Source organism: Pseudomonas abieticivorans (genome assembly GCF_023509015.1).
In the GTDB taxonomy this organism is placed as follows: Bacteria; Pseudomonadota; Gammaproteobacteria; order Pseudomonadales; family Pseudomonadaceae; genus Aquipseudomonas; species Aquipseudomonas abieticivorans.
Genome location: NZ_CP094975.1, coordinates 1,807,501 through 1,863,331, shown reverse-complemented (window position 1 = coordinate 1,863,331; position 55,831 = coordinate 1,807,501). Strand labels below are relative to the sequence as shown.

50 protein-coding genes and 4 pseudogenes (1 of these 54 cut by a window edge) are annotated in these 55,831 nt (G+C 62.2%); 21 read left to right on the top strand and 33 right to left on the bottom strand.

The window, feature by feature from the left end; all coding sequences use genetic code 11:
- Nucleotides 1–367: 367 nt before the first annotated feature.
- A complete protein-coding gene (locus tag L9B60_RS08435; RefSeq protein ID WP_249678035.1) occupies nucleotides 368–1,297 on the top strand; it encodes an IS110 family RNA-guided transposase in 930 nt (309 codons plus the stop codon).
- Nucleotides 1,298–1,600: 303 nt separating this feature from the next.
- Here the strand turns inward: L9B60_RS08435 and L9B60_RS08430 are convergent, their stop codons facing one another.
- Nucleotides 1,601–2,011: a response regulator gene (locus L9B60_RS08430; protein WP_249678033.1), complete on the bottom strand. Its 411-nt coding sequence runs from the start codon at nucleotides 2,009–2,011 to the stop codon at nucleotides 1,601–1,603.
- Nucleotides 2,012–2,080: 69 nt separating this feature from the next.
- A complete protein-coding gene (locus L9B60_RS08425) occupies nucleotides 2,081–2,356 on the bottom strand; it encodes a Flp family type IVb pilin (RefSeq protein WP_249678030.1) in 276 nt (91 codons plus the stop codon).
- A 243-nt stretch (nucleotides 2,357–2,599) separates the two neighbouring features.
- Between L9B60_RS08425 and cpaB the strand changes: the two genes are divergently transcribed.
- Genes cpaB through L9B60_RS08385 form a run of 8 tightly spaced genes read left to right on the top strand, consistent with a single transcriptional unit; the run spans nucleotide 2,600 to nucleotide 10,043 of the window.
- A complete protein-coding gene (gene cpaB / locus L9B60_RS08420; RefSeq protein WP_249678027.1) occupies nucleotides 2,600–3,532 on the top strand; it encodes a Flp pilus assembly protein CpaB in 933 nt (310 codons plus the stop codon).
- A 15-nt stretch (nucleotides 3,533–3,547) separates the two neighbouring features.
- On the top strand, nucleotides 3,548–4,786 hold the full coding sequence (locus L9B60_RS08415; RefSeq protein ID WP_249678025.1) for a type II and III secretion system protein family protein: 1,239 nt from the start codon (nucleotides 3,548–3,550) through the stop codon (nucleotides 4,784–4,786).
- Nucleotides 4,783–5,976: a CpaE/TadZ family protein gene (locus tag L9B60_RS08410; RefSeq protein ID WP_249678023.1), complete on the top strand. Its 1,194-nt coding sequence runs from the start codon at nucleotides 4,783–4,785 to the stop codon at nucleotides 5,974–5,976. The genes L9B60_RS08415 and L9B60_RS08410 overlap by 4 nt, the downstream gene beginning before the upstream one ends.
- Nucleotides 5,973–7,244 carry a TadA family conjugal transfer-associated ATPase gene (locus L9B60_RS08405; protein WP_249678021.1) on the top strand — a complete coding sequence of 424 codons (1,272 nt, stop codon included), beginning with the start codon at nucleotides 5,973–5,975 and terminating at the stop codon, nucleotides 7,242–7,244. The genes L9B60_RS08410 and L9B60_RS08405 overlap by 4 nt, the downstream gene beginning before the upstream one ends.
- A gap of 10 nt (nucleotides 7,245–7,254) precedes the next feature.
- Entirely contained in the window at nucleotides 7,255–8,139 is an 885-nt protein-coding gene (locus L9B60_RS08400) for a type II secretion system F family protein (RefSeq protein ID WP_249678019.1), read from the top strand.
- A gap of 1 nt (nucleotide 8,140) precedes the next feature.
- Nucleotides 8,141–9,028 carry a type II secretion system F family protein gene (locus L9B60_RS08395; RefSeq protein ID WP_249678017.1) on the top strand — a complete coding sequence of 296 codons (888 nt, stop codon included), beginning with the start codon at nucleotides 8,141–8,143 and terminating at the stop codon, nucleotides 9,026–9,028.
- Nucleotides 9,029–9,043: 15 nt separating this feature from the next.
- A complete protein-coding gene (locus L9B60_RS08390; RefSeq protein WP_249678015.1) occupies nucleotides 9,044–9,763 on the top strand; it encodes a tetratricopeptide repeat protein in 720 nt (239 codons plus the stop codon).
- A 13-nt stretch (nucleotides 9,764–9,776) separates the two neighbouring features.
- Nucleotides 9,777–10,043, top strand: a complete 267-nt coding sequence (locus L9B60_RS08385) for a DUF3613 domain-containing protein (RefSeq protein ID WP_249678012.1) — start codon at nucleotides 9,777–9,779, stop codon at nucleotides 10,041–10,043.
- A gap of 6 nt (nucleotides 10,044–10,049) precedes the next feature.
- Here L9B60_RS08385 and L9B60_RS08380 read toward each other — a convergent pair whose 3' ends face one another.
- On the bottom strand, nucleotides 10,050–10,832 hold the full coding sequence (locus L9B60_RS08380; RefSeq protein ID WP_249678010.1) for a response regulator transcription factor: 783 nt from the start codon (nucleotides 10,830–10,832) through the stop codon (nucleotides 10,050–10,052).
- Between the two features lie 136 nt (nucleotides 10,833–10,968).
- Nucleotides 10,969–11,439 carry an A24 family peptidase gene (locus L9B60_RS08375; RefSeq protein WP_249678007.1) on the bottom strand — a complete coding sequence of 157 codons (471 nt, stop codon included), beginning with the start codon at nucleotides 11,437–11,439 and terminating at the stop codon, nucleotides 10,969–10,971.
- A gap of 75 nt (nucleotides 11,440–11,514) precedes the next feature.
- Between L9B60_RS08375 and L9B60_RS08370 the strand changes: the two genes are divergently transcribed.
- Together L9B60_RS08370 and L9B60_RS08365 are read left to right on the top strand one after the other, a co-directional pair.
- The gene (locus L9B60_RS08370) at nucleotides 11,515–11,964 is read left to right on the top strand and encodes a TadE/TadG family type IV pilus assembly protein (RefSeq protein ID WP_249678005.1); all 450 of its coding nucleotides are present in this window, start codon (nucleotides 11,515–11,517) and stop codon (nucleotides 11,962–11,964) included.
- Nucleotides 11,961–14,660, top strand: coding sequence for a PAS domain-containing sensor histidine kinase (locus L9B60_RS08365; protein ID WP_249678003.1), 2,700 nt, complete (start codon nucleotides 11,961–11,963; stop codon nucleotides 14,658–14,660). The genes L9B60_RS08370 and L9B60_RS08365 overlap by 4 nt, the downstream gene beginning before the upstream one ends.
- Here the strand turns inward: L9B60_RS08365 and L9B60_RS08360 are convergent.
- The 9 genes from L9B60_RS08360 to L9B60_RS08320 form a co-directional block, all read right to left on the bottom strand.
- On the bottom strand, nucleotides 14,657–16,546 hold the full coding sequence (locus L9B60_RS08360) for a pilus assembly protein TadG-related protein (RefSeq protein WP_249678001.1): 1,890 nt from the start codon (nucleotides 16,544–16,546) through the stop codon (nucleotides 14,657–14,659). The two genes, L9B60_RS08365 and L9B60_RS08360, sit on opposite strands and share 4 nt — an antisense overlap.
- Nucleotides 16,547–16,717: 171 nt before the next feature.
- On the bottom strand, nucleotides 16,718–17,278 hold the full coding sequence (locus L9B60_RS08355) for a DUF4136 domain-containing protein (RefSeq protein ID WP_249677998.1): 561 nt from the start codon (nucleotides 17,276–17,278) through the stop codon (nucleotides 16,718–16,720).
- 22 nt (nucleotides 17,279–17,300) lie between these two features.
- The gene (locus L9B60_RS08350; protein ID WP_249677996.1) at nucleotides 17,301–17,900 is read right to left on the bottom strand and encodes a DUF4136 domain-containing protein; all 600 of its coding nucleotides are present in this window, start codon (nucleotides 17,898–17,900) and stop codon (nucleotides 17,301–17,303) included.
- Nucleotides 17,901–17,926: 26 nt separating this feature from the next.
- On the bottom strand, nucleotides 17,927–18,679 hold the full coding sequence (locus L9B60_RS08345; protein ID WP_249677994.1) for a methyltransferase domain-containing protein: 753 nt from the start codon (nucleotides 18,677–18,679) through the stop codon (nucleotides 17,927–17,929).
- Nucleotides 18,676–18,981, bottom strand: coding sequence for a nucleotide pyrophosphohydrolase (locus tag L9B60_RS08340; protein WP_249677992.1), 306 nt, complete (start codon nucleotides 18,979–18,981; stop codon nucleotides 18,676–18,678). Before L9B60_RS08340 ends, L9B60_RS08345 begins: the two co-directional genes overlap by 4 nt.
- Before the next feature lie 166 nt (nucleotides 18,982–19,147).
- Nucleotides 19,148–19,720 (bottom strand): LysE family translocator, encoded by a 573-nt coding sequence (locus tag L9B60_RS08335; protein ID WP_249677991.1) that lies wholly within the window; start codon nucleotides 19,718–19,720, stop codon nucleotides 19,148–19,150.
- A 53-nt stretch (nucleotides 19,721–19,773) separates the two neighbouring features.
- Nucleotides 19,774–20,610, bottom strand: a complete 837-nt coding sequence (locus L9B60_RS08330; protein WP_249677988.1) for an AraC family transcriptional regulator — start codon at nucleotides 20,608–20,610, stop codon at nucleotides 19,774–19,776.
- Nucleotides 20,611–20,679: 69 nt separating this feature from the next.
- On the bottom strand, nucleotides 20,680–21,534 hold the full coding sequence (locus L9B60_RS08325; RefSeq protein WP_249677986.1) for a MaoC family dehydratase: 855 nt from the start codon (nucleotides 21,532–21,534) through the stop codon (nucleotides 20,680–20,682).
- 2 nt (nucleotides 21,535–21,536) lie between these two features.
- Nucleotides 21,537–22,889 (bottom strand): 3-oxoacyl-ACP reductase, encoded by a 1,353-nt coding sequence (locus L9B60_RS08320; protein WP_249677985.1) that lies wholly within the window; start codon nucleotides 22,887–22,889, stop codon nucleotides 21,537–21,539.
- A 118-nt stretch (nucleotides 22,890–23,007) separates the two neighbouring features.
- Between L9B60_RS08320 and L9B60_RS08315 the strand changes: the two genes are divergently transcribed.
- On the top strand, nucleotides 23,008–24,285 hold the full coding sequence (locus tag L9B60_RS08315) for an acetyl-CoA C-acetyltransferase (RefSeq protein ID WP_249677984.1): 1,278 nt from the start codon (nucleotides 23,008–23,010) through the stop codon (nucleotides 24,283–24,285).
- Between the two features lie 43 nt (nucleotides 24,286–24,328).
- Here the strand turns inward: L9B60_RS08315 and L9B60_RS30665 are convergent.
- A pseudogene (locus tag L9B60_RS30665) lies at nucleotides 24,329–24,925 on the bottom strand (methyl-accepting chemotaxis protein); the annotation flags it as partial.
- Between the two features lie 261 nt (nucleotides 24,926–25,186).
- Nucleotides 25,187–26,119, bottom strand: a pseudogene (locus L9B60_RS30660) (cache domain-containing protein); the annotation flags it as partial.
- Between the two features lie 573 nt (nucleotides 26,120–26,692).
- Here L9B60_RS30660 and L9B60_RS08305 point away from each other — a divergent pair.
- Entirely contained in the window at nucleotides 26,693–27,586 is an 894-nt protein-coding gene (locus L9B60_RS08305) for a PA4780 family RIO1-like protein kinase (protein ID WP_249677981.1), read from the top strand.
- 4 nt (nucleotides 27,587–27,590) lie between these two features.
- Here the strand turns inward: L9B60_RS08305 and cueR are convergent, their stop codons facing one another.
- The 3 genes from cueR to L9B60_RS08290 all read right to left on the bottom strand — a co-directional run bounded on the left by cueR (nucleotide 27,591) and on the right by L9B60_RS08290 (nucleotide 30,648).
- Nucleotides 27,591–27,992 (bottom strand): Cu(I)-responsive transcriptional regulator, encoded by a 402-nt coding sequence (gene cueR / locus L9B60_RS08300; RefSeq protein ID WP_249677980.1) that lies wholly within the window; start codon nucleotides 27,990–27,992, stop codon nucleotides 27,591–27,593.
- A 14-nt stretch (nucleotides 27,993–28,006) separates the two neighbouring features.
- A complete protein-coding gene (locus tag L9B60_RS08295; protein WP_249677978.1) occupies nucleotides 28,007–30,196 on the bottom strand; it encodes a heavy metal translocating P-type ATPase in 2,190 nt (729 codons plus the stop codon).
- A 65-nt stretch (nucleotides 30,197–30,261) separates the two neighbouring features.
- The gene (locus L9B60_RS08290; RefSeq protein WP_249677977.1) at nucleotides 30,262–30,648 is read right to left on the bottom strand and encodes a hypothetical protein; all 387 of its coding nucleotides are present in this window, start codon (nucleotides 30,646–30,648) and stop codon (nucleotides 30,262–30,264) included.
- 147 nt (nucleotides 30,649–30,795) lie between these two features.
- Between L9B60_RS08290 and L9B60_RS08285 the strand changes: the two genes are divergently transcribed.
- Entirely contained in the window at nucleotides 30,796–30,993 is a 198-nt protein-coding gene (locus L9B60_RS08285; protein ID WP_249677975.1) for a heavy-metal-associated domain-containing protein, read from the top strand.
- An 86-nt stretch (nucleotides 30,994–31,079) separates the two neighbouring features.
- A complete protein-coding gene (locus L9B60_RS08280; RefSeq protein ID WP_249677974.1) occupies nucleotides 31,080–32,261 on the top strand; it encodes a multidrug effflux MFS transporter in 1,182 nt (393 codons plus the stop codon).
- On the opposite strand, the gene L9B60_RS08275 is transcribed toward L9B60_RS08280, so the two are convergent.
- Complete coding sequence (locus tag L9B60_RS08275) at nucleotides 32,258–32,428, bottom strand: hypothetical protein (RefSeq protein ID WP_249677972.1); 171 nt, start codon at nucleotides 32,426–32,428, stop codon at nucleotides 32,258–32,260. The two genes, L9B60_RS08280 and L9B60_RS08275, sit on opposite strands and share 4 nt — an antisense overlap.
- A 123-nt stretch (nucleotides 32,429–32,551) precedes the next feature.
- Nucleotides 32,552–33,565 carry a zinc-binding alcohol dehydrogenase family protein gene (locus tag L9B60_RS08270; RefSeq protein WP_249677971.1) on the bottom strand — a complete coding sequence of 338 codons (1,014 nt, stop codon included), beginning with the start codon at nucleotides 33,563–33,565 and terminating at the stop codon, nucleotides 32,552–32,554.
- A gap of 114 nt (nucleotides 33,566–33,679) precedes the next feature.
- Here L9B60_RS08270 and vimR point away from each other — a divergent pair, with 114 nt between their 5' ends.
- From vimR to L9B60_RS08255, 3 genes and pseudogenes are all read left to right on the top strand, one after another.
- Entirely contained in the window at nucleotides 33,680–34,606 is a 927-nt protein-coding gene (gene vimR / locus L9B60_RS08265) for a transcription regulator VimR (RefSeq protein WP_249677969.1), read from the top strand.
- Nucleotides 34,607–35,243: 637 nt separating this feature from the next.
- Nucleotides 35,244–35,960 carry an ArsR/SmtB family transcription factor gene (locus L9B60_RS08260; protein WP_249677968.1) on the top strand — a complete coding sequence of 239 codons (717 nt, stop codon included), beginning with the start codon at nucleotides 35,244–35,246 and terminating at the stop codon, nucleotides 35,958–35,960.
- A 135-nt stretch (nucleotides 35,961–36,095) separates the two neighbouring features.
- Nucleotides 36,096–37,464 (top strand): annotated as a pseudogene (locus L9B60_RS08255) (MFS transporter).
- A 63-nt stretch (nucleotides 37,465–37,527) separates the two neighbouring features.
- Here L9B60_RS08255 and L9B60_RS08250 read toward each other — a convergent pair.
- The 3 genes from L9B60_RS08250 to L9B60_RS08240 all read right to left on the bottom strand — a co-directional run bounded on the left by L9B60_RS08250 (nucleotide 37,528) and on the right by L9B60_RS08240 (nucleotide 40,655).
- Nucleotides 37,528–38,481, bottom strand: a complete 954-nt coding sequence (locus L9B60_RS08250; RefSeq protein ID WP_249677967.1) for an adenosine deaminase — start codon at nucleotides 38,479–38,481, stop codon at nucleotides 37,528–37,530.
- Between the two features lie 78 nt (nucleotides 38,482–38,559).
- On the bottom strand, nucleotides 38,560–39,528 hold the full coding sequence (locus L9B60_RS08245; protein WP_249677965.1) for a 2-oxoglutarate and iron-dependent oxygenase domain-containing protein: 969 nt from the start codon (nucleotides 39,526–39,528) through the stop codon (nucleotides 38,560–38,562).
- Nucleotides 39,529–39,572: 44 nt separating this feature from the next.
- A complete protein-coding gene (locus L9B60_RS08240; RefSeq protein WP_249677963.1) occupies nucleotides 39,573–40,655 on the bottom strand; it encodes a BMP family ABC transporter substrate-binding protein in 1,083 nt (360 codons plus the stop codon).
- A gap of 257 nt (nucleotides 40,656–40,912) precedes the next feature.
- Here L9B60_RS08240 and L9B60_RS08235 point away from each other — a divergent pair, with 257 nt between their 5' ends.
- Nucleotides 40,913–42,001, top strand: coding sequence for a calcium:cation antiporter (locus tag L9B60_RS08235; protein WP_249677962.1), 1,089 nt, complete (start codon nucleotides 40,913–40,915; stop codon nucleotides 41,999–42,001).
- Between the two features lie 84 nt (nucleotides 42,002–42,085).
- On the opposite strand, the gene L9B60_RS08230 is transcribed toward L9B60_RS08235, so the two are convergent.
- From L9B60_RS08230 to L9B60_RS08185, 10 genes and pseudogenes are all read right to left on the bottom strand, one after another.
- Nucleotides 42,086–43,015 (bottom strand): IS110 family RNA-guided transposase, encoded by a 930-nt coding sequence (locus L9B60_RS08230; protein WP_249673659.1) that lies wholly within the window; start codon nucleotides 43,013–43,015, stop codon nucleotides 42,086–42,088.
- A gap of 298 nt (nucleotides 43,016–43,313) precedes the next feature.
- A complete protein-coding gene (locus L9B60_RS08225; RefSeq protein ID WP_249677960.1) occupies nucleotides 43,314–44,669 on the bottom strand; it encodes an 8-oxoguanine deaminase in 1,356 nt (451 codons plus the stop codon).
- Between the two features lie 143 nt (nucleotides 44,670–44,812).
- Complete coding sequence (locus tag L9B60_RS08220) at nucleotides 44,813–45,493, bottom strand: SDR family oxidoreductase (RefSeq protein WP_249677958.1); 681 nt, start codon at nucleotides 45,491–45,493, stop codon at nucleotides 44,813–44,815.
- A gap of 48 nt (nucleotides 45,494–45,541) precedes the next feature.
- The gene (locus tag L9B60_RS08215; RefSeq protein WP_249677955.1) at nucleotides 45,542–46,468 is read right to left on the bottom strand and encodes an ABC transporter permease; all 927 of its coding nucleotides are present in this window, start codon (nucleotides 46,466–46,468) and stop codon (nucleotides 45,542–45,544) included.
- A pseudogene (locus L9B60_RS08210) lies at nucleotides 46,468–47,572 on the bottom strand (ABC transporter permease). Before L9B60_RS08210 ends, L9B60_RS08215 begins: the two are co-directional and overlap by 1 nt.
- 12 nt (nucleotides 47,573–47,584) lie before the next feature.
- Nucleotides 47,585–49,141, bottom strand: coding sequence for an ABC transporter ATP-binding protein (locus L9B60_RS08205; protein WP_249677953.1), 1,557 nt, complete (start codon nucleotides 49,139–49,141; stop codon nucleotides 47,585–47,587).
- A gap of 500 nt (nucleotides 49,142–49,641) precedes the next feature.
- Nucleotides 49,642–50,223 carry an IMPACT family protein gene (locus tag L9B60_RS08200; protein ID WP_249677951.1) on the bottom strand — a complete coding sequence of 194 codons (582 nt, stop codon included), beginning with the start codon at nucleotides 50,221–50,223 and terminating at the stop codon, nucleotides 49,642–49,644.
- A gap of 23 nt (nucleotides 50,224–50,246) precedes the next feature.
- Nucleotides 50,247–50,909 (bottom strand): TetR/AcrR family transcriptional regulator, encoded by a 663-nt coding sequence (locus L9B60_RS08195; protein ID WP_249677949.1) that lies wholly within the window; start codon nucleotides 50,907–50,909, stop codon nucleotides 50,247–50,249.
- Between the two features lie 88 nt (nucleotides 50,910–50,997).
- Nucleotides 50,998–52,395, bottom strand: a complete 1,398-nt coding sequence (locus L9B60_RS08190; protein WP_249677946.1) for a uracil-xanthine permease family protein — start codon at nucleotides 52,393–52,395, stop codon at nucleotides 50,998–51,000.
- A gap of 158 nt (nucleotides 52,396–52,553) precedes the next feature.
- A complete protein-coding gene (locus L9B60_RS08185; protein ID WP_249677944.1) occupies nucleotides 52,554–53,471 on the bottom strand; it encodes a LysR family transcriptional regulator in 918 nt (305 codons plus the stop codon).
- A gap of 120 nt (nucleotides 53,472–53,591) precedes the next feature.
- Between L9B60_RS08185 and aptA the strand changes: the two genes are divergently transcribed.
- On the top strand, nucleotides 53,592–54,938 hold the full coding sequence (aptA, locus tag L9B60_RS08180; RefSeq protein WP_249677941.1) for an omega-aminotransferase AptA: 1,347 nt from the start codon (nucleotides 53,592–53,594) through the stop codon (nucleotides 54,936–54,938).
- 64 nt (nucleotides 54,939–55,002) lie between these two features.
- Nucleotides 55,003–55,831: the 5' portion of a CoA-acylating methylmalonate-semialdehyde dehydrogenase gene (locus L9B60_RS08175; protein WP_249677938.1), read on the top strand. Its footprint extends 665 nt past the window's final position; only the first 829 of its 1,494 coding nucleotides appear in the window; the start codon lies at nucleotides 55,003–55,005; the stop codon falls past the right edge of the window.

Sequence of the window (55,831 nt, the reverse complement as noted above, 5' to 3'; positions counted from 1 at the left end):
AGCCACACCGCAGTGCATCAGACACACTGCGCCGCTTTCTTCGCGGATGAATCCGCTCCTACCGGCGTACCCATCACCCCGTAGGAGCGGATTTATCCGCGAAAGCCACACCGCATAGCATCAGACATACCGCGCCGCTTTCTTCGCGGATGAATCCGCTTGTATCTGCAGAGGTGGTTAGACTTTGAGGTGAGAGCGGTGAGTAGCAAGCTGTTAATCCGTTGTGCTTGAAGCACGTGTAGGAGCAAAGCTGCTACCCACCTCTTCACTCTGGCGATAAAGCCCGAACAGTTGAACGAGCACCACTCGAATACAAGCGTGGGCCACGCCAGAGCGCTCTCACTCACAAGTGTAGGAGGGTCTGGCCATGTTGTCTTGGATTGGGATCGACGTTGCAAAAGCTAGCCTTGAAATTGGGATCAAGCCTCAAGGCATCACTTTCACTACTTCAAACGACCACGAGGGCCTAGCCCAGCTAGAGACTTGTCTTGGCCAACTTGAGGTCGGGCGAATTTTAATGGAGGCGACCGGCGGATACGAAAAGCTGGCCCTGCGCACGCTTCAGAAGGCTGGTCACAACGCCGTTTGTATCAATCCTGTTCGGGCTCGCCAGTTCGCAGAGGCGATGGGCAAAAGAGCTAAAACGGACAAGATTGATGCATTGGTCTTAGCCGACTTCGCATCGAAAATCGACGATTGTCGCAGCCAGGCATCGACTCCGGAGCGCGATGAGCTCAGGGAGCTGGTCAAGCAGCGTGATCGGTTCGTCCAGCAGCGTGATGACAATAAGCGTCGGCTCAAGCAAGCCAACTCGGCGGTGGTCATCGCCAATTTCAACCAGCACATTAAGCACTTGCGCGAGTTGATCAAACAGCTGGACAAGGTAATCAAGCAAGCCACGAAAAGCGTGGACTCCGACAGAGCGAAGCAACTGATGTCGGTAAAAGGCGTCGGCCCTGTCACAGTGGCAAGCTTGCTGTGCTACTTGCCAGAGCTTGGCTCACTGGACCGACGTGAGATAGCGGCCCTGGTCGGTGTGGCGCCCTATAACAACGACAGCGGCAACCGCTCTGGGCCGCGAAGTATCTGGGGTGGCCGAGCAAAAATGCGACGAGTTCTATACATGGCGTGCTGGGCTGCCATCCTGAGCAACCCGGAATTCAAAATGCGCTATAGCACGTTATGCGCGCGCGGAAAGTGCTCTAAAGTCGCTGTAGTAGCCTGTATGCGAGTATTTATCGTGAGGCTCAATGCGATGGTCAGGGATGGCACGGCCTGGAAGGCACAAGCGGCATGAAAGACTTGATCGCACTGAAAAGCAAAGCTTTGCAGTGCGATCAAAATTTAAGGCGGAAGACAGTTGCTCCTACCGGCGTACCCATCACTCCGTAGGAGCGGATTTATCCGCGAAAGCCACACCGCAGAGCATCAGACATACCGCGCCGCTTTCTTCGCGGATGAATCCGCTCCTACCGGCGTACCCATCACCCCGTAGGAGCGGATTTATCCGCGAAAGCCACACCGCAGTGCATCAGACACACCGCGCCGCTTTCTTCGCGGATGAATCCGCTCCTACAAGGGAAAGGGGGGGCGACGACCGTTAGCGGCCAACCAGCTGAATCTTGTTTTCCGGGAACAGGTTATTCAGGGTCTCGAGCAACCGCACGTGGTAGATCGGCTTGCGAAACAGGTCCAGCACCTGCAGCCGCAGCATGTCGCTGACGTCTTCCATGTCGGCGTGCCCGGAGGTGACGATCACCGGCAAGTGCTGGCGCGAGGTGTGTTCGCGCAGGCGCTTGATCAGCGACATGCCGCTTTCCTCGGGCATGCGCAGGTCGGTGATCACCAGGGCGATATCGGGGTTACGGGTCAGATGATGCAGGGCGAGTTTCACCGATGTTGCCGTATAGCAACAAAAGCCCTCGCCCTCCAGCAGCTCGGCGAGCTCCAGCAATGCATCCTCTTCATCGTCCACCAAAAGCAGCTGTTGGCGCGGGGGAGAGGTCGGCATGTTCAGTACCTGATCAGCGATGGGGATGACATCGTGAGCTTAGTCGAAAATGACAATGTACGAGCGGCCTCAGGTGCTGGGATTGATGGCAGTACTGATTTTGTTGAAGATTCCTTCGATGTCTGTCTTGAACCCGGACATTAGCCCAATCAACACCAACGCCACCATCGCAACCAGCACGGCGTACTCAATCGCCGAAGCGCCCTCGGTACGCCGCAGGAATAATTTCACTTGGTCTTTGAACTGGTCGATCACCACGAGTAAAAAATACATATACCGCTCCTTGCGCACCAGGCGCTTTCCACTGCGAGCTGACGGGGATGGATCCCCTTTCAACTCCAGCATTGGCAACGGGCCAGCTCTCGGCAACTGTATCTAGTAATTAACACTTTTGGATTAATCCAAAAGCATCCGTCAGGAATCCGTTGTTTTAAAAGGGCGACAACGTTTGCGCATAAAATCTCCGTGGCGGTAATGGCTTTTTGTCCCTAATGAACTACCTTCACATAGCGAAATAGTTATACGGAATTGTGCTGTTTGAACTTTCTTTACCGAAAGTGACAGCGGATTGGCATAGGGAGGCGCCGGATGAGCAGTCGTTTCACCTTGATTCTGGCCGGCATTTTTCTGGTAGGTGCCTTGATTGCCGGTTATTGGGGGCTTGTGTTGAGCCGCCCTGCAGCAACGCCAGTTGCCGTGCAGCCACCACCCGCGCAAGTGAACCCGCCAGCGGCTACCGTGGCAGAAGCGTCGCAAGCGCCCACCCTGCAAGCCGTTGCCGTGCTGGTGCGCGATGTGCCGGCCTTTACCGTGATCAGCCCGCAGGATGTTGCGCTTGAGCATGTGCGCATTGCCCCGGCGGGCAGTTTGCATGACCCGCAAGCGGCGATCGGCCACAAGACCCTGCGCGCCCTGAGCGCCGGCACCTGGCTCAACGAAGACAGTTTCAGCGAAGGCGGGCCACTGGCGCGGATGATCCGTTCCGATGAGCGCGCGTTGGCGGTGGCGGTGGACGAAGTTATCGGCGCGGCCGGGCAGTTGAGCCCCGGCGACTATGTCGATGTGATGCTTTACCTGCGCCAGGACCAGAGCAACCCTCAACAGTCGGCACAACTGGTGATACCTGCATTACGCGTGTTGAGCGTGGGCGAGCAGATGGGCGCCGCCAACGACGGCACGCCTGCCGCGCCGCCGGTGGCCGTCGATAACCGCAACCGTCGTACCGGCAACACCATGGTGCTGGCGGTGCCGCAAAGCCTGCTGAGCCGGTTGATGCTGGCGAGCCAGGCCGGGGTGTTGCGCCTGGCCGTGCGCAGCGCCGAGGAACAGCGCTTGGCGCAATACTGGTCGGGCACCCCGGAGTCGGCCCAGGCCCTGGCCAGCGCCAATCGCGAACTGCTGCAATTCAACCAGTTGGCCATGACGTCGCCCGTCAGCCAGCCGCGGCCAACGGGCGTTGCGCACGCACGCCCGGCCATAGAAGTGATTCGTGGCAACCAGATTACCCAGCAAACACCTTGAGCAAGGATGCCTTCGATGAGCTGTAGCTGCGTGCCGGTTTTTCGCCGATTGATGGTTGGCTTGATGGTAGCGGGATTCGGTGTCGACATCGCCCAGGCGGCCGCCAGCAACTGTTCGCAATTGGGCACTTTGCCGGCCGTGTATGAAGTGGGCCAGGGCCTGCAAAGTCAGTTGAGTTCGCCCGTGGCCATCACGCGCCTGGCAGTAGGTGACCCGAAAATCGCCGACGTGCACCCGGCCGGTGACAACGCGTTTTTGCTCACCGGCGTGGCGCCTGGCACCACCAGCCTGATGGTGTGGACGGCCTGCGCCAGTGCCCCGCGCCAAAGCATGGTGTTCGTGCGCGGCGCGGCCACTTCGGGTTTGACCAGCCAGGCGTTCGCCCCTTCCGATGACCCGTCGCTGCCTGCCCAGGTGCAGACCGACATTCGATTTGTCGAGGTTAGCCGCACCAAGCTCAAAGAGGCGGGCACCTCGATCTTTGGCAAGGGCTCCAACTTTCTGATCGGCTCGCCGGGCGCCGGCTCCGGAGTGGTCACCCCTGGCAGTATTGGCAGCGTGACCGGAGGGGCCAGCCTGGTCAGCAACAGCTTCAACATCGCCTTTGGCGGCGGCAAGGTACTGGGCCTGATCAACGCCTTGGAAAGCAGCGGTTTCGCCTACACCCTGGCACGCCCCAGCCTGGTCGCGCTGAGCGGGCAAAGCGCGAGTTTTTTGGCCGGTGGCGAGGTGCCGATCCCGGTGCCCAGCAGCGGTAGCGACAACATCGCCATCGAGTACAAGGAGTTCGGCATCCGCCTTACGCTCACGCCAACAGTCATCGGCCGCCAGCGCATCGCCCTGAAGGTGGCGCCCGAGGTCAGCGAGCTGGACTACTCCGGCGGCATCAGCATCGCCGGCACCACGGTGCCGGCGCTGACGGTGCGGCGTACCGACACCAGCATCTCCCTGGCCGACGGCGAAAGCTTCGTGATCAGCGGCCTGATCAGCAACCACACCACCTCCGACGTGGCCAAGTTTCCCGGCCTGGGCGACATCCCGATCCTGGGCGCGTTTTTTCGCAACTCATCGGTCAACCGCGAAGAGCGCGAACTGCTGATGATCGTCACCCCGCACCTGGTGCAACCGCTGGCCGCCGACGCCACGCTGCCGTCCTTGCCGGGTGAGCAACTGCGCAACTATGACCCCAACTGGTACCGCCTGTACTTTCTGGAAAACGGCAATTTCGACCGCCGCACGGGGCTATCCCAATGAGCCAGAGCCTGAGCCAGACCTTTCTCGCGATCACCCGCAACGACAGCGACCTCGAATGGCTGCAGGGCGCGCTGGCGCCCTTGGGCCAGGTGGTAAGCGCCGGCAGCGGCAGCCTCGACGAATTGCTCGCGCTGGTGGACGTGACCTTCGCAAGCCTGGTGTTCGTGGGCCTGGACCGCGAGCATGTGGTCAACCAGTGCGCGATGATCGAAGGCGCGCTGGAGGCCAAGCCGATGCTGGCCGTGGTCGCCCTGGGCGATGGCATGGACAACCAACTGGTGCTCAACGCCATGCGTGCCGGTGCCCGTGACTTTGTCGCCTACGGTTCGCGCTCCAGCGAAGTGGCCGGGCTGGTGCGGCGCCTCAGCAAGCGCCTGCCGCCCGTGGCGCCCAACCCCAACCTGGGTGGCCTGACCGTGTTGTACGGCGCGCAAAGCGATGCCGACGGTGCCTTGTTGTCGATGCACCTGGCCTTGGTGGTGCAGAAGAGCGGGCAGAAAACCCTGTTGCTCGACCTCGGCCAGCCCCGGGGTGACACGCTGGCGTTGCTGGGCCTGGAGGCCACCTTCAACTTCGGCGACGCTTTGCGCAACCTACGGCGCCTGGACACCACGATGATCGACAGCGCCTTTGCCACCGCGCCGTCGGGCACCCGCATACTGGCCCAGGCCGACGCCGACGAAGCATTGGAAAAAACCAGCGCGGCCGAGCTCTACATGCTGCTCAGTGCGCTGCGCCAGCACTTCCAGCACATCGTGGTGAACCTGACCGGCCAGCCCGACAGCGAAGCCCTGCGCACCTTCGTCAGCCACTGCGACAAGCTGCTCTGGTACACCGACCAGAACGTGCTGAACTGCCGGCGCAACCTGGCGATGCTGACCTTGTGGCGGGAAAAAGGCATGAAGCTGCAGCACGCGCGCTTGCTGGTGGACCGTTACATGAAGTCGGTGGCCCCCGACTCCGACACCCTGGGCAAAAGCTTCGGCCTGCCGGTGTTGTCGGTGTTGCCGTTCAACCCCGAAGTGCGCATGAACACCAAGAACCAAGGTTTGAGCCTGTTCGAACTGGCCCCGCGGGAAACCCTGACCCATGGTCTCAAGGACCTGGGCGAACGCCTGGCCAAACGCTCCGAAGGCCTCAAGCCGGCGGGCATCAAATGGCTCAACCGGCTGATGGGGGCCAAACCATGAGCGAGAAACTCTTCGGCGGCCCGCGTGCGCAGCCTTCCGCTGGCGACCCGCAAGGGCTCAAGCTGGTGCTGCATCGGTTTATCATCGATGCCATCGAGGAGTCGGGGAAAAACCTGCTGGAGGGCTCGCGTGCTTCGTTGGCGCAGTTCGTCACGGACAAGGTCAGCGACTACATCGCCCGCCGCCACCTGGCGATTTCTCGCTACGAAATGGAGCGCCTGGCCGAAGAGTTGGTCGATGAACTGACCGGCTTCGGCCCGCTGGAGGTCCTGCTGCGCGACCCCAGCGTGACTGAAATCCTGGTCAACGGCCCGCACCGGGTGTTCGTCGAGCGCCAAGGCGTATTGCAGCACACCGACTTGCGCTTCATCGACGCGCACCATGTGGAACGGGTGATGCAGCGCATCCTCGCGCCATTGGGGCGGCGCTTGGACGAGTCCTCTCCAATGGTGGATGCACGCATGCCCGATGGCAGCCGGGTGAATGCGATCATCCCGCCCATTGCCCTGGACGGGCCGTGCCTGTCGATTCGAAAGTTTCGCAAAGACATGCTCAAAAGTGCAGACCTTGTGGCCTCGCAAACCATCGACCAGGCGATTTTCGATTTTTTCAGCGACGCCGTCGGCAAGCGCTGCAACGTGTTGGTGAGCGGCGGGACCGGCACCGGCAAGACCACCTTGCTGAACATTCTGAGCCAGATGATCAGCCCGCGCGAACGCCTGGTGACCATCGAGGACGTCGCCGAACTGCAACTGGACCACCCGCACGTGGTGCGCCTGGAAACGCGCCCGCCCAATGCCGAGGGGCACGGCGAGGTCAAGGCCAGCGACCTGATCCGCAACGCCCTGCGGATGCGCCCCGATCGCATCATTTTGGGTGAGATTCGCGGCGTGGAAGTGGTCGACGTGTTGACCGCGATGAACACCGGCCACGACGGCTCCATGAGCACGGTGCACGCCAACAATGCCCAGGACGCGTTGCTACGCCTGGAAACCCTGGTGGGCCTGACCGGGCGCCAGGTGGCCGAGAAAACCTTGCGGCAAATGATCTGCGCGGCCCTCGATGTGGTGATCCAACTGGTGCGCCTGCCGGACGGGCGCCGCTGTGTCAGCGAGGTAGTGGAAGTGGTGGGTGTGCGCGATGACGTCTACGTCACCAACACCTTGTTCCGCCTGGACCGTCGCGCTGGCATCAGCTTCCAGCGCGAGGCCGTCAACCCGGCGGGCGAGAAGCTGCGCCGCGACCCGCTTGGCCCGTCGGCCCATTAGGAGCGCCACGATGATCGCGCCGCTGCTGCTCGCCATTCTCTGCCTGGCAATGCTCGGCCTCAGTGCCTGGCTGGTGCTGAGCAGTGCGCGCAAGACTGGCGAGCAGCGCACCATGACCCGGCTGAACCAGGGGCAGGTTGAAGTGCAAACGGTGCAGGCGGGGCGCGTATGGCTGGATCGCATGCTGCTGCGCGCCGGGTTGCGCGGCTCGGGCGAGCGGCTGAAATTATGGTTGATGGGCTGGGGCGTGTTGGTGCTGATAGGCCTTTTGTTCGCAGGAGCCAGCGGCCTGCTGGCCATGCTGCTGTTGCCACCGATCGTTGCCCGGCTGTACATCGCCTGGTGCTATAACCGCAGGATGCGGCGTTTGGTTGAGCAATTGCCGGCGTTGCTGGACCATGCCGTGCGCAGCCTGAAAGCCGGGCGCACCCTGACCGACGCGATACTGGGCGCCGTGGATGACACCCTGGACCCGCTCAAGGAAGTCATGGCCCGCGTGCAGCGCAACGTCAACCTGGGCGTGAGCCTGGCCGATGCGATGAAGGACTTGGCCGACCTGTACGAGCTGGAGGAGCTGCGCATGCTGGCGCTGGGCCTGAGCATCAACCATCGCTTCGGCGGCAATGCCAGCGAGTTGCTGGAGAACCTGATCAAGGTGATCCGCGAGCGCGACCAAGGCGCCCGGCAGTTGCGCGCCATGACCGGAGAAACCCGAACCACAGCCTACATTTTGGCGGCGTTGCCGTTGCTGATGATCGGCTACTTCATGGCAGTAAACCCGCAATACCTGATGCACATGTGGAACGATGCCAGCGGCCAACACCTGTTGCTGGTTGCGTTGTTACTGCAGGCACTGGGCTGTTTCGCCCTCTGGCGCATGCTGAGGAGTATCTGAGATGGCCTTGTTGCTGTGCGCACTGTGCTTGCTGATGGCTGCGGGGCTGCTGATATTGGCCCGCCTGCAGACGCGCCGGCGTGAACTGCAAGTGACCCGTCGCTTGCAGGGGCAAATGGTTGCCGATAGCCGTTTGAGTGACTGGATCACCGTGTTGGGCCAAAGCCGCCTGGCCCAGCGCTCGATCAGCCTGGACAGCGAAACCGAGCGGCTACTCAACCGCATTGGTTGGCGCCGGGCCAGCCGTCGTTCGTTGTACGCTGCCCTGCAGATCGGCACGCCCGTGGTGCTGATGGTGTTGGTGCTGCTGGTGCAGGCCCTGTTTTTCAAGCAACTGAGCCAACCCTGGTTGGCGCCTTGCCTGGCACTGGGCATCGGTTACATATTGCCCAAACGCCTATTGGCCATGGCCGCCAAACGCCGTGGCAAACAGATCGCCATCGAGGTTTCCAGTTTCATTCCACTGCTGCGCATCCTCTTCGAGTCAGGCTTGGCGGTGGAGCAGACGTTGCGCGTGTTAAGCAGCGAGGGCGAGCAATTGCTGCCCATCCTCAGCGGCGAGTTGCGCCTGGTGTTGGCGCGTGTGGACTCGGGCCTGGAGCTGGGTGAGGAGTTGGACAAGGCCGCGGCGGTGCTGGATGTGGATGAGTTCAACGACACCTGCGTGATCCTCCGCCAACTGGTGTACCAGGGCGCGGGGGCGATGAAGTCGCTGCTGGCGCTCAAGCAGTTGCTCGATGATCGGCGCCTGACGCGCATGCAGGAATACATCTCCAAGATGTCGGCCAAGATGTCGGTGGTGATGATGGTGTTCCTGTTTCCAGCCTTGTTGATCGTGCTGGCCGGGCCTGGCTTTATCGCCATCGGCCAGGCCTTCAAATCGTTATAAGCCGGAGGGCTGTGTATGAAAGGAGTCATTGCGATGGCCGCCATGCTGATGCTGGCGGGCTGCGCTACCAACGGCAGCACGCCGTGGCAGGCCCTGACCGGGACCCCGGGCGTGTGCCCCAAACCCAGTTCCGAGCAGGAACTGGCACTGAACCTGGCCGGTGACATGGCCAGCGAAGGCCGCCTGCACGCCAGCTTGGCTAACCTCGAAGGCCTGCCCGACAACCTGGTGCAGGTACGCCTGGGCAAGGCGCGGGTGCTGCGCCTGTTGGGGCGCAGTGAAGCCGAACCGCTGTACAAGAGCCTGCTCGGCACCTGCATGGCCGCCGAGGGCGAACACGGCCTGGGCCAGATCGCCGCGGCCAAGGGTGACAACGGCCTGGCCATGAGTCACCTCAAACGTGCGGTGCGGCTGTCGCCCACCGACGAGAAGATCCGCAATGACCTGGGGGTGGTTTACCTCAACCAGTTGCGTGTGGATGACGCTCGATTCGAGTTCCTCACGGCCATGGAGCTCAAGCAGTCGGACAACCTGGCGGCGCTGAACCTGGTGACCCTGTTGATCTATCAGGATAACTGGCAACAGGCGGCGCAACTGGTCAGCCGCGCCAACCTGAGCCCCGAGCAGGTGACAGAGGCACAGGCGCGCGCCGAGCAGCTCAAGCAGCCGCGCGCACCCGCAGCGCCCGCCAAAGGTGCGGTCGCCAGCGTCGCCCAGGCCGCGCTTACCCCCTGATAGGAGCAACCTGATGAACCGAGTGAACTGGATGGCAGGCGGGCTGTTGCTGTTATCGGCCGGGGCTTGGGCAATCGAGCCTGGCCCTTCGTCCAAGCCCCAGCAAGGCACCGAGCAGTGGTTGCAGTTGCAGAGCAGCCAGCGTGCCGCCTCGCGCACCCCGCAGGCGGCCACGGCCACCGAGCGCGAGCTGGCCATGCAGCGCTGGCTGGAAAGTTACCAGCACAAGATTCCTGACTTCTTCGATCAGGCCAAGAGCGGCGGCAAGATCAGCCAGTAAGGCCGGTCAGTGCGCGGTCATGCGCTGGCGCAATCCGGCGTTGGCGGGTGACAGTGCCAGGGCCAGTTGCGTGCGATTGTGCATATGGGTCAGGCGCAGCACTTGAGACACGTAGAGCTTCACGGTGTTCTCGGTGATGCCCAGCTCGCAAGCGATCTGGTAGTTAGTTTGACCCTTGCCCACCAGCCGGGCGACGTCCACCTGGCGCGGGGACAGTGCATCGAACACGGCAGGTATCGGCGGCTCGGCGCCTTCTTCCTCGGCCACGCTGCGGGTGCCTTTTTGCGCGGGGTGGCGGGCGCGGTCCAGGTCCTGGTACAGGTCGTCGATGGACTCGGCCAAAAACTGCAGCTTTTCGTTCAGGTGCCCCAGGTGCTGGTAGTTGCTCTGGCGTTCCAGCAACACGGCTTCCTGACGCTGCAAGCCTTCGAGCAACTCGTTCAGGTCGACGGGTTTTTGGTAGTAATCAGCGAACCCCTCGCGCAGGGCCTTGATCACGTCCTGCTTGTCGGCGCGGCCGGTCAGCATGATGGCTTCGAAGGGGCGGCGCTTGCCGGCAATGCGCTTGAGTTCCTTGACCAATTCCACGCCATCCATTACTGGCATGTGCAAGTCGCACAGCACCAGGCCGATGCTGGCATCTTCGTTGAATCGTTCGATGGCCTTGAGGCTGGCGTGGCACGGAACGCAGCGGTAGCCGTTGCTTTCAAGAAATTCACAGAGCTCTTCGACAATCAGCGGTTGGTCGTCCACGACCAGTACCTTCACATCCGATACTAACTTGTCCACATGTGACTCCCTGTTGGCAAGCCTATGCCTGGCGATGACGCTGGAGGCCCGGAATGTAGGCCTCTCCGTTGTCTGCATGGTTATGAAAGTAGCTGTACTTCCTGACTATGTACATAGAGGGCTGGCGGGCAAGCGACTAGTGGATCCATGCTAGGGCCGTGAGAAAACCGACCAGCAGGAAGGGCGCGAAAGGTGGTTTTTCTGACGCATCGGGGGCCAGGGTTGCGAGGCGTTTCCTAAGTGGTTGACTCAGCAACTTCCACAGCCTGTTTCGGGCCAGCAACCAGAGCAGGCAAAACACCCCGGCACCGACGATGGTGCCCAGCAGGTGCATGCGGTCGGTGGCCAGGGCCAGCGCCCCGAGCAGCTTGACGTCGGCAGCCCCCAGACGACCGGTCATGTAGCCCGGTAGCGTCAGCAGCATGGCAATGGCCAGGGCTTCGCCGCCTTCCTCGACGCTTGCGCCCAGCCAGGTATGGCCGCTGTAGAACAGATAGAACAGTGCGAAGGCCGCACCACCCAAGGTCAATACGTTGGCAATCTGGCGCTGACGAATGTCTTGTTCGGCGCACAGTGCAAACCAGATCAGTAATACAAGGCTAGGCATCCGGTAAAAAACGTCCCTTTTCGGCGAATGATTCTATGCTCAAACACAGTGCTGATTGTCAGGGTAGACGCGATCATGAAAGCAAGCCTCCCCCGTAAGCAAAAAGGTGCCGCCGCGATCGAGTTTGCGGTGGTGTTCATCATCTTTTTCGCGGTGTTTTATGGTGTGGTCAGTTACAGCTTGCCGCTGTTGATGCTGCAGTCATTCAACCAGGCCAGTGCCGAGGCAGTGCGCAACTCCGTTTCACTGGACCCTGCCTCCTTTGCAACGACGGCGCTTTACCAGCAACAGGTCATGACCAACGCCCAGGCCTCTGTGGTCAAACAGTTGAGTTGGTTGCCCCAGGCGTTGAACTTCAGCGCCGCCAACGTTGCGGTAAAGATGCCCGGTAACCTGTTGACGGTGACCATCAATTACCCTGCGACATCGATCAACAACGTTATCCCCTTTCTGAACTTGCCGGGCATTGGCACGGTGCCCAACCTGCCGGCCAACCTCAGTGCCCAATCGAGCCTGCAACTTTGAGCGCCGGTGAAAAGCTGTTCGGCCGCTGGCGGGCACAGCCTGCAGCGTTGATTGCCCCCCTGGAGCAAGCCGCGCCGATCATCGCCACCGGCCTGCAAGTGCTGTTGGACGGCCAGGGCCGGGTGATGCGCATCAGCGGCCCCTCGCGCCACCGCTTGCTGGGTACCGCGCGCCTGGGCGAGCCGCTGCTCAACTACCTGCAACCGGGCAGCCATGTGGTGGTGTCGGGGCAGCCGGCCGACTGGCAAGGGCAAACCCTGGACCTAAATTTCAAGGCGCCGCACGACGGCACCCTGCACACCCGTGGTTGGCTGGTGCCGCAACTGGGGGAGTGGGAGCTGCAACTGTTCGATATCGGCGACCTGTTCCACAACCCCGACCAGCAACGTGCGCGCGACCGGTTGCAGCAATTGGCCCGTGAGGTGGGCGAGCGCATCCGCCGCTGCGGTGCCACGCGCCTGCACGAGGCGGTGGGTGAGCAATTGCAGGCGATGGTGCAGTGTTGCACGCTTGCGGGTGCGGCCTTGGTGCTGCGCGACACGCACTCTGGCCAGTGGCAGATTTTCGCCGATGCCGTGCAACCCGGCGCACCAGCCCTGTGGCCTGCCGACCAGCGCTTGCAGCGCGAACTGGCCGGGCTGGACGGCCACGGCCTGCACCGCAGCGCCGTGTTTGCCGACCTGGACGCGGGCCTGCTGGCCTACCGCGACAGCCAGGGCATCAGTGCGTGGCTGCTGTTGGCGTTCGAGCCAGGCCAGCCGACGCCCCTTGGCGACAGCGACGCCCAACAGCTGCTGACGGCCCTGGCCGAGCCGTTGCTGGCACGCCGTGCCGACCAGTTGCACCGCCATCAATTCGAGCGCCTGGAGGCCCTGCAGGGCTTCATGGGCACGGGGTGGTGGGAGTATTACCCAGAGACGGATGACATCCAGTTGGCCCCCTCGCTGGCCACCGCGCTGGCCGTGAGCGAACAGCGCCTGGCATTGCAGGATTGGCTGGCGCTGATCCACCCGGCCGACCGCGCCGAATTGCACAGCCGCCTGCGCGATGTGCAGCGCGGCCACGAATTGCTGCTCAGCGTGCGCTTGCATGGCAGCAGCGCACTGCAGGCCAACCCGTGGTTCCGGGTACAGGCCCAGGTGCTGGACGGTGATCACGGCCGACGCGTGGTGGGCTTTATGCTCGACATCAGCGACATCAAAAACCAGCAACAACAGGCCGCCGCCGCCCATGCCCGGCTGGACAACGTGATCGCCAGTTCACCGGCAGTGATCTACGTGCAGCGCTACGCCGAGGGGGCACTGCAACCGACCTTTTTCAGCGACAGCTTGCGCCCGCTGCTGGGCTGGAGCCTGGAGGAGTGTCAGCAAGGCGAACTGGCTCAATGGGTTCACCCCGATGATCGCGCCGGCTACTTCCAGCGCACCCGCCAACTGCTGCGCGAAGGCGCCGTGCGCAGCCGCTATCGCCTGCGTGACAAGGCCGGCGAGTACCACTGGCTGCTGGATGAAGCGCGCCTGCTGCGCGACGACCTGGGCATGCCGGTAGAGGCCGTGGGCCTATGGCTGGACGTCACCGAAGCCACCGCCGCCGCCGAACTGGTGCAGCAAAGCGAAGAGCGCTACCGCATCCTGGTCGAGGACTCGCCAGCGATGATCTGCCGCTACCGCCCCGACCTGACCCTGACCTTCGGCAATCGCCCGCTGGCGCGTTACCTGGAAACCGAGGTCAGCGATTTACCCGGTTTGAACCTGGGCAGTTGGCTGTCTGCCGAGCAACGCGAAGCCTTCACCCAGCGCCTGGCCAGCCTGACCCCGGCGCAACCGGTCAGCAGCGCCGAAATCTGCCTGCAACTGCCCGGGCGGGAGAACGCCTGGTGGGTATGGTCGGACCGCGGCGTGTTCGACGAGCGCGGCCAGCTGCTGGAAGTACAGGCCGTGGGCCGCGACAACACTGAAGTGCGGCGGACCCAGCAGCAACTCACCCAGAGCGCGAAAATGGCCACCCTGGGCGAAATGGCCACCGGCCTTGCCCACGAGATCAACCAGCCGCTGAACGTGATGCGCATGGCCATCGTCAACGTGCTCAAACGGCTGAGCAACGGCGACGTGCAAATCGATTACCTGCAAGACAAACTCAACCGCATCGACGCCCAGGTCCAGCGCGCCGCGCGGGTGGTGGACCACATGCGCGTGTTCGGCCGCCGCTCGGAAATCGAGCAGCAATTGTTCAACCCCAAACAGGCCGTGGAGGGCACGCTGTCACTGCTGCACGAAGGCATGAAAGGCAAGGGCGTGGAACTGCGCGTGCCCGACATCACCCTGGAACTGAACGTGCGCGGCCACGTCGACCAACTTGAACAGGTGCTGATCAACCTGATGGTCAACGCCCGCGACGCTTTGCTGTCCAAACGCGAGAAAAACCGTGACTTCGAACCCTGGATACAAGTGCTGGCCGAACACGATGAACGCTCCGTGCGCTTGCTGGTGCAAGACAACGGCGGCGGCATCGACCCGCGGTTGCTGGAGAAAATCTTCGAACCGTTTTTCACCACCAAACCGGTCGGGGTGGGCACCGGGTTGGGGTTGTCGGTGAGCTACGGGATCATCGAGAACATGGGCGGGCGGTTGAGCGTTGGCAATACCGAGGAGGGGGCACGGTTTTGCATCGAGCTGCCGATTGCGTTTGGGGATTAGATGACCAAGGCGGCGCGGCCGGTTTGGCAGGTGAGGTTGGCGCCGACGTCGAAACTGCTCAGGTTAATGCCTAGCAGTGACAATAGGTTATTGAGTATGGGGTCTACCAACGGGCTCAATATCGTACTAATGATTGCTGTCAGCAGGTTGAAAGTGGTGGCGATAAGCCCGGTGACCACGTTCAGAATCAGTCCCACCAGCGAGGCGTTCTGTACGGGGTAACTCTTGATGGTGATCCCAGACAATGTAGTCGCCAAGCTTTGCACGGCATTACTTGGGCTGTTGTAGGTGTAAACCTGCGAGGGAGATTGCCCTACATTGGGTGGCGAAACATAGGTATGGGAAATAGCTGCTTTGGCTAAAAGGTTGCTATTGGCGGTGATACCCAAGCCGCCTCCCGCTGTCGATACCCGTGCACAGGTCGGGCAGGCTTTCATGCCAATGTCTAAAAGCAATACTGGGTTTACCACCGTGACCTGGGTGGATGAGAAGAAATTGTTGGGATCTATCTGGCCTACCATGAAGGTTGCCGCTGAGGTTTCGCCAGTAGCCGTCAGGCTTTTGGTTGTGCCCGAACAAGTGTAGCCGGTGACATAGCTGTCGGCGCTAGCAGCCTTTATACCTATATCAATGGCGGCGCTGGGCAACAGGGCCAGATCTGCAGACATGCAACTACCGATGCCAAGAGGGCAAGTCAGGGCTTTGAGTGCAAGGTTGATCCCCGTAATCAAAGGAGAAATAAGGGCGTTGAGGCCGTCGATCGCTGTCTGGACTGCTGGCAGAGTCACGGAAATAAGCACCTTTGCCTGTGCAGTTTGCACGTAGATCTGCGCAGGGCCATTGGGGTTGCCCACGGCGGAAAATTGAGCAGGCTCGATGATTTTTAGCTGAGTTGTTGCGTTGGCAAGTCCGAGTACATTGACCGGAATAGTCGCAGTGGCGCCGCTTTGCCCATTAGCAAGTTGCACGAACGCCTCGGCCAGTTGGAAAAGCTGCAAATTGGCATCCAAGCCGGAAGAGGTCGTGCCGTTTTGCAACTGAAGGATGTCGCCTAAGGTGACCAGGCTGCTGTTTGCCGAACCCACTTGAAGTGCACCCAAGCTGGTGACAACTGTGGCAGCAGCGCTATTGGTCTTCATGACGTCAATAGCCGCTTGAATAAGCTTCGTTACACTAGTCTGGGTGCCTAATAGCTCGGTGTAATTACCTGCGCTTACACCCAGGTTGACCGCCAACTGATTCATGTAACTCAGCAGGTTTATATTGGTATTGACCAAGCTGTTCCAGCTGACCGCATCAAGGGACACATTGCTGCCCAACAAGCCTGAAAACAATGGATTGAGCAGTGCCGATTTTGTCGTGTCCACGTTCGCCAGGGTGCTTTGAATACTCAACTGCGCCAACGGCGGCCCCGGCAGTGCCGCCACGGCCGTGGCCTGCAAATTCGTGGTCGTCGAAAAGGCCCCGTTAAACAGCGACCACAAACCGGCTGCCACGCTGGTAGCAACACTGTGTGTGACCTTGACCTGAATCGCCTGATTGCTGGAGGCGCTGGCACTGAAGGTTCTGACGGCGTTGGCGCCGGTGACCAAGGTGCCGCAGGCGACGGCCAGCGTGCGGTCGGTGCCCACCACGTGGTTATTGAGTTGGGCGGTGTTGGTGGCGACGCTGAGGGCGCTGGTGCCGCTGCCTGTGCATACCGCGCTCTGGTTGGCAGCGGCCAGGGCGGACATGTCGGCGACCCCTTGCAGCTTGCGCTTTTCCAGGTAGAGCCGGCCGCTGTCCACGCTCAGCAACATGAACAACAGCGCCACGGCCAGGGTGCCGGCCGCCATCAGGCCAATGGCACCACGCTGCCGCCGGGGTACGGTGAATCGCGCCACCATCGAGCACTCCTTGCCAACACTGCGTTCGTCCAGTGATGTCAAAGAGCTTAGCAGCTATGGCCAATCCACCACCCGCGTAGGAGCGGATTGATCCGCGAAAAGTACGACGCGGTGAATCAGGTAAACCGCGTCGTGTTTTTCGCGGATCAATCCGCTCCTACGCAGGGGGCATTACTGCGGAGGATAGGTGGCAAGCACCTTCGCGACCGTCTTCTGGATCGCCGTGCTGCGTTCGGCCGGGCTTGGCGGGTAGCTGTTCATGACTTGCTCGGAGCTGCCGCGCCACACCAACTTACCGTCGTGGCCGTCCAGCAGGTCGACCTGGATAGTCGCTACCTTGTAGTCCACGCTACGGGTTTCGTTGTACGCCGGGCCGCCCGAGTAACCACCCCAATACCCGCCCCAGGCACCGCCGTAGTTGGTGGTGATCTGCTGCTGGCGGTTTTCCACGATCAGGTAGGCTTGCACGCTGACATCACCCTTGCCACCGGCCTGGGCCGGGCGCAGCCCGCGCTGGTCCAGTTGGCTGCCGACCGCTTCACGAATGCGCTGCTCGGTCAGGTCGCTCTTGATGCGCGGGTCGTTGGGGCTGTATTGCAGCGCCGGTTCTTTCCAGCTCCAACTGCGGTACGCCCCGAAATCGCGGCTGGCGTCGAAGTCGTGGTTGACCTGGTTGCTCTCACAGGCGCTGAGCAGCAGGACCGTTGAAAGGATAGCGAGGCGGCGGATCATGACAGCACACTCCGATGACTACTCAACTAGGAGGATACGCCGTTAAGGCCTTTTCCACAGCCTTCCTGATCGCATCCTGGCGCTGGCTTTCGCTGCCGCCACTGTTTGTTTCGGCGCTGGCGTTCCACACCGGCTGGTTGGTCGCGCCATCGAACATATTCAGGCGCACCACCAGCACCTGCACTTCATAGGTGCGCACCACCGGGTAGCTGCCGTAACCGCCGTAGCCCGGGCCATAGGGGCCGTAGCCGCCACCATAGGCGACGTCTTCCTGCACCTGGCGCAGGCGTTTTTCCAGGCGCACGTCAGCGGTCACCATCAAATCACCCGGGCCACCGCGTGCCGGGCGCAGGCCGCGTTGGTCCAGGCCGTTGCTGACGGCTTCGGCGATTTGTGCCGAATCGGCCAAGGCGCTGCCGGGTGGCAGTTGATTGCCGGCCCAGCTCCAACTGCGATAGCGGCCCCAGTCACGCGGCGCTGCAGGGTAGGCGCTGGCGTCGAAGGTTTGCGCCGCCTGCGGTGGCGCAGGTGGCAGCGGGTTGGAGGTGGCCGTGTACGGGTTGGGGCTGGAGCAGGCGGCCAGGGTGCTGCACAGCAGGCAGAAAACAAGACGGCGTGACATGTGATTCTCCACTACGCGAATGGCCTTCAGGCCGGGCGGCAAATCCAGTGCAGATAACGCCCAAGGCCCGCATAGGCCGGGTGGCGTCGGTAAGCCAGCTCCATTTCCAGCAGGTCGGGCAACTCGACCCGGGCCTGGAATTCGACCGGCATGTAATCGTGGAAAACCCGCACGCCGCTCTTGCTTTCGACCTGCCACAGGGCGTCGAGTTGCGTTTGCAATTGGCGCGGGTCCAACGGCATTTGCGGGGTCAGGCTCTGCTTTTCGCCGGCCAGGTTGTCCTGCTTGCGCAGTTTGCGAAAGTGCCCCTTGAGCAGGTTGCGGTACACCAGCGCGTCACGGTTGTAGAAGGCCAGCGACAGCCAACCGCCGGGCTTAGTCAACTGGTGCAGCACCGGCAGGATGGCGTGGGGTTCGGCCAGCCATTCAAGCACGGCGTGGCAGATCACCAGGTCGTAAGGCTGGTGCAACTGGCCCGGCAAGTCCTGCCAGGGCGCCTGGATGAACGTGGCCTGCTGGCCGGCGTCGGCAAAGCGCTGGCGCGCCCCTTCGAGCATGGGCGCGGCGGGTTCGGCCAGGGTCACCTGATGGCCACGCTGCGCCAGCCACAGCGACATGTGGCCCAGCCCAGCCCCGATGTCCAGCACCCGCAAGGGGCGCTCGGGCAGGGCTTCGCTCAGGTCTGCCTGCAACACCGCGAGGCGGATCGCGCCTTTTGCGCCACCGTAGATTTTCTCGGCGAAGCGGGTCGCCAGTTCGTCGAAGTGCCGATCGCTCATTTGGCGAACCGCCGTTCACTGTCGGCCAGTTTGCCGCGCACCACTTCATTCATGTCCAAGCCCAGCTCGCTGCACATCAACAGCAGGTAGAGCACCACATCGCCCACTTCCTGGCCGGCGTGGGCCAGTTCCTCGGCAGACAGGGCGCGCGACTGGTCCTCGGTCTTCCATTGGAAGATCTCGACCAGTTCGGCCATTTCCACGCTGGCGGCCATGGCCAGGTTTTTCGGGCTGTGGAAGCCGCGCCAGTCGTTGTTGTCGCGGATGCGATGCAAGCGCTGGGTCAATTCGTCGAGGTTCATGGGGCTCTCCTGAAGGTGCATAGCTTCAGGCCGAACCCCGGCTTAATCAATAGCGCAGCAGCGGCCGGTTGCGGATTTCATGTCGGTAGGCGCGGATTTATCCGCGAAAAATGCGCCGCGGTATTGCAGGTAGACCGTGGTGGCCTTTTCGCGGATCAATCCGCGCCTACACAATCAGGCTTAGCCAGGCGGAGGCGAGCAGCAGCACCGCCAGCGCGCGGTTTAGCCATTGCAGCGCACGGGGTGAGCGCAACAGTTTGGCCGAGCCCGCCCCCAACACCGCCCAACTCGTCAGGCACGGCAGCGACACCAGGAACATTGCCAGCGCCAGCCAGCGTACTTCCAGGCCCTGGGCACTGAATACGCTGACCACGGCCAGGGCCATCATCCAGGTTTTCGGGTTGACCAGTTGCAGCGCGGCGGCGCCTACCAGCCCCAGGCGGCGCTCATCAGTGGTGTGCAGCGAGGGCGCGGGGCTGCTGTAAATCTTCCACGCCAGCCAGCTCAGCCAGACGATGCCCAAGGTGGTCATCGCCACGTGTACGCCGGGCAGGGTCATCAGCGTGCGGCCGACCCCAGTGCCCACTAAAAACACCAGCAATGCCGCCGCGCCACAGGCGCCCAGCACGATGGGCAGGGCCGCCAGCAGGCCGTAGCGGGCACTGTTGCTGAGGATCAAAATATTGGTGGGCCCCGGGGTGATCGAGGCGACGAAGGCAAACAACACAAAGGCCAGCATGATGGAGCTCCAGCAGTTCAAGGCAGGGCTTCATCTTGGCCAGGGCCGGGGCTTCAGTCTGGAAGCTTTGTGCAGCGCTTGCGGTAGGCCGCAGGCGTCATGCCGTAGGCGCGCATGAACCAGCGGCCCAGGTGGCTTTGGTCGGCAAAGCCCAGGTCGGCCGCCACCTGCACCGGCTGTACGCCACTGGCCAGCAGCCTGCGCGCGCGGGCCAGGCGCAGTTGCACCAGGTAGGCATGGGGCGGCAGGCCAAAGGCGGCCTTGAAGGCGCGGTTCAGGCGAAAGCGATCGACGCCACACACCTGGGCCAACTCATCCATGCCCAAGTCGCGCTGGTAGTGGGCGTGCAGGTATTCACGGGCGCGCAGGGCCACCAGCGGCATGCGTGGGTCGGCCTGGTGGCGGGTGCGCCAGTGCAGGTGGCCGGTCAGGTGCTCCAGCAGGTTGTCCAGCGCACCTTGGCGCACCATGCGCAGGTCCTGGCCGTGCAGCGCGGCGAAGGCAAAGCTGATGGCCTGGGCCAGGCGCGGGTCGTGGAACAGGTTGTGGCTGACGCTCAGTTGGGTGCCTTGCGGGGCCTGTTCGAACAGCCCGGCCATCTCGCGCTCGATCCACTGCGGGTCAAGGTAGAGCATGCGGTAGGTAAAGCCATCGGCATCTGGCGCGGTGCCGTCATGCAGCTCGCCAGGTTCGAGCAGGAACACCTGGCCCGGCGTGCTGTTGTGCCGCGCCCGCCGGCAGTTGAACTGCTGCACGCCTTGCTCGGTGAAGCCCACCAGGTAACTGTCATGCCAGTGGGGGTCGTAGGCATGGCCTTGGAAGTGGGCGCGCAACGTTTCGATGCCGGTGTCACGGTCTTGCGCCAGGTCGATCCAGTTGGACGAGCTCATGTTGCACCTGAACGGGTTTGCCGTTGATTAGCGCTCACCCGCCGAACAAAGTCTAGAACCTTTGTGCAGTCAGGCGACGGGTTGCCAACTGCCCACCATGTGCAGCAGGTCGCCCTTGCCGTGCAAGCTGAACTGCCCGCTGGAGCCGGCAGCGCTGGCCGACAGCACCACTTCGCTGGGCAGGCGCACCGGTTTTTTGAAGTGTACCTGGATCTCCACGTTGGCCGCTGGCAGGTGTTCACGCAGCGCCGCCAGTGCCCGCGCCTCGCTCCACATGCCGTGGGCGATTGCCTGGGGGAAGCCGAACAGTTTGGCGCTCAACGCACTCAAGTGGATGGGGTTGTAGTCGCCGGACGCCTTGGCGTACTGCCGGCCGGTGTCCTTGGCCGCGAACCAGCGCCGCAGCTCGATCATCGGCAGGGGCGCCGCCTCGAGTTCGGCGGGCGGCTCGCCTTCAAGTTTCACGCCCCGGCAGAGCATGGTGCTTTCTTCTTCCCACAGCGGCCCGAGGCCGTCCTCTACCTGGGTCACCAGGCTGAAGGTCGCGCCCTTGCTGTGTGCTTGCAGGTTTTCCACGTGCACGCTGGCACGCACCCGGCCCAGCCCGCCCAAGGGCCTGAGCAGGCGGATGGTGTTGTCCAGGTGCACCAGGCCGAGCAATGGGAAGGGGAAGTCGTGCGCCGTGAGCAACTGCATTTGCAGGGGGAAGGCCATGACATGGGGGTATGTGGGCGGCAGCAGGCTGCTGTCACCCACGTTGCAGACGTTGCGAAAGGTTGCCAAGGACTTGGGGTCGATGCTCAACCAGGCCCGCAGGCCGGTGTGCGGCAACTGGCTGCCGGTGATTTTGCGGCGCAACGCCGCGCGGGTGTACAGCCCGACCATGGACGGCACATCGTCGAGGTTTTGCCATTCGATGCTCATGCTCAGGCCCCCAGTACGCTTTGCCCGCACACCCGCAGCACTTGGCCGTTGACCGTGCCGCTACCCGGTTGCGCCAGCCAGGCCACCGCTTCGGCAACATCCTGTGGCAGGCCGCCCTGGCCCAGCGAGCTCATGCGCCGGCCGGCCTCGCGCAGGGCGAAGGGCATTTGCGCGGTCATATGGGTTTCGATAAAGCCCGGCGCCACGGCGTTGATACTGGCGCCGCGCTCGGCCAGCCGCGGCGCCCAGGCTTCAGCCAGGCCGATGAGGCCAGCCTTGCTGGCGGCATAGTTGGCCTGGCCACGGTTACCGGCGATGCCACTGGTGGAAGACAACAGGATCACCCGGCCGTCGTCCTTCAGCGTGCCACCGTCGAACAGCGCCTGGGTCAATACTTGCGGGGCGTTGAGGTTGACCGCCAACACCGAGTCCCAGTAGTCGGGGGTCATGTTTACCAGGGTCTTGTCGCGGGTGATGCCGGCGTTGTGCACCACGATGTCGATGCCGTCGGGCAATGCGTGGATCAGTTGCGCGGCGGCATCGGCGGCGCAAATATCCAAGTCGATGGTGCGCCCGCCCAGCCGCGCGGCCAGGGCCTCAAGGTCTGCCTTGGCCTGGGGCACGTCGAGCAGGTAAACATCGGCGCCATCGCGGGCCAGGGTTTCGGCGATGGATGCACCAATGCCGCGCGCCGCCCCGGTCACCAGCGCCTTGCGCCCGGCCAGTGGGCGGGTCCAGTCGTGTACGCGGCTGGCGCAGGCGTTCAGGCGCAGCACCTGGCCCGACACGTAGGCGCTTTTAGGCGAAAGGAAAAAACGCAGCGCGCCTTCCAACTGGTCCTCGGCCTCGGGCGCCACGTAGAGCAATTGCAACACGCCGCCATTGCGCAGCTCCTTGGCCAGCGAGCGGCTGAAGCCCTCGAGGGCGCGCTGGGCGATGTGTGCGTTGGGCGACTCAAGGGTTTTGGGGTCGCGGCCCAGAATCACGATATGGGCGCTGTTATCCAGGCTTTTCAGGATCGGCTGGAAGAATTCTCGCAGTTGCTTGAGCGCCAAGGTTTCGCCGATGTCACTGGCATCGAACACCACGGCCTTGAGCTTGGGCCCAAGCCCTGCGACCCAATCAGGCAGGGTGCTGGTTTGGCTGGCAAAACGGTAGGCATCGTCTGTCAGGCGTGGGGCCATTTCGCTGACTTTTTCTGCCAACGGGCCGCCGCCCACCAGCAATGCTCCTTCGATTGGCCGCAGCCGGCCGGCTTGCCAGCGCTCCAGGCGGGCGGGCGTGGGCAGGCCGACCGCGCCAATCAGGCGGCGGCCAATGTCAGAGTTGGCGAAATCGACATAACGATCAGACATGGAACGCTCTCCGGCAGGTGGGGTTCAAAGTGTGGACCATGAATGCCGGTTGGTCGTTCGATTGGCTAATTTACACCTAAGCTGACCGGTAACTGCTTATTCGAAAAGGGAGCTTTCCATGACTCAAGTGCGCCGCGTCGCGATTATCGGCGGCAACCGCATCCCCTTCGCCCGGGCCAACGGCCCCTACGCCAAGGCCAGCAACCAGGCGATGCTGACGGCAGCGCTGGAAGGCCTGATCGAACGGTTCAGCCTGCACGGCCTGTGCATGGGCGAGGTGGCGGCCGGGGCGGTGCTGAAGTTGTCGCGTGACTTCAGCCTGACCCGCGAATGCGTGTTGGGCTCGCGCCTGTCGCCGCAAACGCCGGCCTACGACGTAACCCAGGCTTGTGGCACCGGCCTGGAAGCGGCGTTGCTGGTGGCCAACAAAATTGCCTTGGGCCAGATTGAATGCGGCATTGCCGGCGGCGTGGACACCGCCTCCGATGCACCCATCGCGGTGGATGAAGGCATGCGTCAGATCCTGTTGCAGGCTAACCGCGCCAAAAGCACCGGTGACAAGCTCAAGGCGCTGCTGCAGCTGCGTCCCCATCACTTCAAACCCGAGCTGCCACGCAATGGCGAGCCGCGTACGGGCTTGTCCATGGGCCAGCATTGCGAGCTGATGGCGCAGACCTGGAGCATCGCCCGCCAAGACCAGGACCAATTGGCCCTGCAAAGCCACCTCAACCTGGCGGCGGCTTATGCCGAAGGCTGGCAGGACGACCTGGTAACGCCCTTCCTGGGGCTGACCCGCGACAACAACCTGCGCCCCGACCTGACGCTGGAGAAGCTCGCCATGCTCAAGCCGGCGTTCGAGCGCAGCGCCAAGGGCACACTCACCGCAGGCAACTCGACGCCTTTGACCGATGGCGCCTCGGTGGTGCTGCTGGGCAGCGAGGCCTGGGCCAAGGCGCGCGGCCTGCCGATCCTGGCCTACCTGCGTGACGGTGAAACCGCCGCGGTGGATTTCGTCAAAGGCCACGAGGGCCTGTTGATGGCGCCCGTATACGCGGTGCCGCGGCTGCTGGCGCGCAATGGCCTGACGCTGCAGGATTTTGATTACTACGAGATCCACGAAGCCTTTGCCGCGCAAGTGCTGTGCACGCTCAAGGCCTGGGAAGACCCCGACTATTGCAAGACCCGCCTGGGGCTGGATGCGCCCCTGGGGGCCATCGACCGCAGCAAGCTGAACGTCAAGGGCAGCTCGCTAGGCGCGGGGCATCCTTTTGCGGCGACAGGGGGGCGGATATTGGCCAACCTCGCCAAGCTGCTGGAAGCAGCTGGGCAAGGGCGCGGGCTGATCTCGATCTGTGCGGCGGGGGGGCAGGGGGTTACGGCGATCATCGAGCGCTAAAGGGGCGACTACCGCCGCTCCTATAGCATGGTATGCGGGTTGATCAGGTCTTGAATCGTCGCACCAGCGCGTTCAACTCGTTGGACAACCCCGCCAAGCTCTGCGAATCGCTACGCGCGGTATTTGCCAGTTCAGCCACCAACTGCGCATCGCCATGGATCTGGCTGATGTGCCGGTTGATGTCCTCGGCCACTTGATGTTGCTCTTCGGCGGCCGTGGCGATCTGGGTGTTCATGTCGCGGATCACGTCGACCGACTCGCGGATCTGGCCGAAGCTGGTGCGCGCCTGGCCGATGCGGTTCACCGACTCCTGCGATACGCTCAGGCTGGCGTGCATCTGTTGCGCCACCTGGCTGGTGCGCTTGGCCAGGTTGCCCAGCAGGCCGTCGATTTCCGACGTGGAGTCGGCGGTGCGTTTAGCCAGCGCCCGTACCTCGTCGGCCACCACGGCAAAGCCACGGCCCTGTTCACCGGCTCGGGCCGCTTCGATGGCCGCGTTCAGGGCCAGCAAGTTGGTTTGCTCGGCGATGGAGCGGATGGTCCCCAGGATGGACTGGATATCGTTGCTGTCGCGTTCCAGTTGCTGCATGGACTGCGCCGACTGTTCGATTTCCTGGCTCAACTGATCGACGCTGCTCACTGCCGCGTCGATCTGCTGCTGGCCTTCGCGGGCCTGGCGCTGGCCGCTGTCGGCCGAGTCTGCCGCCTGGCTGCAAGAGCGCGCGACTTCGTTGGCGGTGGCGACCATTTCATGGAACGCCGTGGACACCATGTCCACTGCCTCGCGCTGGCGCCCGGCGGCCTCGGCCATGTCGGCCGACACGCGGGTGGAGCTGTCGGACGAGTCGAGGATCTTGTGGGCGGCGTGGCCGATGTGCTGGATCAGGCTGCGGATGGCGCCCAGGAACTGGTTGAACCAGTTGGCCAGTTGCGCGGTTTCATCGTTGCCGCGCACGGTCAGGCTGTGGGTCAGGTCGCCTTCGCCCTGGGCGATACCTTCCAGGCCGCTGGCCACGCTGCGGATCGGCTTGACGATCAGGTTGGCAAAGCTTGCCCCCACCACCGCGAACACCAAGGCCAGCACGGCCGCCATCCCGGCGATCAACCAGGTCAGCTCGGTGGCGGTGCTCATCACTTCTTGCTGCTTGACCAGGCCGATGAAGTTCCAGCCCAGTTTGTCGGAAGGGAAGACGTTGGCCATGTAGCGCTCGCCATTGAGCTGGACCTCGACCAACCCTTTGCCGGCCTTGCTCAACTGCGCGTAGCCGTCACCCAACTCGCCCAGTTGCTTGAAGTTATGCTCGGGCTGCTTGGGGTCTACCAGCACGGTACCGTTGCGCTCCATCAACATCAGGTAGCCGGTTTCGCCCAACTTGATCTGCTTGACGATTTCGGTGAGCTGCTTGAGCGACACGTCGATGTTTACCACGCCACCCTGGCTGCCCAACTGGTTGGCCACCGCGCGCACGGTGCTCACCAGCACGGCATCGTCGCCGGCCCAGTAATAGGCCTCGGTGCGCAGGGTCTTGCCGGTGTTGGCCATGGCCGTCTTGTACCAAGGGCGCTGGCGTGGGTCGTAGTTGGCCATCTTCGGGTCGCCTGGCCAGAAGGCGTAGCCCCCGGCGCTGGTGCCATAGGACACGTACGAATAAGCCGGGTGGCTGGCGGCCAGGCTGGCGAAAAAGGCGTACAGCTGCTTGTCTTTTTCACCCAGCGGGATGTCTGCGGCATTGGCGCTGATGTAGCTCTTGAGGCTGGCGTCGGCGTCTTTTACCAGCTCGTTGCCGGCCAGGTAGTCGACGTTCTGGCTGATGCCCTCGAAGAACAGCTGCATGGCGTTGTCGACCTGGCGGATCTCGCGGCTGCTGCCGTCGACGAAATTCTCGCGGGCCTCGCTGCGCAGGTTCAGCACGACCAGGGCGGCGACCAGGACAATCGGCAAGCCGGCGATCACCGCGAAGGCCAAGGTCAGTTTCTGTTTGATGTTCATCCGTGCTCCAGACTCTTTCTTGTAGGCAGTCGCCGCCCGGAAGGGGGGGCGATGGGGGCAGTCACTCAAAGCAAAACGACAATGCACACGGCGGCCTGTGCGCAGGCTTTTATCCCGTGCTGGTGCTAGACAGTACGTCGGCAGGAAGGCGAAAAAGTTGAATGAAATATTATGGAATACGGTATGCCAATATCTTGACCAAAGTAAGGTTTGAAATGAATCAATTTCATAAAACGATGGTCAGTCACTCAGTTAACCGCTAAAAGTGCTTTCGGCGTGCTGCCCGTGAGCCAGAAATGGACCGTTGGCACTCCGTTTGCTCCGTAATGGTCGGCATCGCGGTCGTGCTGTGAGAGGATGGCCGCCGATTGAGTGCATTTCGCGTGTTTGGTTACGAAGGACCCAGAATAAAAGCTGATGAAGACTCCAAAACGCATTGAACCCCTGATCGAGGACGGTCTGGTCGACGAGGTGCTGCGCCCACTGATGAGTGGTAAAGAAGCAGCGGTGTATGTAGTGCGCTGTGGCAAAGAGCTGCGTTGCGCGAAAGTCTACAAGGAGGCGAACAAACGAAGTTTCCGCCAGGCGGCCGAGTATCAGGAAGGCCGCAAGGTACGCAATAGCCGGGACGCCCGGGCCATGGCCAAGGGCTCCAAGTTCGGCCGCAAGGAGGCCGAGGACGCGTGGCAGAACGCCGAGGTCGCGGCCCTGTTCCGCCTGGCCAGTGCCGGGGTACGGGTGCCCAAGCCGTTCGATTTCCTCGAAGGCGTGCTGCTGATGGAGTTGGTGTGCGACGAATACGGCGATGCCGCCCCGCGCCTCAACGATGTCTCGCTGGACGCCGACCAGGCCCGTGAGTACCACGAGTTCCTGATCCGTCAGATCGTGCTGATGCTGTGCGCCGGTTTGGTGCACGGCGACTTGTCCGAGTTCAACGTGTTGCTGGGCCCGGAAGGGCCGGTGGTGATCGACTTGCCACAAGCGGTGGATGCGGCGGGCAACAACCACGCGTTCAGCATGCTGGAGCGTGACGTCGGCAACATGGCCAGCTACTTCGGCCAGTTCGCCCCGGAGCTCCGGCAGACCCGCTACGCCAAGGAAATGTGGGCCTTGTACGAAGCCGGCAACCTGCACCCGGCCAGCGTGCTGACCGGCGAGTTTGCCGAGGACGAGGTCGAGGCGGACGTGCACGGCGTGATGCGCGAAATCGAGGCCGCGCGCCTGGACGAAGCGCGCCGCCAGGCCATTCGCGCGGCAGACGAACAGCCGCAGAACAAGGCCGAAGAACCGCCACCACCGTGGTTGCAGTAAGCCCTCAATGACAACCGCCCCCGGATGCCAGGTCCTTCAGGATCGGGCAATCGGGGCGTTCGTCGCCGTTGCAGTGCGACACCAGGTGCTGCAACGTATCGCGCAGCCCGCTCAGTTCCTCGATGCGCCGGTTCAGGTCATCGATGTGCTGGTGGGCGAGCGCCTTGACGTCGGCACTGGCCCGCGCGCGGTCCTGCCACAGCGTCAGCAGTTGCGCCACTTCTTCCAATGAAAACCCCAAGTCCCGCGATCGCTTGATGAACGCCAGGGTGTGCAGGTCATCGTCCTGATACAGGCGGTAGCCGCTGTCGCTGCGATGGGCGGCCTTGAGCAGGCCGATGGACTCGTAATAGCGGATCATCTTGGCGCTCAACCCGCTGTGGCGGGCAGCTTGTCCGATGTTCATGGGGTACTCCTCTTTCATTCGAGGCCTTCGGGCTTCCAGGTTTTGAGCAGCAAGGCGTTGCTGACCACGCTCACGCTCGACAGCGCCATGGCGGCGCCGGCCAGCACCGGGTTGAGCAGGCCGAAGGCGGCCAACGGGATACCGATCAAGTTGTAGACGAAGGCCCAGAACAGGTTCTGGCGGATTTTTGCATAGGTCTTGCGGCAGATCTCCAAGGCAGCCGGCACCAGGCGTGGGTCGCCGCGCATCAAGGTAATGCCGGCGGCCTGCATGGCCACATCGGTGCCACCGCCCATGGCAATGCCGATGTCAGCGGCGGCCAGGGCCGGGGCGTCGTTGATGCCGTCGCCCACCATGGCCACCACCCCGGTGCTTTTCAGGCGGTTGACTGTGGCGGCCTTGTCGGCCGGCAGCACCTGCGCGTAAACGTCGGTGATGCCCAGCGCCTGGGCGACCACGGCGGCGCTGCCTTGGTTGTCACCGGTCAACAGGTGGCTGCTGATATGGCGGGCGTGCAGTTGCTCGATCGCCGCTTGTGCGCCGGGCTTGAGCGTGTCGCCGAAGGCCAGCAGGCCGAGTACCCGTGGTTGCCGGCCCAGCTCGATCAGCCAGGACAGCGTGCGGCCTTCGGCTTCCCAGGCGCTGGCCTGTTGCACCAGCAGCGCACCGTCCAAGCCTTGGTCGTGCAGCAGGCGTTGGTTGCCCAGCGCCAACTCGCGGCCTGCCACGTTGCCCTGGATACCTCGCCCGGTCAGTGACTGGCTGGCTTGTACGGCGGGCACCTCGATCGAGCGCGCTTGGCATTCATCCAGCACGGCCCTGGCCAGTGGGTGTTCGCTGCCCCGCTGCAAGGCGCCGGCAAGCTCCAGCAGTTGGCTTTCGTCGCCCTCTAGCGCCTGCAAATGGGCGATGCGCGGTGCGCCAGAGGTCAGCGTGCCGGTTTTGTCGAACACCACCTGGGTCACCGCATGGGCGCGCTCCAGTGCGTCGGCATCTTTGATCAGGATGCCATGGCGGGCGGCAACGCCGGTGCCGGCCATGATCGCGGTGGGCGTGGCCAGGCCCAAGGCGCAAGGGCAGGCGATGACCAGCACGGCCACTGCGTTGATGATGGCCGTTTCCAGTGGCGCGCCATGCAGCCACCAACCCACCAGCGTAGCCAGGGCCAGCAGCAGCACGGTGGGCACGAATACCTGGCTGACGCGGTCGACCAGTTTCTGGATCGGTGCCTTGGCGGCTTGAGCGTCTTCCACCAGGCGGATGATCCGCGCCAGCACGGTTTCGCTGCCCAGCGCAGAGGTCTTGATCAGCAGGCGCCCCTCGCCATTGATCGCGCCCCCGGTGACCCGGTCGCCCGGTTGTTTGGGCACGGGCAGGCTTTCGCCACTGATCAACGCTTCGTCGGCGTGGCTGCGGCCCTCTATCACGTCGCCGTCCACCGCGATGCGTTCGCCCGGTTTGACCACGATCAGGTCGCCCAGGCGCAGTTGCGCGATGGCCACGTCTTGCTCTACGCCGTCGACCCAGCGCAGGGCGCGCTCCGGGCGCAAGGCTTCAAGGGCACGGATGGCGCTGGCGGTCTGGCGCTTGGCGCGGCTTTCCAGGTATTTGCCCAGCAGCACCAGGGCAATCACCACGGCCGAGGCCTCGAAATACAGGTGCGGCATGTGGCCTGTTGGGGCCCGGGCCCACTCGTAGAGGCTTAGGCCATAACCGGCGCTGGTGCCCAGGGCCACCAACAGGTCCATGTTGCCGGCGCCGGCCCGCACGGCCTTGAAGGCGGCCACATAAAAGCGCGCACCCAGAATGAATTGCACCGGGGTGGCCAAGGCCCATTGCAGCCAGGCAGGCAACATCCAATCCAGCCCGAACGGTTGCACCAGCATCGGTGCGATCAGCGGCAAGGCCAGCAGCAGGGCAAGGGTCAGGTGCAGGCGTTCACGCTTCAGGCGCTGGTGGGCATCGCCCTGGGCCGGCGCCGGGGTGTCGGGCAGGCTGGCCTCGTAGCCCGCCTTGACCACGGCATCAACCAGTAAAGCCGGGTCGACCGGGCTCGACAGTTCGACGTGGGCGCGCTCGCTGGCCAGGTTGACGCTGGCCTGCTTGACGCCCGCCACCTTGTTCAGCGCGCGTTCTACCCGGCCAGCACAGCTGGCGCAGGTCATCCCGCCGATGGGCAGTTCGAGGGAAGTGAGTTGGGACATGTTCGGTCCTCCTTGGCAGAGGACCTTAGAATCAACCTTGCCACCTTGGCAAGGTCAAGCGATTCTCAATAGTTGAGGTCGGCAGGTTTGAGGTACAGGCCCTCTTTGCCGGTGGCGATACGAAATTTTTGCACGTCACCGGCGTGCATGGTGACCTGCGTGGCGTTCGGTGCATTGATGCCGCCGTCGCAGCCCTGCACCTGGCCTGGCAGGGTGCCCAGGCGCACGATGGTCTTGCCTGGCGGCAAGTTGAAGCTGACGGACTGCTCCTGGAACACCCGGCCAACCAGTTGGTCCTGGATATAAACGCCCAGCTCGCACGGCGTGCCGACTTCCAGGCGCTCGCGGGAGATGATCAGAATGCCGTAATCCTGGTTGCCTTCGGCCATGGCCCACTGCGGCAAAGTTGCCAGGCCGAGAATGCCCAGTAGGCGAATGATTGACCAGCCCATGGCGGACGCTCCTGCTGTGAAAATATGAATACCCGCAGCTTGGCCGAGCTGCGCGCAGATTTCCAGCCCGGCAGGTTCACGCAGAACTTGACCTTGCCCCCGTAGCAAGGTTGAAACTGGCTGCACATCGAGTTCAGGAGGTTACTTATGCAACAGTTCAACGTGCAAGGCATGACCTGTGGCCACTGCGTGAAAGCGGTGACCCGCGCCATCCAGGGGCTGGACCCGCAAGCCGTGGTAGAAGTGGATTTGAGCAAGGCGCTGGTACGGGTGCAAAGCGGCTTGGCGAGCGAGGTGATCGAAGCGTCGATCAAGGAAGAAGGCTACGCGGTGGCACCCCTGTAGGCGCAGCGCGGTTTTTATGGAGGTTTTTTTCGGAATCCAGGCCCATGCCGGGTAAACTTGCCTGTCACCTGGGCACTGGATTACCGATGAACCTCAGAAGCATCCTCATTCTTGGCGCCTTGAGCGCTTTCGGCCCGTTGGCCATCGATTTCTACCTGCCGGGCTTCCCGGCCATGGCGCTGGCGTTCGGCACGGACGAGCAGCATATCCAGACCACCCTGGCGGCCTATTTCCTCGGCCTGTCCATCGGACAACTGGCCTATGGGCCGATTGCCGACCGTTTCGGCCGCCGCGTGCCGCTGCTGGTGGGCGTCGGGGTGTTTACCGTGGCGTCCTTTGCCTGCGCCTTCGCGCCCAACCTTGAATGGCTGATCGTCGCGCGCTTTGTCCAGGCCCTGGGCGGTTGTGCCGGGATGGTGCTGTCGCGGGCCATCGTCAGTGACCAGTGCGATGCGGTGCAGTCGGCCAAGGTTTTTTCGCAATTGATGCTGGTGATGGGCCTGGCGCCAATCTTGGCGCCGATGCTTGGCGGGCTGTTGGTCAACACCTGGGGCTGGCAGTGGATCTTCCTGATTCTGACCCTGTTCAGTGCTGGCGCGGCATTGGCGGTGTACCTGGGCCTACCTGAAAGCATGCCGGCCAGCCACCCGCGCCAGCCGCTCAGCGGGGCGCTGGGGCAATACGGCCGGTTGCTCAAGGACCGGGTGTTCCTGGGGCATGCGATGACCGGTGGTATCGCCATGGCCGGGATGTTTGCCTACATCGCCGGTTCGCCATTCGTGTTCATCAAGTTGTACGGTGTGCCCGCGGAGCATTACGGCTGGTTATTTGGCAGCAACGCGGCGGGTTTTATCATCGTCGCGCAAATCAATGCGCGCTTGTTGTCCAAGCGTGGCCCCGCGCATTTGCTGGCGCGCACTGTTTGGATTTACTTGCTGGCGGGGCTGGGCCTGTTGGCCGTGACCAGCCTGCACACCACGGCCTTGTGGCCACTGTTGCTGCCCCTGTTCGTTTGCATCGCAAGCCTGGGCTGCATCATTCCCAATGCCTCGGCGTGCGCGATGAACGGCCAGGGCGCCCGCGCCGGTAGCGCCTCGGCCTTGCTCGGTTGCCTGCAGTTCAGCGTGGCGGCCGCTGCCTCGGCCATGGTCGGAGTGCTGTACGACGGCAGCGCAGTGCCCATGGCGCTGGTGATCAGCGTCTGTGGTGCATTGGCGGTGTCGCTGGCCATGGTGACACGCCGCTGGCAGTTGGCGCGGGGCTTTTAAGCGCGGGCGGTACGGGCGATGACATGGGGCGCCTGCAGGCGCGCTTGCAACGTGGCGATAAAGGCGCGGGCCTCGGCTTCGCTGCGAAAGGTCACCACGTGCTGGTCCATTTGCACCTGCCAGTGGCTGCCCTGGGGTTTCGCCAATTCGTTGAGCAGAATCTTCATGGTCGAGGTCCTCAGGTGAGAAAGTACCCAAGTGTAGACCTGTGACCGGAGAAAGAATCGTCGCGCCGAGGTCTCCGGACTGACGGTCATGCCACCCCCGGGCATGACCGTCCATCGCCTGCTTTAAAAGCCTTCCAATACAATCTTGCCCTTGGCCGTGCCGCTTTCCAGCAGCGCATGGGCGCGGCGCAGGTTGGCTGCATTGATGGTACCGAAGTGCTCGCCCACGGTGGTTTTCAAGGTGCCGGCGTCGATCAGCGCGGCCACGCGGTTGAGCAGTTTGTGCTGCTCCAGCATGTCTGCGGTTTCAAACAGCGACCGGGTGTACATGAACTCCCAATGCAAGGACAGGCTCTTGCGCTTGAGCTTGCTCACGTCGAGGCTTTTCGGGTCATCGATCAAGGCCAACCGGCCTTGTGGCGCCAAGGCCTCCACCAGTTGGTCCAGGTGCTGGTCGGTCTGGGTCAGGCTGGCGACGTGGGTCACGGCCTGCACGCCGGCCTGCTTGAGCGCCTCGCTGAGCGGCTGGCTATGGTCGACCACATGGTCTGCGCCCAGCTCACGCACCCAGGCCTGGGTTTGCGGGCGCGATGCGCTGCCGATCACGGTCAGCCCGGTGAGCTGGCTGGCCAGTTGGGTGAGGATCGAACCCACGCCGCCGGCGGCCCCGACGATCAGCAGGCTTTGCCCGAGGTCGGCTTGGCCTTCGGCAATTTGCAGGCGCTCGAACAGCAGCTCCCAGGCAGTAATGGCAGTCAACGGCAAGGCCGCGGCATCAGCAAAGCCCAGCGTTTTTGGCATGTGCCCGACAATCCGCTCGTCCACCACGTGGCGTTCGCTGTTGCCACCTGCGCGTGCGATGGAGCCGGCATAGAACACCTTGTCACCCGGCTGGAACAGGCTGACCTCGCTGCCTACGGCCTGCACCACGCCGGCCACGTCCCACCCCAGCACCTTGGCGCTGCCATGTTCCGGTTGCACACCTTGGCGCACCTTGGTGTCGACCGGGTTCACGGAGATGGCCTTGACCTCTACCAACAAGTCCCGCGGGCCCGGGGTTGGTTCGGGCAGGTCGACGTCCTGCAACGCGGCCGGGTCGCTGATGGGCAACGATGTGTAGTAGGCGATGGCTTTCATGACGGGGCTCCTTCAAAGGGATAAATACGCTGGTGCCCATGATTAACCAATCGACTTGCTGATAAAAGCCGGCGAAACTCGCAGGCTCTTTCAATATTTTTTTGATAATCGACCATGCTTCGTTTCGATGACTTGCAGTTGTTCGTGCGCGCCGCCGACCTGGGCAGCCTATCGGCAGCGGCGCGGGTAATGGATTTTTCCCCGGCCGTGGCCAGTGCTGCGCTCAAGCGCCTGGAGCGGCAATTGGGCGTTCGCCTGCTGACGCGCTCTACCCGCAGCCTGCGCTTGACCGCCGAAGGCGAGGGCTTTTTGGAGTACGCGCGCACCTCCCTGGGCAGCCTGGAGGAAGGGCGCCGATTGTTGGCTCGTGGCCAGGATGAGGTCAGTGGCGTGCTGCAGTTGTCGGCCCCGTCCGATTTTGGCCGTAACGTGTTATTGCCGTGGCTAGACGAGTTCCAGCGCGAACACCCACGGCTTACGGTGCGTTTGTTGCTGGGCGATCGCATCGCCGACTTGTTCCGCCAACCGGTGGACATCGCCCTGCGTTATGGCGAGCCTGAGGACTCAAGCCTGGTGGCCCTGCCCATCAGCAGCGATAACCGCCGGGTGTTGTGCGCGTCGCCCGATTACCTGGCCCGCCGAGGCCCGCCGCAGCATATCGAGCAACTGGCCCAGCATAATTGCCTGCTGTACATGCTCGGTGGCCGGGTGCATGACCGCTGGTGCTTGGAGCATGCCAAGGGGCGTGAGGTGTGCCTGACGGTGACCGGGGATCGCTTCAGTGACGACGCCGATGTGGTGCGGCTATGGGCGTTGGCTGGCGCGGGCATCGCCTACAAGTCATGGCTGGACGTGGCGGGCGACGTGGTCGCGGGGCGCTTGTGCGTGCTGATGCCCGAGTGGCAAGGCGAACGGGCCCCCTTGAACCTGCTGTGCGCGCACCGTGCGCAACTGAACCCGCCGGTCAATCGCTTGCGTGAATTGCTCAAAGAACGCTGTGGTCAGTTATCGAGGCTTTTGCCTGCCCCAGTCATTAGTTGACAACTTTTCTGCATTTTTGCGTGCCGAGCCCTCGATTCGGACCAGTTTTTACATCTACAAACAGTGATGAAAGTAGTTCATAAGAGACTTGTGTTGACTCTTTTATGAACTTTACCTGTAGGTATTTGCAACATTGGCTCAATCTGATTTTTCCCTTTGGCACCCCGCAAGGCCCCATCTGGCAAGCTTGCGATAAAGAAGTGGAATGCCACGTCAGGCCGGCGTCGCCCATTTGTTGTGCTGAGGTTTGCCTACCCTTTGCAGGAAATAAAACGCTCTGGATTTTCGTGCAATTTTGTACAAGTTCACCGGCTTATAATCAATACGGCAGCTATCCCAACGGGAAGGGCACAGCCTTTGCCGAGTCCGGTCCTACCGTGAATGGGTCACGGTGGCGCCTGAAGCCATGAGACACGAAACTCGCCTGCGCGATCGCCGTGCCGTGGCAGACCCAGGTCGAACGTCCAGTACCCGAAGGTCTTTGCTGCATGACTGGCCATTGCTGTCTTGTCAGTACAGGCCTTTGCGGGAAGTGCGCATTTCGCGAGGTTCGACGGTCGTTCCCTCTTCGTTGGCGCTGTTTGAAGGCCTCTTTCCGAGTGCCCGATAAACTAATGTTTCAACAGGGAGTGAACACATGGAACTTGCACCTAGCATCAGCCAGATCGCCATGCTGCTGGCCGACCCCAAACGCAGTGCGATGGTCTGGGCATTGATCGATGGTTCGCCTCGGGCCTCGGAAGAGCTGGCCCAATTGGTCGGGCTTTCACCCTCATCGGCCAGCGCTCACCTGGCGCGATTGTCGGCCGGTGGGTTGCTCAAGCTCGAGGCGCGTGGCCGCAAGCGGTTTTTCAAGCTGGCGGCACCCGAAGTCGGCGCGGCTGTCGAGGCATTGGCCAGTGTGTTGGTCGCCAATGCCGACTTGCAGGTTAGCGATGGTAGCCCGGTGCAGGCCCGGCCCCCCTTGTCGATGCGCAAGGCTCGAGCCTGCCAGGACCATCTGGGGGGCGAGGTGGCAGTCGAACTGTTCCAGCGCATGCTCGATGCCGGATGGATTGAAAAGCAGGATCAGCGCCTGGAAGTCACGCAAAAAGGCAGCCTGCATTTTGCCCGCTACGGCATTTTCATACAGGCCCTGGCCCATCGTGAGCACCACCCGGTATGCGGCTGCAGCGAATGGAATGATCGGCGCCCCCACTTGGGCGGTGCGCTGGGGGCCAGCCTGATGAAGCTGTTCATCCAGTCGGGATGGTTGCGTACCTGCGATGTGCCGCGCGCCTTGCAGTTGACGGCCACCGGGGCTCGCGAGATCGGCAAGATTGCCCGGGAGGTGGAGCTCATGTCTGCGGTGTAGCCCTGTCGAGTGCCTGCGCCGCTTGATCTAGAGCGGTCGGCGTCGCAGGTGGGACCTGCCGGGTCGCACCCAGGCAATGCCTGCCTGGTTGATGACGCACACTCGATGCACGCAAACCGGCAGAGAGAGTGCAGCATGGCTAACGACGACTACAGCGCGGCGCAGCGCTTGGAACGGTTGCCCCTGAGCGGTTATCACCGGCTGATATTCCTGGTGATCGCCCTGGCGTTTCTGTTCGACTCCATGGACCTGGCCATGATGACCTTCCTGCTGGGCTCGATCAAAGCCGAGTTCGGCTTGAGTACGGCGCAAGCTGGGTTGCTGGCCAGTTCGAGTTTTTTCGGCATGGTGGTGGGGGCCTCGCTGTCCGGCATGCTGGCTGATCGTTTTGGCCGCAAACCGGTGTTCCAGTGGAGCATCGTCTTGTGGGGGGTGGCCAGCTACCTGTGTTCCACCGCGCAGTCGCTGGAAACCCTGACGTTGTTCAGGGTGCTGCTGGGGATCGGCATGGGCATGGAGTTTCCAATTGCCCAGTCGATGCTTTCCGAATTGATCCCAGCCAAGAACCGCGGCCGCTACATCGCCTTGATGGATGGGTTTTGGCCGTTGGGCTTCGTCGCCGCCGGGGTACTGTCCTACTTCCTGTTGCCGTTGGTGGGTTGGCGCGACATCTTCCTGGTGTTGGCCGTGCCGGCGGTGTTCGTGTTGGCGGTGCGTTTTTTCATTCCCGAGTCGCCGCGCTGGCTGGAGCAGGTTGGCCGGCAGGCTGCGGCCGACCGGGTGCTCCTTGGCATCGAGGCCAAGGTGATGGCGTCGCTCAAGATCGACCAGTTGCCCACGCCCGTGGCACTGCCGCGCGGTAAATCGGCACCCCCAGGCTTTCTATCGGCGTTCTATGCCCTGTGGTCGCCGCTGTATCGCAAACGCACGTTGATGATCTGGAGCGTCTGGTTTTTCGCCCTGCTGGGTTTCTACGGGCTGACGTCGTGGTTGAGCGCATTGCTGCAGCAATCGGGCTTCGCGGTGACGCAGTCGGTGTACTACACGGTACTGATTTCCCTGGGCGGTATCCCGGGCTTTCTGGTGGCGGCCTGGTTGGTGGAAGCCTGGGGGCGCAAGCCGACGTGCGTGCTGACCCTGCTGGGCGGGGGCGCCATGGCGTTCGTCTACGGGCAAAGTGCGGTGTTTGGCGGCAACGTCGGGCTGCTGATCGCCTCGGGGTTGTTGATGCAGTTTTTTCTGTTTGGCATGTGGGCGGTGCTCTACACCTATACGCCGGAGTTGTACCCCACGTCGGCGCGGGCCACGGGTTCAGGCTTCGCTTCGGCGGTTGGTAGGGTGGGGTCGTTGCTGGGGCCGTTGGTGACGGGCCTGGTGTTCCCCATCACCGGGCAGGGGCGGGGTGTTTGCCCTGGGTGCGCTGTGCTTTGTGCTGGCGGCGGTCATTGTCGGGTTGTTCGGGATCGAGACGCGGGGCCGCACGCTGGAGGAGTTGGCAGGTTGATGCCCGCAGGTACCTGTGCGCCTACGCAGGTCGTAGGGGCACCGGTACCCATGAAGCGCCAGGTCAGTGCTTGATCAGGCGTGCATCCAGGCTGTTTTGCGCCAGGCGCTTGGCCTGATCCTGGGTCATGCCCAGGTGCGTGTGCAGGGCATGGAAGTTTTCGGTCACGTAGCCACCGAAGTACGCCGGGTCATCGGAGTTCACCGTGACCTTCACGCCACGCTCGAGCATGTCGAGGATGTTGTGCTGGCTCATGTGGTCGAACACGCACAGCTTGGTGTTGGACAGCGGGCACACCGTCAACGGGATTTGCTCCTCGATGATGCGCTGCATCAGGCGTTCGTCTTCTATGGCACGCACGCCATGGTCGATACGCTGGATTTTCAGCAGGTCCAGGGCTTCCCAGATGTACTCCGGCGGGCCTTCTTCGCCTGCGTGGGCTACGGTCAGGAAGCCTTCGCCGCGGGCGCGATCGAATACGCGCTTGAACTTGCTCGGCGGGTGGCCCATTTCCGAGCTGTCCAGGCCCACGGCCACGAACGCATCGCGAAACGGCAGGGCCTGGTCGAGGGTTTTCTCGGCTTCGTCTTCGCTCAGGTGGCGCAAAAAGCTCAGGATCAGGCCGCTGCCGATACCCAACTGCTCGCGACCATCCTTGAGGGCCTGGTTGATGCCGTTGAGCACCACCTCGAACGGGATGCCCCGATCGGTGTGGGTTTGCGGGTCGAAGAACGGTTCGGTGTGAATCACGTTCTGCGCCTTGCAACGCTGCAGGTACGCCCAGGTCAGGTCATAGAAGTCCTGCTCGGTACGCAACACGTCGGCGCCCTGGTAGTACAGGTCCAGGAACTCCTGCAGGTTGTTGAAGGCATAGGCGCCGCGCAGGGCTTCCACGTCGTTCCACGGCAGGGCGATCTTGTTGCGTTCTGCCAGGGCGAACAGCAACTCGGGCTCCAGCGAACCCTCCAGGTGCAAATGCAGTTCGGCCTTGGGCAGGGCGTTAAGCCAGTCGTACATAACAGTGTCTCATCAGGTGCATATCCGGCCATTCTACAGCGGTTAAACCTGTAACGAGGCATTTCCTGACCAGCAGGTTCATATCGCTTCGTCCAACTCGCGCCGGTAGGCATAGGTATCGGCGAAGCGCGACAGCAGGAACTCGGCGCAGGTGGTGGCCGGGTATTTCGCCGGTTGCTCCGCGCTTTGGCAGCCGGGCAGGCATTCGATGCGGGTATCGGGGTGCGGCTCGGCGAAGAACGGCATGGAGTAGCGGTCGCAACCCAACGGGCTGATCACCCGGTGCGGGGTGGACAGGTACCGGTCATTGCTCCAGCGCGCCATCATGTCGCCTAGGTTCACCACGAAGGTGCCGTCGATGGGCGGTGCGTCGATCCATTCGCCATCCACGTTGCGCACCTGCAGGCCGCCGGCGCTGTCTTGGTACAACAGGGTGATGCAGCCGTAATCGGTATGGGCCCCGGCGCCTTGCTGCTCGGCCGAGGTGGCGGTCTGGCGCGGTGGATAATGGATCATGCGCAGCACGCTCACCGGTGCCTCGAAGCGTTGGTCGAAGAAATCCCGGTCGATGCCCAAGGCCACCGTCATGGCGCGCAACAGGGTTTGCGCCAGGGCCTGCATGTCCAGGTAGTGCTGCTCCATCAGGCTTTCCCAGCCGGCCATGTGCGGGTGGCGGTTGGGCCCGCGCAGGGGCTTTTCCGCCAGCACGTCGGGGTGATCAGCCGGCAGGTGCAGGCCCATGTCGAAGGTTTCTTTCAGGTCGCTGGGCAGCGACGGGTCGAGCTGTTCGGTGGCGATGGCGCCGTAGCCGCGGTGGTGGCGGGTTTGGGTGATGTCGATGGCCAGCTTGTGTTCAAGCGGCTGGGCGAAGAAGGCCTTGGCGGCAGCTTGCAGTTGGCCGATGCGCTCGGCGCTGATCGGGTGGCCTTTGATGTAGAAAAAGCCCCATTGGCGGCAGGCTTGATCGATGGCGTCGGCAACGCTTTGCCAGCCCTGCTCGTCGGCTTGGTAAAGGGGGGCGATGTTGATGATGGGAAGGCTGTTCATGCCGGTGCTCCGGTGTGGGGGCGTGGGTGCGCCCCCGGTCTTTATTATTGTGGGATGGTCGCGGTCAGGCCTTCGACGTAGTAGTTCATCGAGGCCAGGTCGGCGTTGGTGGCGGTGCTGCCGGCCGGGATTTTCACGTCGCCTTTCTGGTCCTTGATCGGGCCGGTGAAGGGGTGGAAGGCACCGCTCTTGATGTCGGCGATGATCTGTTCGGCTTCGGCCTTGACGTTAGCCGGCACTACGTCGCTGATCGGCAGTTCGACCGTACCATCGGCCAGGCCACCCCAGAAGTCTTGGGATTTCCAGGTGTGGTCAAGCACGGCCTGGGTGGTGGCGATGTAGTGCGGGGCCCAGTTGTTGACGATGGAGGTCAGCACGGCTTTGGGGCCGAAGTGCGCCATGTCCGAGGCATAACCCACGGCATACACGCCACGGCGTTCGGCGGTCTGGATCGGTGCCGGGCTGTCGGTGTGCTGGAAGATCACGTCGGCGCCCTGGTCGATCAGGGCGTTGGCGGCATCGGCTTCTTTGCCCGGGTCGAACCAGGAGTTCACCCACACCACTTTCATTTCGGTGCCGGGGTTGTATTTGTTCAAGGCCAACTGGATGGCGTTGATGTCGCGGATCACTTCCGGGATCGGGAAGGAGGCCACGTAACCAACTTTTTTGGTCTTGGTCATCTTGGCCGCCAGGAAGCCACCCACGTAGCGCCCTTCATAGGTGCGCGCCAGGTAGGTACCCAGGTTCTTTTCCTGCTTGTAGCCGGTGGAGTGCTCGAAGATGACGTTGGGGAATTGCTTGGCAACCTTCACGGTAGGGTTCATGTAGCCGAACGAGGTGGTGAAGATCAGGTCGTACTTGTCCTTGGCCATGTTGCGGATCACCCGCTCGGCGTCAGCGCCTTCCGGCACGTTTTCCACATAGCTGGTGGTGATCTTGTCGCCCATCTTTTCCACGAGCGCCTTGCGCCCCTGCTCGTGCTGGTAGGTCCAGCCGTGGTCACCGATCGGGCCGATGTACACGAAACCGACTTTCAACGGGTCGGCGGCGCTGGCGGCCAGGCTGCTGGCCAGGCCTACCGCGATTGCCAAGGCACCGAACAGTTTCTTCAACGGGCGTTTTTGCATGTGGGTCGAGCTCCATTTTCTTTTTTAGGGATGGGGACAGATAAGGCTCGATACCCAATGCAAAAAACTGACCAATAGGACAACAAAGCCGCAAGTCGCGTTGTACGGGCGTGCCAATCGCCGGGCGTGGTACTTGCCGGTGCGCCTGGGGCTAGTGCGTGCGTCGGCTTGGTGCGCGGGCTGATCCAAGGAAACGATCCGTTAGCGTCTACAGTCTGTAAGGGACTGCACTCGCTATTCACACCTCAAGGACTGCAATGCTTAACCTGTTCAAGCAAGAAAAATTCCTGCTGCTGGCTCTGATCGTCACGGCACTGGCCTACCCGCTGGAGCCGCTGTTACTGGGCCATGGCCACAACGTGGCCTTGATCGCCGGCATCGTGCTGATCGCGGCCATCGTCTGCGCGTCGGTGCAAGTGGCGCAGCACGCCGAGATACTTGCCGAGAAAGTCGGCGACCCTTACGGCACCATGATCCTGACGTTGTCGGCGGTGTTGGTGGAGGTGGTGATCCTGGCCATCATGATGAGCAACGAGGCCTCGCCTACCCTGGTGCGCGATACCATCTATTCGGCGGTGATGCTCGACATCAACGGTATCCTCGGCCTGGCGGCGCTGATGGGCGGGATCAAGCATGGCGAGCAATCCTACAATGACGACTCGGCGCGCATTTATAGCGTGATGATTATGACCGCCATGGGCGTGTCGATGGTGGTGCCCGAGTTCATCCCGCAAGGCGACTGGAAGCTTTACTCGGCGTTCACCATCGGCGCCATGCTGATTCTGTACACCTTGTTCTTGCGCATGCAGGTGGGGCCGCACAGTTACTTCTTCAGCTACAGCTACCCGCAAAAACGCAAAAGCAAACGGCCGAACCCAGACGCACCGCCGGTCAACCTGACGCTGTCGGTGTGCACGTTGGTATTCGGGGTGGCCGTGATTGGGGCGCTGGCCGAGGTGATGTCCAAAACCCTGGACTATGGCCTGGAGGGCAGTGGCGCACCGCCGGTGCTGACAGCCATCATCGTGGCGGCGATTTCGGCGGCGCCAGAGATTTTGACCGCCTTGCGCGCAGCCTTGGCCAACCGCATGCAATCGGTGGTGAACATCGCCTTGGGTGCGTCGCTGTCCACGGTGATCCTGACGGTGCCGGTGATGGAGGCCATGGCCCTGTACACCGGCCAGCCGTTTCAGATGGCGATGACCCCGGTGCAAACCGTGATGATCGCGATCACGCTGATCGTCAGCGCGATCAACCTCAACGATGGCGAAACCAATGCCATCGAAGGGATGACCCACTTTGTGCTGTTTGCCACGTTCATCATGTTGGCCTTCCTGGGCCTGTAATCCATACCCCCGTAGGAGCAACTGTCTTCCGCCTTAAATTTTGATCGCACTGCAAAGCTTTGCTTTTCAGTGCGATCAAGTCTTTCATGCCGCTTGTGCCTTCCAGGCCGTGCCATCCCTGACCATCGCATTGAGCCTCACGATAAATACTCGCATACAGGCTACTACAGCGACTTTAGAGCACTTTCCGCGCGCACATAACGTGCTATAGCGCATTTTGAATTCCGGGTTGCTCAGGATGGCAGCCCAGCACGCCATGTATAGAACTCGTCGCATTTTTGCTCGGCCACCCCAGATACTTCGCGGCCCAGAGCGGTTGCCGCTGTCGTTGTTATAGGGCGCCACACCGACCAGGGCCGCTATCTCACGTCGGTCCAGTGAGCCAAGCTCTGGCAAGTAGCACAGCAAGCTTGCCACTGTGACAGGGCCGACGCCTTTTACCGACATCAGTTGCCTCGCTCTGTCGGAGTCCACGCTTTTCGTGGCTTGCTTGATTACCTTGTCCAGCTGTTTGATCAACTCGCGCAAGTGCTTAATGTGCTGGTTGAAATTGGCGATGACCACCGCCGAGTTGGCTTGCTTGAGCCGACGCTTATTGTCATCACGCTGCTGGACGAACCGATCACGCTGCTTGACCAGTTCCCTGAGCTCATCGCGCTCCGGAGTCGATGCCTGGCTGCGACAATCGTCGATTTTCGATGCGAAGTCGGCTAAGACCAATGCATCAATCTTGTCCGTTTTAGCTCTTTTGCCCATCGCCTCTGCGAACTGGCGAGCCCGAACAGGATTGATACAAACGGCGTTGTGACCAGCCTTCTGAAGCGTGCGCAGAGCCAGCTTTTCGTATCCGCCGGTCGCCTCCATTAAAATTCGCCCGACCTCAAGTTGGCCAAGACAAGTCTCTAGCTGGGCTAGGCCCTCGTGGTCGTTTGAAGTAGTGAAAGTGATGCCTTGAGGCTTGATTCCAATTTCAAGGCTAGCTTTTGCAACGTCGATCCCAATCCAAGACAACATGGCCAGACCCTCCTACACTTGTGAGTGAGAGCGCTCTGGCGTGGCCCACGCTTGTATTCGAGTGGTGCTCGTTCAACTGTTCGGGCTTTATCGCCAGAGTGAAGAGGTGGGTAGCAGCTTTGCTCCTACACGTGCTTCAAGCACAACGGATTAACAGCTTGCTACTCACCGCTCTCACCTCAAAGTCTAACCACCTCTGCAGATACAAGCGGATTGATCCGCGAAAAGAACGCCGCGGTGCATTAGTGAAACCGGGGCGCGATCTTCGCGGATCCATCCGCTCCTACACGGTGGCGGATCAGGCGTTGATGAGCTGGCTGGCGGCCTGGCGGTGGTCGGCGATCAGGCCTTTGAGGTCCAGGCCCTCGACCTGCCCGTCGATTACGCGCCACTGGCCACCGATCATCACTCGGTCGGCCCGGTCGGCGCCGCACAGCAGCAGTGCGCTGATTGGGTCATGGCTGCCGGAAAAGCGCAGTTCGTCGAGTTTGAACAGCGCCAGGTCGGCCTGCTTGCCCACCGCCAATTCACCAATGTCGCTGCGCCCCAGCAGTTTTGCCGAGCCCTGGGTGGCCCAGCCCAGCACCAGCTCCGGGGTGATGGCCTGGGCGCCGTACTTCAGGCGTTGCAGGTACAGGGCCTGGCGGGTTTCCAGGATCATGTTCGAGGCGTCGTTGGAGGCCGAGCCGTCGACACCCAAACCTACGGGGGCGCCGGCCTCTATCAGCTCCAGGGTAGGGCAGATGCCCGAAGCCAGGCGCATGTTCGAGCTTGGGCAATGGCAGATGCCGGTGCCGGCCTGGCCCAGGCGGGCGATTTCGTCGGGGTTGAAGTGGATGCCATGGGCCAGCCAGGTGCGCGGGCCCAACCAGCCGACGCTGTCCAGGTAATCCACGGTGCGCAGGCCGAAGCGCTGCAGGCAGAAATCTTCTTCGTCCAGGGTCTCGGCCAAGTGGGTGTGCAGGCGCACGTCGTGCGCCACGGCCAGGTCTGCGCTGGCCCGCATGATTTCGGGGGTGACCGAGAACGGTGAGCACGGCGCCAGGGCGATCTGGATGTGTGCGCCGGCACCGCGCTCGTGGTAAGTCTCGATCAATCGCTGGCTGTCAGCCAGGATCACTTCACCCTGTTGCACGGTTTGCTGGGGCGGCAGGCCGCCGTCGGCTTCGCCCAGGCTCATGGAGCCGCGGGTGAGCATGGCGCGCATGCCCAGTTCGCGCACTGTTTGTACCTGCACGTCGATGGCGTTTTCCAAGCCATCAGGGAACAGGTAGTGGTGGTCGGCCGCGGTGGTGCAGCCTGACAGCAGCAATTCTGCCAGCGCGACCTTGGTGGCCAGGGCCAGTTTTTCCGGGGTCAGGCGGGCCCAGACCGGGTACAGGGTCTTGAGCCACGGGAACAGCGGCTGGTTGACCACCGGCGCCCAGGCGCGGGTCAGGGTTTGGTAGAAGTGGTGGTGGGTGTTGATCAGGCCGGGCAGGATCACGTGTTCACGGGCATCGAACACTTGCGCGCAAGGTTGGGCGGGGGCTTGCCCGGCCGCTAATACTTCGGTGATCACGCCGCCTTCAATCACCAGGCCGCCTCGGGCATCAAGGGCGTTGGCGGTAAAGATCGCGAGGGGGTTTTTCAACCAGATACGGGTCGCAGGCATTGGCCGGCTCCTCTGAAAGTGGGTTCAGGTTAGCCAGCTCAGTGTTGCCCTGTCTGCTGATCCAGGGGCGCGAATGCGCGGATCGCAGGTTACCACACAATAATTGTGGGCGAATACTGGTGAGTGTGAGGCTCGCCGCTACTTCACCAAGGCAGCACCTCACCGCGGTAGTTGACGAAATGGTGGCCACCCTTGCCGGCATAGGCGTCAACCTGGTCGATCAACCCGCGGGTGCTGGTTTGCACGTCGATGTCAGCCCCTTCGCCGCCCATGTCGGTCTTCACCCAACCTGGGTGCAAAGACAGCACGGTCAGTTTGGTTTCCGCCAGGGTGGTCACGAAGGTGCTGGTCATGGAGTTGAGCGCCGCCTTGCTTGCCTTGTACAGGGTTAGGTCCGGCGCATCCGGGATGGTCACGCTGCCCAGTACCGAACTCATGAAGGCGATCACGCCGTTACCGTTGAGCTGCCCGACGAACTCCCGGGCCAGGCGGATCGGCGCCACGGCGTTGGTGAAGAACAGCGCGCCGATCTCGGCCTGGGTGACCAGGTCGACGCTCTGGTTGGCCGGGCCCTTGACGCCAGCGTTAACGAACAGCAGGTCGAAAGTCTGGCCTTGCAGTTGGGTGACCAAGGTCGCCAATTGGGCGGCGTCATCCATGTCCAGTTGGGCGATTTGCACGCCGGCGACGGCGCGCAAGGCCTCGGCCTTTTGCGGGTCGCGCACGGTGGCGGTTACATCCCAGCCATCCTCTTTCAAGCGCTGGACCAGGCCGAGGCCCAGCCCACGAGAGGCGCCGATAATCAGTGCGTGCTTGGCAGTCATGTGCTGGCTCCTTTGAAAGTCGAGCCAACAGCATAGCGTCAATCGGCGTCAGTGCCCCGGCTTCCACGGTTGCCCCAATGAAACGGGGGCAAACAGCCGGGTGCGCAAGCCATCGCGCGACAGCAACACCAGCACCACGATGGTGGCGACGTACGGCAGCATGGCCAGCAGGCTGGAAGGCATCGACCAGCCGATGCCCTGGGCCACCAGGTGCAGGATGCTGGTCAGGCCGAACAGCCAGGCCCCCAGCAGCAGGCGCCATACCCGCCAGCTGGCGAACACCACCAGGGCCAGGGCGATCCAGCCGCGGCCAGCGCTCATGTTCTCGGCCCACATCGGCGTGTAGGCCAGCGACAGGTACGCCCCGGCCAGACCCGCCATGGCGCCGCCGAACAGCACCGCCAGGGTGCGCACGGTGATGACTGGCAGGCCCATGGCGCTGGCCGCATCGGGGTTTTCGCCGACGGCCTGGATGATCAGGCCCACGCGGCTTTTCAGAATCACCCAGGCCACGCCGCCGAACAGTACGAAAGACAGGTACACCAGCCAATCCTGGGCAAACAGCATGCGGCCGATCAACGGGATGTTGCTCAGCACCGGCACCGCGATCGGCTCGAAACCGGTCAGTGGTTTGCCCACCCAGGCCGCGCCGACGAAGGTCGACAAGCCCACGCCAAAAATGGTCAGGGCAAGGCCGGTGGCCACCTGGTTGGCGTTGAACACCAGCGCCACCAGGGCAAACAATGAGGACAGCAGCATGCCGGCCAGCATCGCCAGCAACACGCCCAGCCAAAGGTTGCCGGTGCTGAAGGCGACGATGAAGCCGATCACCGCACCGAACAGCATCATGCCTTCCTGGCCCAGGTTGAGCACACCGCTCTTTTCACAGATCAGTTCGCCCAAGGCCACCAGCAGCAACGGTGTGCCGCAGCGCACCATGGCAAACAGAATATTGCTCAGCAGGTCGATATCCATCACAGCGCCCCCACGGTCGCGGTCGAAGTGGCACGGCGCCCCCAGCGCAGTTTCAGGCGCGGGCGGTAAAGGATCAGCACATCGCTGGCGAGCAGGAAGAACAGCATCATGCCCTGGAACAATTGGGTGATGGCCTGGGGCAGGTTCATTGCCATCTGGGCGTTTTCACCGCCCAGGTACAGCAGCGCCATCAACAGGCTGGAAAAGACGATGCCAATCGGGTTCAAACGGCCCAAAAAGGCCACGGTAATGGCGGCATAGCCATAGCCGGGCGAAACCTGCGGCACCAACTGGCCAATGGGCCCGGTGACTTCGCAGACACCGGCAAGGCCGGCCAATGCGCCGCTGATCAGCAGTGCGAACCACACCAAACGTTTTTCGCGAAAGCCGACGAAGCCTGCGGCGCGCTTGTCCAGCCCCAGTACCTTGATCTGGAAACCGACGAAGCTGCGTTGCAGCAACACCCACACCGCCACCAGCGCGAGCAGGGCGAAATACAGACCGGCGTGCACGCGGTCGCCGTCGATCAGCGTGGGCAACCGGCTGGCATCGCCGAACATCGCCGACTCCGGGAAGTTGAAGCCGGCCGGGTCTTTCAGCGGGCCATGGACGAAATACAGCAGCAGGTTCAGCGCAATGTAATTGAGCATGATGCTGGTGAGGATTTCGTTGGCATTGAAATGGGTTCGCAGCCACGCCGTGAGCCCGGCCCAGGCTGCGCCGCCCAAGGTGCCCAAGGCCAGCACCATGACCAGGGCCCAGCGGCTTTCCATGTCGATGATGTTCACCGCCAGGGCACTACCGGCCAAGGCGCCCATCAGCAGTTGGCCTTCGGCGCCGATGTTCCAGATACGCGCCTGGTAGGCCACGGCCAGGCCCAGGGCACAGATGCAGGATCGGCAGTGCCTTGACCAGCAGTTCGGACACGCCGTACAGGTCGCTGACCGGTGCAATCAGCAGGGTATACAGGGTTTGCAGCGGGTCATGGCCCAGGGCAATGAACAGCAGCGAGCCACACGCCAGGGTCAGTACGGCCGCTAGCAGCGGTGAAAACCAGAGCATGGCGCGCGATTGCTGGCCGCGCGGTTCGAGTGAAAGCAACATCGACAAACTCCATCAAGCCAGGGCGGCGGCGGTGTGAGGTGTAGGGGCATGTTCAAAGCGGCCGGCCATCCAGCCGCCCAATTCGACCTGGGTGGTGTCGGCGGTCGCTTTCAAGGCGCTGAGCCGCCCGCCACACAAGGCGCCCAGGCGATCGCTGATCTGGAACAGTTCGTCCAGGTCTTCGGAAATCACCAGGATCGCCGCGCCGGCGTCGCGCAAGGCAATCAACGCTCGGTGGATAGTGGCAGCGGCGCCCACGTCCACCCCCCAGGTCGGATGGGCGGCGACCAGCAGGCGGGGCTGCTGGAGGATTTCACGGCCAAGAATGAATTTTTGCAGGTTGCCGCCCGACAGGCTGCGGGCAGGGGCCTGGGCGTCCGGGGTTTTGACGCCGAAGCGGCGAATGATTTCATCAGCCAGTTGCAGCACTTTCCCACGCTGGATCATGCCGTTGCTGACCAAACCCTGCTGGAAGGCCGTGAGCAGGGCATTGTCGGCCAAACTCAACTCCGGCACGGCGCCGTGGCCCAAGCGTTCGGCCGGCACGAAGGCCAGGCCCAGGCTGCGACGCGCATCGGGGCGCAGGTGGCCGACGGCTTGGCCTGCAAAACGCAGGGTTTCGCGCTGTGGATAAGCCAAGGTTTGTTCGCCACTGAGCAGTGCTAGCAGTTCGTCCTGGCCGTTACCGGCAACACCGGCAATGCCGACTATTTCGCCGCTGCGTACGCTAAGGTCGACTTCGGCAAGCGAGCAGCCGAAAGGATCGGGGTTAGGCCAGGAGAGTTTCGCCACCTGCAGGAAATCCGCGCCACCTGCGGCTTTAGGGTAATGGGCGCTGAGGCCTTCGGCGTCACCCACCATCAACCGCGCCAGCTCAAGGTCCGAGCACTGCGCCGGGACGCAATGCCCGGACACGCGCCCGCCGCGCAGCACGGTGGCGCTGTGGCACAGGGCGCGAACTTCGCCCAGCTTGTGGCTGATAAACAGAATGCTGCAGCCTTCACTGGCCAGCCGGCGCAAGGTCACGAACAGGTCATCGGCCTCCAGCGGCGTGAGTACCGAGGTAGGTTCATCGAGGATCAGCAGGCGAATGTCCTGCATCAGGCAGCGGATGATCTCCACGCGTTGGCGCTCGCCGATCGACAGGCTGTGCACCAGCCGTTGCGGTTCCAGGCTCATGCCGTAGCGGGCGGACACCTCGCGGATCTTCGGTTCCAGTTGCTTGGGGCTTTGACCTGCGCCCATGGCCAGGGCGATGTTCTGCGCCACGGTCAGGGTTTCAAACAGTGAGAAGTGCTGGAACACCATGCCGATCCCCAGTTGGCGGGCTTGGGCCGGGTTGCGCATGTTGACCTTCTGGCCTTGCCAGACAATGTCGCCGCTATCGGCCTGGGTAACACCGTAGATGATCTTCATCAGGGTACTTTTGCCAGCGCCGTTCTCGCCAAGCAGGGCGTGAATCTCACCTGCAGCGATGTGCAGGTCGATGCCGTCGTTGGCCAGGCAGCCGGGGTAGCGCTTGCTGATGGCCCGCAGTTGCAGGCGCGAAGGGGTCGCAGGGTTTGACATGACAGGCTCGGGTCAGAGTGGGACGCCTGTGCATAAAGCAATTTCCTGGCCAGTAGGTCAGGAAATTTTGCGAAAGCCCTATTACGCGGGCTTTGAAGGGGGAGGTGACATTCTCGTAGAGGGAACAAGCACTATTGCGGGGCGCTACCGGCCGGCATGACTTGATTTGGCGCTCGCGCGAATGATCAAAAAATGATCAATTCCAAGGAGGTGGCTTCGTACCGGCAAACGCGGCGGTCGTACACGGGTTATCCACAGGTTATTCCACTGTTATTGTGCGAAAGCGTCCGCAGCGGGTATAAGCGCGCCCGTGCTATTTTCCAATGGTGCTAAACGCGGCTAACTGGCTGATTGAAGGTGTTTTTTATCGCGCGCACTGAGGTTTGGCTGTTTTTTGATCAGATGGCTCAAAGCCACGTGGTACAAGGCTTGCAGCGCGATACCCCAAGGTTATCCACACCCAGGTGCACAGCAGATGTGGGCAACCTGCTGCTGCGCCGTTATTCTTCCAGGAGAATACGGCCGCGGCTCAGGTCGGCCAGTTGGCGCTGCACCGTTTCGATCCGCTCACGGCCCAGGGCCAGTTGCAGGTCCACGCCGTTAGCCGTGAAGTCTTCGTTCAGTACCACGCCCTCAGCCTCGGCAATGCGCAATTTGACCAGCGCGAGCTCACTGAAACTGCACGCGCATTTCAATGGCACCCGGCTGATCAGCTCACGCTTTTGCGCCTGTTGCAGGCATTTGTTGGCGCCACCGCCGTAGGCCCGGGCCAAACCGCCGGTGCCTAATTGGATGCCGCCGTACCAGCGGATCACCAACACCACCACCTGGTCGCAATCCTGGGCTTCTATCGCTGCCAGTATCGGTCGCCCGGCCGTGCCGCCAGGTTCCCCATCGTCGTTGCTGCGGTACTGGCCACCCAGCTTCCAGGCCCAGCAGTTATGCGTGGCGTTCAGGTCGCTGTATTGGTCGAGAAACGCCTGGGCATCGGCCACTGACTCAATCGGCGCGGCCAGGGTAATGAAGCGGCTCTTGCGAATTTCCTCGCGCAATTGGCAGGGTCCCAACAGGGTAAAAGGCATGTGTTGCAGATCCGCAAGTGCACTCAGTGGACGGGTGTGAGGCCGCAGCCTTTGAGGATTATACGGGTCAATTGATCGCTGGCTTCTTCAAAGTCCTGTTTGGTCAGGCGCGTGCGGCCGGTCACGCGGCAAATCTGGGTAGAGAAGTCGGCGTAGTGCTGGGTGCTGCCCCACAACAGGAAGATCAAGTGCACGGGGTCTACCGGGTCCATCTTGCCGGCGTCGATCCAGGCCTGGAACACGCCCGCACGGCCGGCGAACCAGGCGCGGTAGTCCTGGCTGAAATATTCATTCAGGCACTCGCCACCGCTGATGATCTCCATGGCGAAAATCCGCGACGCCTGGGGGTGGCGGCGGGAGAATTCCATTTTTGCGCGGATGTATTTGGTCAGCGCCTGGGCTGGGTCGTCTTCGGCAGTGAGGTTGTTGAAGGTGCTGTCCCAAAGCTCCAGGATGTTGCTCAATACTGCGATGTACAGGCCCAGCTTGTTGGTGAAGTAGTAATGCAGGTTGGCCTTGGGCAGCCCGGCATTCAGCGCGATAGTGTTCATGCTGGTGCCTTTGAAACCGTGGCGGGCGAACTCGTCTTCGGCGGCCTGGATTATCGTTTCTTCGTTTTTCTGGCGAATGCGACTGGCTGGTTTGCCAGCATGATGGGCGCTGTGCGCAGGGACTTCGAGTGTCATAGGCGGTTCCGGACAGATCGTGTGGGCGCAACTGACTGCGTTGATAGCGCACCCACACTTTTCAGACAAGCTCTGTGACCAAAAACAGTCAAACGCGAGTTTTAAGTCCGTCGTTTTCCAGCGCAAGCTCGGTGGTTTGCGAGCTGTTTTTTGGCTCAGGCAGTAGCAGGCACATGACCAATGCGGTGATGCCGCCGCTGGTGATGGCCGAGTCGAACAGGTTCTGTGCAAGCTTGGGCAGCAGGTGCAACAGGTTGGGTTGCGACGCTACGCCCAGGCCGACGCCGAACGAGGTGGCGATGATCAGCATGTTGCGCCGGTCCAGCGGGCCTTGGGCCAGGATGCGCACGCCGGCGGCGGCGACACTGCCGAACATCACCAGGGTGGCGCCACCCAGTACCGGTTTCGGAATTTGCTGCAGCACCGCGCCGATCACTGGCACCAGGCCCAGCAGGAACAGGATCGCGCCGATGTACAGGCCCACGTAGCGGCTGGCCACGCCGGTCAGTTGGATAACGCCGTTATTCTGCGCAAAGGTGGTGTTGGGAAATGCGCTGAAGGTTGCGGCCAGCATGCAGCTGATGCCGTCGCCCAGCACGCCGCCTTTGAGGCGGTTGATGTAGCTGGGGCCAGTGATGGGCTGCTTGGACAGCATGCAGTTGGCGGTCAGGTCACCTACGGTTTCGATGGTGCTGATCAGGTAGATCAGGGCCACGGGCAAGAAGGCGGTCCAGTCAAAACTGAAGCCGAACTTGAACGGGATCGGCAGGCTGACCAGGGGCAGGTCGGGGAGCGCTTGTGGCACCAGCTTGCCGCTGAACCAGGCGGCGATGCAGCCTGCGATCAAGCCGATGATGATCGCTGAAAGGCGAATCCATGGGGTGTTCGAGCGGTTCAGCAAAATGATCACGAACAGCACAAACGCGCCCAGGCCCAGGTTGCCCGGTGCGCCGAAGTCCGGGGCACCGAAGCCGCCGCCAAGGTCGGTGATGCCCACCTTGATCAGGCTGATGCCGATCAGGGTGATGACGATGCCGGTCACCAGCGGGGTGATCACCCGACGCAGTTGGCCAATGAAGCGGCTCAGCACGATCTGCACCAGCGCGCCGAAAAAACACACGCCAAAGATCATCGCCATGATGTCTTCCGGGCTGCCACCGCGGGTCTTGACGATAAAACCGGCCGATAACACCGCGCCCAGGAAGGCGAAGCTGGTGCCCTGCAGGCAGATCATCCCGGCGCCGATGCCAAATGGCCGACGAGCCTGAATGAAAGTACCTACGCCGGAAACCATCAGCGCCATGCTGATCAGGTACGGCAGGTGGGCAGTGAGGCCTAGCGCAGAGCCAATGATCAGTGGCGGTGTGATGATGCCGACGAAGCTGGCCAGCACGTGTTGCAGGGCCGCAAGGATCGCCGGCAGGGGCTTGGGTCGATCATTCAAACCGTAGATCAGGTCGTTGGATGAGGGCGATTCTGGTGGCATGTTCAGGCTCTCGGCACGGGTTCGAGGTTTCAGTGGATTCCTCTGTTACCCAATGCTTGTGCAAAAAGCTGTCCAAGTGCTCAGGTTTAAAATGGTCGTTTTATATAAATTGCTTAATAAACAATAAGTTATGTCAAAAAATTAGTTTTTAGCTGCTTTTAGCGCGTGGCGGCCAGGCTTTCCAAAAAGCTTTCCAGCACCAAATGTGGGCGGCGACCCTTGCGCGTGACCCACGAAAGGCTCAGGTCGTAGAAGCGTTGCGCTGGTTTCAGTGCTCGCAACCGGCCTTGTTGCACCCAGAGGCTGGCGTAGTGGTCGGGCAAATAGCCGATAAAGCGCCCGGTCAGGATCAGAAAGGCCATGCCTTCGCGATCCGAGGCGCTGGCGGTGCAGTTCAATGCCTGATACTGGGCCTGGATCTCTGCCGGCAGGCGGAAGGTGGGGGCGATGGCGTCCTGCTGGTTCAGGCGCGTGTCATCCAGTTCGCTATCGGCGGCGTAGAACAACGGGTGGCCGACTGCGCAATACAGCAACGAGCGTTCGCTGTAGAGCGGCGCGTACTCAAGGCCTGACAGCGGGCTTGCTTGCGGTACTACCCCCACGTGCAGGCTGCCATCGAGCACGCCTTGTTCCACCTGGCTTGGCGCGATCATGCGGATCTGAATGCGCACGTCCGGCCCGCGATCCTTGAGCTGAGCCAAGGCGTGGGTGATGCGCATGTGGGGCAGGGTGACCAGGTTGTCGGTCAGGCCGATGTTCAGTTCGCCGCGCAAATGCTGGTGCAGGCCATTGACCTCGGTGCGAAAGCTTTCCAGGGCGCTGAGCAATTGCAGCGCCGATTGGTACACCTCGCGGCCCTCTTCGGTCAGCGAAAAACCGGCGCGCCCGCGCTGGCACAGGCGCAAACCCAGCCGCTGCTCAAGGTCGCTCATCTGCTGGCTAATAGCCGAGCGGCCTATGCCCAATACGTTCTCGGCGGCCGAGAAGCCACCGCACTCCACTACGCTGCGGTAAATTTTCAACAGGCGGATGTCAAAATCACTGACTTGGGCAAGCGGGTCGGGGCGGCGGCTCATTGTTTAGTAACCAGCTAACTAAAGATTAGAAGAGTAGGGTTTTTCAGACTTTATCGTCGTGACAACTTAGCTGCAACAACAACGCTCGTCATCACTGTCGCCCTGCGAGGTCCCACGATCATGAACTTGCCTGAAAACGCTCCGCTCGGAATTGCCAGCCAGCTCAAACTGGATGCTCATTGGATGCCCTACACGGCCAACCGAAATTTCCAGCGTGACCCGCGCCTGATCGTGGCCGCCGAAGGCAGTTGGTTGACGGACGACAAAGGCCGCAAAATCTATGACAGCCTGTCGGGCCTGTGGACTTGCGGTGCTGGCCACACCCGTAAAGAGATTCAGGAAGCCGTTGCCCGTCAATTGAGCGTGCTCGACTACTCCCCGGCATTCCAATACGGCCACCCGGCGTCGTTCCAGTTGGCCGAGAAAATCACCGACCTGACCCCAGGTAATCTGAACCACGTGTTCTACACCAACTCCGGCTCCGAGTGCGCCGACACCGCGGTGAAAATGGTGCGTGCCTACTGGCGCCTGAAAGGCCAGGCCACCAAGACCAAAATGATCGGCCGTGCCCGTGGCTACCATGGCGTGAACATCGCCGGTACCAGCCTGGGTGGCGTGAACGGTAACCGCAAGATGTTCGGCCAACTGATGGATGTCGACCATCTGCCGCACACCGTATTGCCTGGCAATGCATTTTCAAAGGGCGAGCCAGAGGCGGGCGGTATTGCCCTGGCCGATGAAATGCTCAAGCTGATCGAGTTGCACGATGCCTCCAACATCGCCGCGGTGATCGTCGAACCCATGGCCGGTTCCGCCGGTGTACTGCCGCCACCCAAGGGTTACCTCAAGCGCCTGCGCGAAATCTGCGACCAGCACAACATCCTGTTGATCTTCGATGAAGTAATCACCGGCTTCGGCCGTACCGGCAGCATGTTCGGCGCTACCACGTTCGGGGTGACCCCGGACCTGATGTGCATCGCCAAGCAAATCACCAACGGCGCCATTCCGATGGGCGCGGTGATCGCCAGCAGCGAGATCTACCAGACCTTCATGAACCAACCGACGCCTGAGTACGCGGTGGAATTCCCACACGGCTATACCTACTCGGCTCACCCGGTAGCGTGTGCCGCTGGCCTGGCTGCACTGGAGTTGCTGCAACGGGAAAACCTGGTGCAGGCTTCTGCCGAACTGGCACCACATTTCGAGAGCGTGTTGCACGGCATCAAGGGCACCAAGAACGTTATCGACATCCGCAACTTCGGCCTGGCCGGTGCCATCCAGTTGGCCCCGCGCGATGGCGACGCGATCGTGCGCCCGTTCGAGGCTTCGATGAAGCTCTGGAACGCCGGCTTCTACGTGCGTTACGGCGGCGACACCCTGCAGTTTGGCCCGACCTTCAATGCCAAACCCCAGGACCTGGATCGCCTGTTCGATGCGGTCGGTGAAGCGCTCAACCAGATCGACTGATCTCTCCCTCTATATATAAGGAGCGAGCTGACTCGCTCCCGTGCCAATTCGTTAGGAGTTTTCCATGAGCAACATCCAGCACCTGATCAATGGCGATCTGGTTTCCGGCAACGACCGTTTTGCCGATGTGTACAACCCGTCCACCGGTCAGGCCATCCACAAAGTGCCATTGGCTTCGCGCGAAACCGTCCAGCAGGCCATCGATTCGGCCAAGGCGGCTTTCCCGGCTTGGCGCAACACGCCGCCGGCCAAGCGTGCCCAGGTCATGTTTCGCTTCAAGCAATTGTTGGAAGACAACATCGACACGATCTCCCAGCTGATCAGCCAAGAGCACGGCAAAACCCTGGAAGACGCTGCCGGTGAACTCAAGCGCGGCATCGAGAACGTCGAATACGCCGCCGCTGCTCCTGAAATTCTCAAGGGTGAGTACAGCCGCAACGTGGGCCCTAACATCGACGCCTGGTCCGACTTCCAGCCGCTGGGCGTGGTAGCCGGTATCACGCCGTTCAACTTCCCGGCCATGGTGCCATTGTGGATGTACCCGTTGGCGATCGCTTGCGGCAACTGCTTTATCCTCAAGCCGTCGGAACGTGACCCAAGCTCTACCCTTTATATCGCCCAGTTGCTGCTCGAAGCCGGCTTGCCCGCTGGCGTGTTGAACGTAGTACACGGCGACAAGGCAGCAGTGGACGCGCTGATCGAAGCGCCCGAAGTCAAAGCCCTGAGCTTCGTGGGTTCCACGCCGATCGCCGAATACATCTATAGCGAAGCCACCAAGCGCGGTAAACGCGTGCAGGCACTGGGCGGCGCGAAAAACCACGCGGTGCTGATGCCTGATGCCGATCTGGACAACGCCGTCAGCGCCCTAATGGGCGCAGCCTATGGTTCGTGTG

Excerpts from the sequence above, each read along its gene's own strand:
- L9B60_RS08435 (WP_249678035.1), top strand. The coding sequence starts at position 368 with ATGTTGTCTTGGATTGGGATCGACGTTGCAAAAGCTAGCCTTGAAATT.
- L9B60_RS08430 (WP_249678033.1), bottom strand. The coding sequence starts at position 2,011 with ATGCCGACCTCTCCCCCGCGCCAACAGCTGCTTTTGGTGGACGATGAA.
- L9B60_RS08425 (WP_249678030.1), bottom strand. The coding sequence starts at position 2,356 with ATGCTGGAGTTGAAAGGGGATCCATCCCCGTCAGCTCGCAGTGGAAAG.
- cpaB (WP_249678027.1), top strand. The coding sequence starts at position 2,600 with ATGAGCAGTCGTTTCACCTTGATTCTGGCCGGCATTTTTCTGGTAGGT.
- L9B60_RS08415 (WP_249678025.1), top strand. The coding sequence starts at position 3,548 with ATGAGCTGTAGCTGCGTGCCGGTTTTTCGCCGATTGATGGTTGGCTTG.
- L9B60_RS08410 (WP_249678023.1), top strand. The coding sequence starts at position 4,783 with ATGAGCCAGAGCCTGAGCCAGACCTTTCTCGCGATCACCCGCAACGAC.
- L9B60_RS08405 (WP_249678021.1), top strand. The coding sequence starts at position 5,973 with ATGAGCGAGAAACTCTTCGGCGGCCCGCGTGCGCAGCCTTCCGCTGGC.
- L9B60_RS08400 (WP_249678019.1), top strand. The coding sequence starts at position 7,255 with ATGATCGCGCCGCTGCTGCTCGCCATTCTCTGCCTGGCAATGCTCGGC.
- L9B60_RS08395 (WP_249678017.1), top strand. The coding sequence starts at position 8,141 with ATGGCCTTGTTGCTGTGCGCACTGTGCTTGCTGATGGCTGCGGGGCTG.
- L9B60_RS08390 (WP_249678015.1), top strand. The coding sequence starts at position 9,044 with ATGAAAGGAGTCATTGCGATGGCCGCCATGCTGATGCTGGCGGGCTGC.
- L9B60_RS08385 (WP_249678012.1), top strand. The coding sequence starts at position 9,777 with ATGAACCGAGTGAACTGGATGGCAGGCGGGCTGTTGCTGTTATCGGCC.
- L9B60_RS08375 (WP_249678007.1), bottom strand. The coding sequence starts at position 11,439 with ATGCCTAGCCTTGTATTACTGATCTGGTTTGCACTGTGCGCCGAACAA.
- L9B60_RS08370 (WP_249678005.1), top strand. The coding sequence starts at position 11,515 with ATGAAAGCAAGCCTCCCCCGTAAGCAAAAAGGTGCCGCCGCGATCGAG.
- L9B60_RS08360 (WP_249678001.1), bottom strand. The coding sequence starts at position 16,546 with ATGGTGGCGCGATTCACCGTACCCCGGCGGCAGCGTGGTGCCATTGGC.
- L9B60_RS08355 (WP_249677998.1), bottom strand. The coding sequence starts at position 17,278 with ATGATCCGCCGCCTCGCTATCCTTTCAACGGTCCTGCTGCTCAGCGCC.
- L9B60_RS08350 (WP_249677996.1), bottom strand. The coding sequence starts at position 17,900 with ATGTCACGCCGTCTTGTTTTCTGCCTGCTGTGCAGCACCCTGGCCGCC.
- L9B60_RS08345 (WP_249677994.1), bottom strand. The coding sequence starts at position 18,679 with ATGAGCGATCGGCACTTCGACGAACTGGCGACCCGCTTCGCCGAGAAA.
- L9B60_RS08340 (WP_249677992.1), bottom strand. The coding sequence starts at position 18,981 with ATGAACCTCGACGAATTGACCCAGCGCTTGCATCGCATCCGCGACAAC.
- L9B60_RS08335 (WP_249677991.1), bottom strand. The coding sequence starts at position 19,720 with ATGCTGGCCTTTGTGTTGTTTGCCTTCGTCGCCTCGATCACCCCGGGG.
- L9B60_RS08330 (WP_249677988.1), bottom strand. The coding sequence starts at position 20,610 with ATGAGCTCGTCCAACTGGATCGACCTGGCGCAAGACCGTGACACCGGC.
- L9B60_RS08325 (WP_249677986.1), bottom strand. The coding sequence starts at position 21,534 with ATGAGCATCGAATGGCAAAACCTCGACGATGTGCCGTCCATGGTCGGG.
- L9B60_RS08320 (WP_249677985.1), bottom strand. The coding sequence starts at position 22,889 with ATGTCTGATCGTTATGTCGATTTCGCCAACTCTGACATTGGCCGCCGC.
- L9B60_RS08315 (WP_249677984.1), top strand. The coding sequence starts at position 23,008 with ATGACTCAAGTGCGCCGCGTCGCGATTATCGGCGGCAACCGCATCCCC.
- L9B60_RS08305 (WP_249677981.1), top strand. The coding sequence starts at position 26,693 with ATGAAGACTCCAAAACGCATTGAACCCCTGATCGAGGACGGTCTGGTC.
- cueR (WP_249677980.1), bottom strand. The coding sequence starts at position 27,992 with ATGAACATCGGACAAGCTGCCCGCCACAGCGGGTTGAGCGCCAAGATG.
- L9B60_RS08295 (WP_249677978.1), bottom strand. The coding sequence starts at position 30,196 with ATGTCCCAACTCACTTCCCTCGAACTGCCCATCGGCGGGATGACCTGC.
- L9B60_RS08290 (WP_249677977.1), bottom strand. The coding sequence starts at position 30,648 with ATGGGCTGGTCAATCATTCGCCTACTGGGCATTCTCGGCCTGGCAACT.
- L9B60_RS08285 (WP_249677975.1), top strand. The coding sequence starts at position 30,796 with ATGCAACAGTTCAACGTGCAAGGCATGACCTGTGGCCACTGCGTGAAA.
- L9B60_RS08280 (WP_249677974.1), top strand. The coding sequence starts at position 31,080 with ATGAACCTCAGAAGCATCCTCATTCTTGGCGCCTTGAGCGCTTTCGGC.
- L9B60_RS08275 (WP_249677972.1), bottom strand. The coding sequence starts at position 32,428 with ATGAAGATTCTGCTCAACGAATTGGCGAAACCCCAGGGCAGCCACTGG.
- L9B60_RS08270 (WP_249677971.1), bottom strand. The coding sequence starts at position 33,565 with ATGAAAGCCATCGCCTACTACACATCGTTGCCCATCAGCGACCCGGCC.
- vimR (WP_249677969.1), top strand. The coding sequence starts at position 33,680 with ATGCTTCGTTTCGATGACTTGCAGTTGTTCGTGCGCGCCGCCGACCTG.
- L9B60_RS08260 (WP_249677968.1), top strand. The coding sequence starts at position 35,244 with ATGGAACTTGCACCTAGCATCAGCCAGATCGCCATGCTGCTGGCCGAC.
- L9B60_RS08250 (WP_249677967.1), bottom strand. The coding sequence starts at position 38,481 with ATGTACGACTGGCTTAACGCCCTGCCCAAGGCCGAACTGCATTTGCAC.
- L9B60_RS08245 (WP_249677965.1), bottom strand. The coding sequence starts at position 39,528 with ATGAACAGCCTTCCCATCATCAACATCGCCCCCCTTTACCAAGCCGAC.
- L9B60_RS08240 (WP_249677963.1), bottom strand. The coding sequence starts at position 40,655 with ATGCAAAAACGCCCGTTGAAGAAACTGTTCGGTGCCTTGGCAATCGCG.
- L9B60_RS08235 (WP_249677962.1), top strand. The coding sequence starts at position 40,913 with ATGCTTAACCTGTTCAAGCAAGAAAAATTCCTGCTGCTGGCTCTGATC.
- L9B60_RS08230 (WP_249673659.1), bottom strand. The coding sequence starts at position 43,015 with ATGTTGTCTTGGATTGGGATCGACGTTGCAAAAGCTAGCCTTGAAATT.
- L9B60_RS08225 (WP_249677960.1), bottom strand. The coding sequence starts at position 44,669 with ATGCCTGCGACCCGTATCTGGTTGAAAAACCCCCTCGCGATCTTTACC.
- L9B60_RS08220 (WP_249677958.1), bottom strand. The coding sequence starts at position 45,493 with ATGACTGCCAAGCACGCACTGATTATCGGCGCCTCTCGTGGGCTGGGC.
- L9B60_RS08215 (WP_249677955.1), bottom strand. The coding sequence starts at position 46,468 with ATGGATATCGACCTGCTGAGCAATATTCTGTTTGCCATGGTGCGCTGC.
- L9B60_RS08205 (WP_249677953.1), bottom strand. The coding sequence starts at position 49,141 with ATGTCAAACCCTGCGACCCCTTCGCGCCTGCAACTGCGGGCCATCAGC.
- L9B60_RS08200 (WP_249677951.1), bottom strand. The coding sequence starts at position 50,223 with ATGCCTTTTACCCTGTTGGGACCCTGCCAATTGCGCGAGGAAATTCGC.
- L9B60_RS08195 (WP_249677949.1), bottom strand. The coding sequence starts at position 50,909 with ATGACACTCGAAGTCCCTGCGCACAGCGCCCATCATGCTGGCAAACCA.
- L9B60_RS08190 (WP_249677946.1), bottom strand. The coding sequence starts at position 52,395 with ATGCCACCAGAATCGCCCTCATCCAACGACCTGATCTACGGTTTGAAT.
- L9B60_RS08185 (WP_249677944.1), bottom strand. The coding sequence starts at position 53,471 with ATGAGCCGCCGCCCCGACCCGCTTGCCCAAGTCAGTGATTTTGACATC.
- aptA (WP_249677941.1), top strand. The coding sequence starts at position 53,592 with ATGAACTTGCCTGAAAACGCTCCGCTCGGAATTGCCAGCCAGCTCAAA.